This is a genomic window from Leifsonia sp. NPDC058230, from assembly GCF_042882245.1.
GTDB lineage: Bacteria > Actinomycetota > Actinomycetes > Actinomycetales > Microbacteriaceae > Leifsonia.
In genome coordinates this window covers 551,568-608,001 of sequence record NZ_JBHVWM010000003.1, presented here as the reverse complement: position 1 = coordinate 608,001, position 56,434 = coordinate 551,568, and the positions used below count along the sequence as shown (strand labels likewise).

The 56,434-nt window shown below is 67.9% G+C and carries 52 protein-coding genes and 2 riboswitches (2 of these 54 only partly in view); of the genes, 15 read left to right on the top strand and 37 right to left on the bottom strand.

The features are described 5' to 3' along the window. The 13 genes from dapF to dapA all read right to left on the bottom strand — a co-directional run. A protein-coding gene (dapF, locus tag ACFVV0_RS12800) for a diaminopimelate epimerase (RefSeq protein ID WP_387063401.1) crosses the window boundary here: on the bottom strand, positions 1-590 show its 5' portion. It extends 292 nt beyond the left edge of the window; 590 of the gene's 882 nt are visible here — the first part of the coding sequence; it begins with the start codon at positions 588-590; the stop codon falls past the left edge of the window. 2 nt (positions 591-592) lie between these two features. Continuing rightward, positions 593-1,495, bottom strand: coding sequence for a tRNA (adenosine(37)-N6)-dimethylallyltransferase MiaA (gene miaA / locus ACFVV0_RS12795; protein WP_387063581.1), 903 nt, complete (start codon positions 1,493-1,495; stop codon positions 593-595). A 59-nt stretch (positions 1,496-1,554) separates the two neighbouring features. Continuing rightward, the gene (gene miaB / locus ACFVV0_RS12790) at positions 1,555-3,159 is read right to left on the bottom strand and encodes a tRNA (N6-isopentenyl adenosine(37)-C2)-methylthiotransferase MiaB (protein WP_387063398.1); all 1,605 of its coding nucleotides are present in this window, start codon (positions 3,157-3,159) and stop codon (positions 1,555-1,557) included. 102 nt (positions 3,160-3,261) lie between these two features. Next, complete coding sequence (locus ACFVV0_RS12785) at positions 3,262-3,996, bottom strand: regulatory protein RecX (protein WP_387063396.1); 735 nt, start codon at positions 3,994-3,996, stop codon at positions 3,262-3,264. Between the two features lie 115 nt (positions 3,997-4,111). After that, a complete protein-coding gene (gene recA / locus ACFVV0_RS12780; RefSeq protein ID WP_387063393.1) occupies positions 4,112-5,185 on the bottom strand; it encodes a recombinase RecA in 1,074 nt (357 codons plus the stop codon). A 183-nt stretch (positions 5,186-5,368) separates the two neighbouring features. Next, a complete protein-coding gene (locus tag ACFVV0_RS12775; RefSeq protein ID WP_387063390.1) occupies positions 5,369-5,593 on the bottom strand; it encodes a DUF3046 domain-containing protein in 225 nt (74 codons plus the stop codon). Between the two features lie 111 nt (positions 5,594-5,704). Then, positions 5,705-6,016, bottom strand: a complete 312-nt coding sequence (locus ACFVV0_RS12770; protein ID WP_387063387.1) for a helix-turn-helix domain-containing protein — start codon at positions 6,014-6,016, stop codon at positions 5,705-5,707. Positions 6,017-6,170: 154 nt separating this feature from the next. Beyond that, positions 6,171-6,683 (bottom strand): CinA family protein, encoded by a 513-nt coding sequence (locus ACFVV0_RS12765; RefSeq protein ID WP_387063385.1) that lies wholly within the window; start codon positions 6,681-6,683, stop codon positions 6,171-6,173. Further along, positions 6,670-7,296, bottom strand: a complete 627-nt coding sequence (gene pgsA / locus ACFVV0_RS12760; protein WP_387063382.1) for a CDP-diacylglycerol--glycerol-3-phosphate 3-phosphatidyltransferase — start codon at positions 7,294-7,296, stop codon at positions 6,670-6,672. Before pgsA ends, ACFVV0_RS12765 begins: the two co-directional genes overlap by 14 nt. A gap of 5 nt (positions 7,297-7,301) precedes the next feature. Beyond that, positions 7,302-10,154 carry a DNA translocase FtsK 4TM domain-containing protein gene (locus ACFVV0_RS12755; RefSeq protein WP_387063380.1) on the bottom strand — a complete coding sequence of 951 codons (2,853 nt, stop codon included), beginning with the start codon at positions 10,152-10,154 and terminating at the stop codon, positions 7,302-7,304. A gap of 65 nt (positions 10,155-10,219) precedes the next feature. After that, complete coding sequence (locus ACFVV0_RS12750) at positions 10,220-10,711, bottom strand: GNAT family N-acetyltransferase (RefSeq protein ID WP_387063377.1); 492 nt, start codon at positions 10,709-10,711, stop codon at positions 10,220-10,222. A gap of 53 nt (positions 10,712-10,764) precedes the next feature. Continuing rightward, positions 10,765-12,441 carry a ribonuclease J gene (locus ACFVV0_RS12745; RefSeq protein ID WP_387063374.1) on the bottom strand — a complete coding sequence of 559 codons (1,677 nt, stop codon included), beginning with the start codon at positions 12,439-12,441 and terminating at the stop codon, positions 10,765-10,767. Between the two features lie 65 nt (positions 12,442-12,506). Further along, positions 12,507-13,484: a 4-hydroxy-tetrahydrodipicolinate synthase gene (gene dapA / locus ACFVV0_RS12740; RefSeq protein ID WP_387063371.1), complete on the bottom strand. Its 978-nt coding sequence runs from the start codon at positions 13,482-13,484 to the stop codon at positions 12,507-12,509. 97 nt (positions 13,485-13,581) lie between these two features. Here dapA and ACFVV0_RS12735 point away from each other — a divergent pair, with 97 nt between their 5' ends. The 4 genes from ACFVV0_RS12735 to ACFVV0_RS12720 all read left to right on the top strand — a co-directional run bounded on the left by ACFVV0_RS12735 (position 13,582) and on the right by ACFVV0_RS12720 (position 15,926). After that, positions 13,582-14,025 (top strand): TlpA family protein disulfide reductase, encoded by a 444-nt coding sequence (locus tag ACFVV0_RS12735; RefSeq protein ID WP_387063368.1) that lies wholly within the window; start codon positions 13,582-13,584, stop codon positions 14,023-14,025. After that, on the top strand, positions 14,009-14,485 hold the full coding sequence (locus ACFVV0_RS12730; protein WP_387063366.1) for a DUF4395 domain-containing protein: 477 nt from the start codon (positions 14,009-14,011) through the stop codon (positions 14,483-14,485). Before ACFVV0_RS12735 ends, ACFVV0_RS12730 begins: the two co-directional genes overlap by 17 nt. Positions 14,486-14,603: 118 nt before the next feature. Next, positions 14,604-15,029: an OsmC family peroxiredoxin gene (locus ACFVV0_RS12725; RefSeq protein WP_387063364.1), complete on the top strand. Its 426-nt coding sequence runs from the start codon at positions 14,604-14,606 to the stop codon at positions 15,027-15,029. Between the two features lie 3 nt (positions 15,030-15,032). After that, positions 15,033-15,926 carry a TIGR01777 family oxidoreductase gene (locus ACFVV0_RS12720; protein ID WP_387063362.1) on the top strand — a complete coding sequence of 298 codons (894 nt, stop codon included), beginning with the start codon at positions 15,033-15,035 and terminating at the stop codon, positions 15,924-15,926. A gap of 9 nt (positions 15,927-15,935) precedes the next feature. Here the strand turns inward: ACFVV0_RS12720 and ACFVV0_RS12715 are convergent, their stop codons facing one another. Next, complete coding sequence (locus ACFVV0_RS12715; RefSeq protein WP_387063359.1) at positions 15,936-16,391, bottom strand: hypothetical protein; 456 nt, start codon at positions 16,389-16,391, stop codon at positions 15,936-15,938. Then, positions 16,388-17,170, bottom strand: coding sequence for a 4-hydroxy-tetrahydrodipicolinate reductase (gene dapB / locus ACFVV0_RS12710; RefSeq protein WP_387063356.1), 783 nt, complete (start codon positions 17,168-17,170; stop codon positions 16,388-16,390). Before dapB ends, ACFVV0_RS12715 begins: the two co-directional genes overlap by 4 nt. An 84-nt stretch (positions 17,171-17,254) precedes the next feature. Between dapB and ACFVV0_RS12705 the strand changes: the two genes are divergently transcribed. Further along, complete coding sequence (locus ACFVV0_RS12705; RefSeq protein ID WP_387063353.1) at positions 17,255-17,749, top strand: GNAT family N-acetyltransferase; 495 nt, start codon at positions 17,255-17,257, stop codon at positions 17,747-17,749. Between the two features lie 47 nt (positions 17,750-17,796). On the opposite strand, the gene ACFVV0_RS12700 is transcribed toward ACFVV0_RS12705, so the two are convergent. Further along, the gene (locus ACFVV0_RS12700; RefSeq protein WP_387063350.1) at positions 17,797-18,399 is read right to left on the bottom strand and encodes a histidine phosphatase family protein; all 603 of its coding nucleotides are present in this window, start codon (positions 18,397-18,399) and stop codon (positions 17,797-17,799) included. Between the two features lie 39 nt (positions 18,400-18,438). Next, positions 18,439-19,815, bottom strand: a complete 1,377-nt coding sequence (locus ACFVV0_RS12695; RefSeq protein ID WP_387063347.1) for a M16 family metallopeptidase — start codon at positions 19,813-19,815, stop codon at positions 18,439-18,441. 177 nt (positions 19,816-19,992) lie between these two features. On the opposite strand from ACFVV0_RS12695, the gene ACFVV0_RS12690 reads away from it, so the two are divergent. Next, on the top strand, positions 19,993-20,577 hold the full coding sequence (locus tag ACFVV0_RS12690; protein ID WP_387063345.1) for a TetR/AcrR family transcriptional regulator: 585 nt from the start codon (positions 19,993-19,995) through the stop codon (positions 20,575-20,577). A gap of 132 nt (positions 20,578-20,709) precedes the next feature. Here ACFVV0_RS12690 and ACFVV0_RS12685 read toward each other — a convergent pair whose 3' ends face one another. From ACFVV0_RS12685 to ACFVV0_RS12650, 8 genes are all read right to left on the bottom strand, one after another. After that, on the bottom strand, positions 20,710-21,801 hold the full coding sequence (locus ACFVV0_RS12685; RefSeq protein ID WP_387063342.1) for an aldo/keto reductase: 1,092 nt from the start codon (positions 21,799-21,801) through the stop codon (positions 20,710-20,712). A gap of 166 nt (positions 21,802-21,967) precedes the next feature. Beyond that, the gene (locus ACFVV0_RS12680; RefSeq protein WP_387063339.1) at positions 21,968-22,783 is read right to left on the bottom strand and encodes an HpcH/HpaI aldolase/citrate lyase family protein; all 816 of its coding nucleotides are present in this window, start codon (positions 22,781-22,783) and stop codon (positions 21,968-21,970) included. Further along, on the bottom strand, positions 22,780-23,268 hold the full coding sequence (locus ACFVV0_RS12675) for a MaoC family dehydratase (protein ID WP_387063336.1): 489 nt from the start codon (positions 23,266-23,268) through the stop codon (positions 22,780-22,782). The genes ACFVV0_RS12680 and ACFVV0_RS12675 overlap by 4 nt, the downstream gene beginning before the upstream one ends. After that, entirely contained in the window at positions 23,265-23,930 is a 666-nt protein-coding gene (locus tag ACFVV0_RS12670; RefSeq protein WP_387063333.1) for a 3-oxoacid CoA-transferase subunit B, read from the bottom strand. The genes ACFVV0_RS12675 and ACFVV0_RS12670 overlap by 4 nt, the downstream gene beginning before the upstream one ends. Then, on the bottom strand, positions 23,927-24,709 hold the full coding sequence (locus tag ACFVV0_RS12665) for a CoA transferase subunit A (protein ID WP_387063330.1): 783 nt from the start codon (positions 24,707-24,709) through the stop codon (positions 23,927-23,929). The genes ACFVV0_RS12670 and ACFVV0_RS12665 overlap by 4 nt, the downstream gene beginning before the upstream one ends. A gap of 37 nt (positions 24,710-24,746) precedes the next feature. Continuing rightward, a complete protein-coding gene (locus tag ACFVV0_RS12660; RefSeq protein WP_387063327.1) occupies positions 24,747-25,958 on the bottom strand; it encodes an acyl-CoA dehydrogenase family protein in 1,212 nt (403 codons plus the stop codon). 13 nt (positions 25,959-25,971) lie between these two features. Continuing rightward, positions 25,972-28,125: a biotin carboxylase N-terminal domain-containing protein gene (locus tag ACFVV0_RS12655; protein ID WP_387063325.1), complete on the bottom strand. Its 2,154-nt coding sequence runs from the start codon at positions 28,123-28,125 to the stop codon at positions 25,972-25,974. Positions 28,126-28,130: 5 nt separating this feature from the next. Beyond that, positions 28,131-29,738, bottom strand: coding sequence for a carboxyl transferase domain-containing protein (locus ACFVV0_RS12650; RefSeq protein ID WP_387063322.1), 1,608 nt, complete (start codon positions 29,736-29,738; stop codon positions 28,131-28,133). A gap of 111 nt (positions 29,739-29,849) precedes the next feature. Between ACFVV0_RS12650 and ACFVV0_RS12645 the strand changes: the two genes are divergently transcribed. Together ACFVV0_RS12645 and ACFVV0_RS12640 are read left to right on the top strand one after the other, a co-directional pair. Further along, complete coding sequence (locus ACFVV0_RS12645; RefSeq protein WP_387063319.1) at positions 29,850-30,461, top strand: TetR/AcrR family transcriptional regulator; 612 nt, start codon at positions 29,850-29,852, stop codon at positions 30,459-30,461. Between the two features lie 84 nt (positions 30,462-30,545). Next, a complete protein-coding gene (locus tag ACFVV0_RS12640) occupies positions 30,546-33,158 on the top strand; it encodes a penicillin acylase family protein (protein WP_387063317.1) in 2,613 nt (870 codons plus the stop codon). 1 nt (position 33,159) lies between these two features. On the opposite strand, the gene ACFVV0_RS12635 is transcribed toward ACFVV0_RS12640, so the two are convergent. The 4 genes from ACFVV0_RS12635 to ACFVV0_RS12620 form a co-directional block, all read right to left on the bottom strand. After that, complete coding sequence (locus ACFVV0_RS12635; protein WP_387063578.1) at positions 33,160-34,488, bottom strand: citrate synthase; 1,329 nt, start codon at positions 34,486-34,488, stop codon at positions 33,160-33,162. Positions 34,489-34,642: 154 nt separating this feature from the next. Continuing rightward, complete coding sequence (gene dapC, locus ACFVV0_RS12630; protein ID WP_387063314.1) at positions 34,643-35,761, bottom strand: succinyldiaminopimelate transaminase; 1,119 nt, start codon at positions 35,759-35,761, stop codon at positions 34,643-34,645. Positions 35,762-35,766: 5 nt separating this feature from the next. After that, the gene (gene fdxA / locus ACFVV0_RS12625; protein WP_387063311.1) at positions 35,767-36,087 is read right to left on the bottom strand and encodes a ferredoxin; all 321 of its coding nucleotides are present in this window, start codon (positions 36,085-36,087) and stop codon (positions 35,767-35,769) included. A gap of 38 nt (positions 36,088-36,125) precedes the next feature. Then, entirely contained in the window at positions 36,126-36,527 is a 402-nt protein-coding gene (locus tag ACFVV0_RS12620; RefSeq protein ID WP_387063308.1) for a DUF6113 family protein, read from the bottom strand. Between the two features lie 98 nt (positions 36,528-36,625). Between ACFVV0_RS12620 and efeU the strand changes: the two genes are divergently transcribed. Genes efeU through efeB form a run of 3 tightly spaced genes read left to right on the top strand, consistent with a single transcriptional unit; the run spans position 36,626 to position 40,015 of the window. Next, entirely contained in the window at positions 36,626-37,489 is an 864-nt protein-coding gene (gene efeU, locus ACFVV0_RS12615; protein WP_387063305.1) for an iron uptake transporter permease EfeU, read from the top strand. Between the two features lie 30 nt (positions 37,490-37,519). Then, entirely contained in the window at positions 37,520-38,701 is a 1,182-nt protein-coding gene (gene efeO / locus ACFVV0_RS12610; RefSeq protein WP_387063302.1) for an iron uptake system protein EfeO, read from the top strand. 9 nt (positions 38,702-38,710) lie between these two features. Next, positions 38,711-40,015: an iron uptake transporter deferrochelatase/peroxidase subunit gene (efeB, locus tag ACFVV0_RS12605; protein ID WP_387063299.1), complete on the top strand. Its 1,305-nt coding sequence runs from the start codon at positions 38,711-38,713 to the stop codon at positions 40,013-40,015. Positions 40,016-40,096: 81 nt separating this feature from the next. On the opposite strand, the gene typA is transcribed toward efeB, so the two are convergent. Then, entirely contained in the window at positions 40,097-42,019 is a 1,923-nt protein-coding gene (gene typA / locus ACFVV0_RS12600; protein ID WP_387063296.1) for a translational GTPase TypA, read from the bottom strand. Positions 42,020-42,131: 112 nt separating this feature from the next. Then, complete coding sequence (locus ACFVV0_RS12595) at positions 42,132-43,988, bottom strand: ABC transporter ATP-binding protein (protein WP_387063293.1); 1,857 nt, start codon at positions 43,986-43,988, stop codon at positions 42,132-42,134. Between the two features lie 89 nt (positions 43,989-44,077). Here ACFVV0_RS12595 and ACFVV0_RS12590 point away from each other — a divergent pair, with 89 nt between their 5' ends. Continuing rightward, positions 44,078-44,704 carry a PH domain-containing protein gene (locus tag ACFVV0_RS12590; RefSeq protein ID WP_387063290.1) on the top strand — a complete coding sequence of 209 codons (627 nt, stop codon included), beginning with the start codon at positions 44,078-44,080 and terminating at the stop codon, positions 44,702-44,704. 38 nt (positions 44,705-44,742) lie between these two features. Here the strand turns inward: ACFVV0_RS12590 and ACFVV0_RS12585 are convergent, their stop codons facing one another. The 3 genes from ACFVV0_RS12585 to ACFVV0_RS12575 all read right to left on the bottom strand — a co-directional run bounded on the left by ACFVV0_RS12585 (position 44,743) and on the right by ACFVV0_RS12575 (position 49,258). Further along, complete coding sequence (locus tag ACFVV0_RS12585; protein WP_387063287.1) at positions 44,743-45,753, bottom strand: ABC transporter permease; 1,011 nt, start codon at positions 45,751-45,753, stop codon at positions 44,743-44,745. Continuing rightward, positions 45,753-47,285, bottom strand: coding sequence for an ABC transporter permease (locus tag ACFVV0_RS12580; protein ID WP_387063284.1), 1,533 nt, complete (start codon positions 47,283-47,285; stop codon positions 45,753-45,755). The genes ACFVV0_RS12585 and ACFVV0_RS12580 overlap by 1 nt, the downstream gene beginning before the upstream one ends. A gap of 185 nt (positions 47,286-47,470) precedes the next feature. Further along, positions 47,471-49,258: an ABC transporter family substrate-binding protein gene (locus ACFVV0_RS12575; RefSeq protein WP_387063281.1), complete on the bottom strand. Its 1,788-nt coding sequence runs from the start codon at positions 49,256-49,258 to the stop codon at positions 47,471-47,473. Positions 49,259-49,529: 271 nt separating this feature from the next. Between ACFVV0_RS12575 and ACFVV0_RS12570 the strand changes: the two genes are divergently transcribed. Then, the gene (locus tag ACFVV0_RS12570) at positions 49,530-50,324 is read left to right on the top strand and encodes a CPBP family intramembrane glutamic endopeptidase (protein WP_387063278.1); all 795 of its coding nucleotides are present in this window, start codon (positions 49,530-49,532) and stop codon (positions 50,322-50,324) included. A 96-nt stretch (positions 50,325-50,420) separates the two neighbouring features. Here ACFVV0_RS12570 and gcvP read toward each other — a convergent pair whose 3' ends face one another. From gcvP to gcvT, 3 genes are read right to left on the bottom strand one after another with little or no spacing between them, the layout of a single operon-like run. Further along, entirely contained in the window at positions 50,421-53,387 is a 2,967-nt protein-coding gene (gene gcvP, locus ACFVV0_RS12565; RefSeq protein WP_387063275.1) for an aminomethyl-transferring glycine dehydrogenase, read from the bottom strand. Positions 53,388-53,403: 16 nt separating this feature from the next. Continuing rightward, the gene (gcvH, locus tag ACFVV0_RS12560; protein ID WP_387063272.1) at positions 53,404-53,775 is read right to left on the bottom strand and encodes a glycine cleavage system protein GcvH; all 372 of its coding nucleotides are present in this window, start codon (positions 53,773-53,775) and stop codon (positions 53,404-53,406) included. Positions 53,776-53,777: 2 nt separating this feature from the next. Continuing rightward, positions 53,778-54,947, bottom strand: coding sequence for a glycine cleavage system aminomethyltransferase GcvT (gene gcvT, locus ACFVV0_RS12555; protein ID WP_387063269.1), 1,170 nt, complete (start codon positions 54,945-54,947; stop codon positions 53,778-53,780). Between the two features lie 62 nt (positions 54,948-55,009). Beyond that, positions 55,010-55,110: riboswitch (glycine riboswitch) on the bottom strand. 1 nt (position 55,111) lies between these two features. After that, a riboswitch (glycine riboswitch) is annotated at positions 55,112-55,213 on the bottom strand. A gap of 164 nt (positions 55,214-55,377) precedes the next feature. Between gcvT and ACFVV0_RS12550 the strand changes: the two genes are divergently transcribed. Next, the gene (locus tag ACFVV0_RS12550) at positions 55,378-56,157 is read left to right on the top strand and encodes an NUDIX domain-containing protein (RefSeq protein ID WP_387063266.1); all 780 of its coding nucleotides are present in this window, start codon (positions 55,378-55,380) and stop codon (positions 56,155-56,157) included. Then, on the top strand, positions 56,154-56,434 hold the 5' portion of the coding sequence (nadA, locus tag ACFVV0_RS12545; protein WP_387063263.1) for a quinolinate synthase NadA. Its footprint extends 1,018 nt past the window's final position; only the first 281 of its 1,299 coding nucleotides appear in the window; its start codon is at positions 56,154-56,156; its stop codon lies off the right edge, out of view. Before ACFVV0_RS12550 ends, nadA begins: the two co-directional genes overlap by 4 nt.

The window sequence follows — 56,434 nt, the reverse complement described above, 5'->3', positions numbered from 1 at the left end:
GCGCCGTCCTCCGGAGTGGGCTCGATCTGCGGGATGTAGGTGAGGTCGGCAGCATCCAGCTCCGAGTCGTCGGCGACCGCGACCACGACATGTGGATTGCCCACGTCGATCCCGAGGCCCGGCCGTGCGACCGGGAGCTCCTTCGCCCGCACCAGCGGCTCGCCGCCGTCGAGGGCCCAGCGACCGAGATCCACCTGGAAGCCGGTCAGATTGCGCTGCACATCGCGAACGCCGCTGCGAGTGCCGATCGCGAGCGTGTCGCCGTCGGCGAGCTCGACGAGGCCGGACTCGATCAGGTAGCGCACGTACACGCGGATGCCGTTGCCGCACATCTCGGCGACCGATCCGTCGGCGTTGTAGTAGTCCATGAACCACTCGGCGGTCTCGTCTTCGGCGAGCGCCTCGACACCCTCCGGCAGGTGCTTCGACCGCACCGCGCGGATGATCCCGTCGGCGCCGACTCCGAAATGCCGGTCGCAGATCTCGGCGATCTGGCTCGCGCTCAGGTCGATCAGGCCATCGGGGTCGGAGAACAGGACGAAGTCGTTTCCGGTGCCGTGGCCTTTGGTGAAGTTGAGCGTGATCGCCATGGTCACAGCCTATCGAGAGCTGCTGAGCCCAGCTCGGGGTCGTCGTATTCCAGCCACTCGATGCCCGGGTAGCGCTTGAACCAGCTGACCTGCCGCCGCGCATATCGCCGCGTGAGCTGCTGTGTCTGGGCGATCGCCTCGGCCCGCGTCAGCTCCCCGCGCAGCTCGGCGAGAGCTTGCGCGTAGCCGATCGCCCGGCTCGCGGTCACGCCCCGTTCGAGGCCGCGCGGGATGAGGGACGCGACCTCGTCGAGGAGCCCGTCGTCCCACATGCGCTCGACCCGGGCATCCAGTCGGGCGGTCAGCTCGGCGCGCGGCGCACTGAGCCCGAGCACCCGGACCGGACGCCACGGCACGGGCTCCTCGGGCAGGGATGCGCTCACCGGCTCTCCCGTGAGGGCGACGACCTCGAGGGCGCGCACCAGGCGCCGTCCGTTGCTCGGACCGATGTTTCTCGCCGCCGCGGGGTCTGCGTCGTGGAGGCGCTGGTACAGGATGCCCGGTCCGAGCGCCGCGAGGTCGGCCTCGAGCTTCTCGCGCAGCACCGGGTCTGTGCCGGGAAACCGGAAATCGAAGATCACGCTCGACACGTAGAGGCCCGAGCCGCCGACGAGGATCGGGACCGCCCCGCGCGCCTGGACCGCCTCGATCGCCGCTCGTGCCTGCGGCTGGTAGCGCGCAACCGTCGCCTCATCGGTCACATCGAGAACGTCGAACAGGTGGTGCGGCACCCCTCGCCACTCCGACGGCGGGATCTTCGCGGTGCCGATGTCCATGCCGCGGTAGAGCTGCATCGCGTCGGCGTTGACGACCTCCGCGTCGCGTCCTCGTGCGCGCAGACGCTCGGCCAGGGTCAGCGACAGATCGGTCTTCCCTGTGCCGGTCGGCCCGACGATGGCGACGATCGGAGGGGCACTCTCGTCTGTGGGAGACGCCGTTCCCCCAGCCGCGTGGTCGCGCTTCGTCAGCGCTGGCCGTCCGTCGGGTCGTAGATCGGCATCGTGCCGACCCCGGGTGACGTCAGCGGCTCGCCGATGCGGAGCGTGGGCAGCCCGAGCGACACCCGCCCCTTTCCGGATGCGTCACCGGAGGCGGTCGGAACGGCGCACGACTCGGCTTCGGCGCGATCCCAGGCATCGCCGGCGCGGGTGCGGCGGATGCGCAGGGGCGCGCCGTCTGCGGAATCGGCGATCAGGTGGAACGGCGCCGCCTGAGTGACCGTGACGGTGACGACGTCGCCGGGGCGCGGGAGCTCGGAGCCGGCGGGAACCTCGAAGTGCACGAGGCGGCTGTCGTGGGCGCGACCGCTGAGCCGGTGCGTGTCGGCGTCTTTGCGGCCCTCGCCGTTGGCCACGAGCAGCTCGACCTCGCGACCGATGACTTTCTGGTTCTCTTCCAGCGAGATGCGTTCCTGCAGTGCGGTCAGCCGTTCATACCGCTCCTGAACGATCTCCTTCGGAACCTGGTCGGCCATGGTCGCCGCTGGGGTGCCCGGCCGGATCGAGTACTGGAACGTGAACGCTGAGGCGAAGCGCGCGGCCTCGACCACGCGCAGGGTGTCCTCGAAGTCCTCCTCGGTCTCACCCGGGAAGCCGACGATGATGTCGGTGCTGATGGCTGCATCCGGCATCTTGGCGCGGACTCGGTCGAGGATGCCGAGGAACTTCTCGGAGCGGTACGAGCGGCGCATGGCCTTCAGGATGCGGTCGGAACCCGACTGCAACGGCATGTGCAGCTGCGGCATGACGGAGTCGGTCTCGGCCATCGCGTCGATCACATCGTCGGTGAATGCCGCCGGGTGGGGACTGGTGAAGCGGATGCGCTCGAGCCCGTCGATCCCGCCGGCCGCCCGCAGCAGCTTGCCGAACGCCTGCCGGTCGCCGAACTCGACGCCGTAGGAGTTCACATTCTGACCGAGAAGGGTGACCTCGATGGCGCCGTCGTCGACGAGCGCCTGGATCTCTCCGAGGATCTCGCCCGGACGACGGTCCTTCTCTTTGCCTCGGAGCGACGGGACGATGCAGAACGTGCACGTGTTGTTGCAGCCGACCGAGATGGACACCCAGCCGCTGTAGCTGGAGTCGCGCTTGGTCGGGAGCGTGGACGGGAACGTCTCGAGGGCTTCGAGGATCTCGATCTCGGCAGCGTCGTTGTGCCGCGCTCGCTCGAGCAGTGTCGGCAGGGAGCCCATGTTGTGGGTGCCGAACACCACATCCACCCACGGCGCCTTCTCGAGGATGACGTTCTTGTCTTTCTGCGCCAGGCAGCCACCGACGGCGATCTGCATGCCCTCGTGCCGCCGCTTCACCGACGCGAGGTGGCCGAGATTGCCGTAGAGCTTGTTGTCTGCGTTCTCACGCACCGCACAGGTGTTGATGACGACGATGTCCGCCTCGTCTCCGTTGGCGGGGACGTAGCCCGCGGCCTCGAGAGAGCCGCTCAAGCGCTCCGAGTCGTGCACGTTCATCTGGCAGCCGTAGGTGCGGACCTCGTACGTGCGTGCCCGCCCGCTCGCGTCGACGGCCGCCACCGACGGCTGAATGACGGTGCGCTCTTCGGTGATGCTCATAGTGCGTCTAGTTTACGTTCGCGCTGAGACGAGTTCGACACCGATCGATTCGGGCGATGAGTGCGCCTTCGAGGGCCAGATCTCACCGTTCAGATGCGCCGGCTATTCGAAGCGGACGCCACGCTTGCCGCGTGTTGCGAGTGCCACGTCCATCGCCTGACGCACCGTCGAGGAGTCGTATCCCTTGCGGGCCAGGAAACCGTGGAGCCGGCGTTTGGCCGTCTCGTCGTCGTAGCTGGCGAGCTGGCCGACGCGCTTCATGGCGAGCTCGGTCGCCCGCTCCAGCTCATCGTCGTCGGCGATCTCTTCGAGGGCGTCCTCGATGATCACCGGATCGATGTGCCGCCGTTTCAGCTCCTGCTCGATCGCAGACCGACCGAGACCCTTGCGAGTGTGCTGGGTGTAGACGAGGGTGACCGCCAGAGCAGCGTCGTCGAGCAGCCCGACGCTCTCGAGCCGGTCGAGTTCGGCCTGCGCCGTCTCCGGTTCGATCTCGCGTCTGGCGAGCACCTGCTCCAGTTCCCATCGCGACATCCCACGCCGTGCGAGCTGATGAATCGACACGTTCGACGCCCGCTTGCTGGATCTGTCACCACCGGCGGACTTCTCGGCGGGAGACGCACTCCTGCTCGCCGGTTCCCCGGACTTCTGGTCGTCCAGGTCGAACGCTCGCGACAGCTCCCCGACCGAGGACCGTGCGGGTCGGCGGACGGACGGATGGTCGCGCATCCCGGAGCCCGGCTCAACATCCTGCCGAGGTGACTCGTCTGATACACCCGACTGCTTGCTCGCCCCGCGTGCCGTTCCCGCGCGACGGGCATCACGCAGAAACGTCACGGGGGCAAGGTGCTCGGCACTGCCCGATCGCGGGCTGTCCGGCTCGGTGTCCGGTACTTCGGGCGGGAAACTCACCACGAGGCTCTCCTTCTCAGTTCGAGCTCGATGGGAGCGCCTACGCGCCCTTACGTGCCTGAAGCTTCTCTTCGATGGAGTCGACGTTGTCGACCGGGGCAGCGACCGCATTCGGATCGGCGTGGATGCCGAGCTTGATGAGGATCTTGTTCTCGATCTCCGTCGCGATGTCGGGGTTCGAGATCAGGAAGTTGCGCGAATTCTCTTTGCCCTGGCCGAGCTGGTCTCCCTCGTACGTGTACCACGCGCCCGACTTCTTGACGATGGCGTGCTCGACACCGAAGTCGATCAGGCTGCCTTCGCGAGAGATGCCGACGCCGTAGAGGATGTCGAACTCGGCCTGCTTGAAGGGGGGAGCCATCTTGTTCTTGACGACCTTGACCCGGGTGCGGTTGCCGACCGCCTCCGTGCCGTCTTTCAGAGTCTCGATTCGGCGGATGTCGAGGCGCACCGAGGCATAGAACTTGAGCGCCTTGCCACCGGCGGTCGTCTCGGGGCTGCCGAAGAAGACACCGATCTTCTCGCGCAGCTGGTTGATGAAGATCATCGTGGTGTTGGTCTGGCTGAGACCACCGGTGAGCTTGCGGAGGGCCTGCGACATGAGGCGCGCCTGGAGACCGACGTGCGAGTCACCCATCTCACCCTCGATCTCGGCGCGGGGCACGAGCGCCGCGACGGAGTCGATGACGATGAGGTCGATGGACCCGCTTCGGACGAGCATGTCCGCGATCTCGAGCGCCTGCTCACCCGTGTCGGGCTGCGAGACGAGGAGGGCGTCGATGTCGACGCCGAGCTTGCGTGCATACTCCGGGTCGAGCGCGTGTTCTGCGTCGATGAAGGCTGCGATTCCGCCGGCGCGCTGCGCGTTGGCGATGGCGTGCAGGGTGAGCGTGGTCTTACCCGACGACTCCGGCCCGTAGATCTCGACGATGCGACCGCGCGGGAGTCCCCCGATGCCGAGCGCGACATCGAGCGCGATCGATCCGGTCGGAACAACCTCGACGGGCGCTCGCTCGTCGCTGCCCAGTCGCATGACCGAGCCCTTGCCAAACTGGCGGTCGATCTGCGCAAGGGCAGTCTCGAGAGCCTTCTCACGATCGGCGGCTGATGGCATTGCGGTTCTCCTTCTTCGGCTTCGCTAACGAGATCGACTGTACGCGGGAGCACTGACACTCGACGCGGGTGAAACGGCTTCTGTGGATAACCCGTTTTCGATTGCCGTTGTGGAGGAGCCTAGCAACATCCGAACATATCTTCGAGTGCCGAAGGGCGGCGTGTCGCGTCTTCCTGCGACGCGTCAGTGCTTCGGCGCAAGCTTGCCCGCGCCGTACCAGTGCGCCTGCGGAACCCCCGTCTCGCGGCAGAGCGCCAACCACACCTCGCGTGGCGGAAGCCCGGCCTCGATCGCCTGCGACGCCGTGCGCCCGCCGAGCTCGCCGAGCACGAGATCGGTTGCCAGCGCCGAGCCGTACTGGCTGCCGAACTCGTCGATCAGCGCGCGCTGGAACTCACTCAACTTCATGGGACCATCCTAGGAATCGCTTCTGACACCGCGCGGCGCTACGCGCACCGCCCGGCTACCGCAAACAAGAGACGCCCCGGAGCATCCGGGGCGTCTCTTGGTGGTTCTCGATCAGCGAGCGACGAGGTCCGCGTCCATAGCGGCCACGAACTCGTCGGGGATCGTGTCGGGGATGATGGGCTCGATGCCCTCGAGCACCGCGAGCCGATCACCGACCTCGCGCATGATGACGGAGATGGGCGTGTCGAGCGCGTCGGCGACCGACGCGAGGATCTCGGACGAGGCCTCTTTCTGGCCACGCTCCACCTCGCTGAGGTAGCCGAGGGCCACACTGGCCTTACTGGCTACCTGCCGGAGCGTGCGCCCCTTCTGCAGGCGGAAGTCCCTGAGCACGTCGCCGATTTCCTGACGTACAAGAATCATTGGAGCCTCCTTTTCAACCCTGCCGCTGTGTGGACCTTCGATTCGGGATGCCAACACTACACGCATCCATGATCTAACGATAATGACGACGACTGGGCTTTTCTTGTGAATGCACGAGATGTAACAGACCCGAAACAGGGGGTATTCCCGGACGTTACACCGGGTCTGCCGACGCGTCGATCCCGAGGTCCGACGCCAGTTCCTCCAACGCCTGCTCGACCACTCGGCGCCGGATCTCAGCGCGAGATCCCGAGAGCCGGAGCTCGACCACCCGGGTCGAGTCCGGCGTCGCCAGACCGATGAAGACCGTTCCGACTGCGCGACCCCCCTGCGGTTCCGGCCCGGCGACTCCGGTCGTGGACAGGCCGATGTCGGCCGGCCGCTCATCGACGGCGAGGCGCCGGCGCACCCCCTCGGCGAGTTGACGGGCGACCTCGGGATGCACGGGACCGTGCGCCTCGAGCAGCTCCTCGTCGACGCCGAGCAGCGAGTGCTTGAGAGCGGTGGCGTAGACGACGGCCCCACCGAGCACGGCGGCAGAGGCACCCGGGATGCGGGTGAGTTCGGCCGTCAGCTCGCCACCGGTCAGAGACTCGGCCACGGCGATCGTGAGGCCGCGGCCGGCCAGGTGCGCGATGATGCGGGCGGTGGGCTCAGGCGACGGCACGACGAGCCCTCCGCCCCTTCCACGCCTGCCAGAGGTAGTCGAGACCGGTGACCACCGTGAGGATGACCGCGAGAGTCATCACGATGCCGTTGACCCAATAGACCCACTCGCCGAACAAGGTCCAGAGCGGGAAGAGGGCCAGGCTGATGGCGACCGACTGCACGACGGTCTTGAGCTTGCCGCCACGCGAGGCCGCGATCACGCCCTGCCGGATGACGACGAAGCGGTAGACCGTGATCCCGACCTCACGCACCAGGATGACGATCGTCACCCACCACGGAAGCTCGCCCAGGATCGAGAGAGCGATGAGTGCGCCCCCGGTGAGCACCTTGTCGGCGATCGGGTCGAGCAGCTTGCCGAGCTCCGTCACGAGGTTGTTGCGCCGCGCGATCGCACCGTCGACGCCGTCCGTCGCGATGGCGAGCACGAAGAGCACGGCCGCAGCCCAGCGCAGCCACCCGTCGTCACCGCCGTCGGCGAGCAGCATCCACACGAACAGCGGGGCCAGCAGGATGCGCACGACCGTGATGATGTTCGGTACGTTCCAGTTGCTCGCGCCGCGTTGCGTGCTGCCTCCCGCCCTGACAGGCGGGGGCGAGTCGTGCACCGACATGCGGTCTACTCCCTGTCGGTCAGCTGCCAGGCGTCTTCGTTCGAGTCGCCTTCCACCTCAGGATAGCCCTCCGTCATGCGCGCGACAGGGTCTCCCCCGTACCGATCGTCGGCATACCGATCGCTCGCTTCAGGTGTGGGCGCAGGGGGGTTCGGGGTACCGGATGCGCCGCTCGCGGACTGACCGCCGGATACCGCTCCCGCCGGCGCATCCTCACCGCGCAGTGTCGCGAGCACCGACGGAAGCTGCTCGGCGGTGACCAGCACATCCCTGGCCTTCGAGCCTTCGGACGGCCCGACGATCTCGCGCGATTCGAGCAGATCCATCAGGCGACCCGCCTTCGCGAAGCCGACACGGAGCTTGCGCTGGAGCATGGACGTCGACCCGAACTGGGTCGAGACGACGAGTTCTGCTGCCGCGAGCAGCAGTTCGAGGTCGTCGCCGATGTCCGAGTCGATCTGTTTGCGTTCGGCGGGCGCGGCCACATCTTGCCGGTAGTCGGGGCGCGCCTGCCGCGTGACATGGTCGACGACCTTCTGGATCTCGGCCTCGTTGACCCAGGCGCCCTGCACGCGAACGGCCTTGGAGGCCCCCATCGGCAGGAAGAGCCCGTCGCCCTGGCCGATCAGCTTGTCGGCGCCGGGCTGGTCGAGGATGACGCGGGAGTCGGTGACGCTGGTCACCGCGAAGGCGAGCCGGGACGGGACATTGGCCTTGATGAGACCCGTGACGACGTCGACGGACGGCCGCTGCGTCGCGAGGACCAAGTGGATGCCCGACGCGCGGGCGAGTTGCGTGATGCGCACGATCGAGTCTTCGACGTCGCGCGGCGCGACCATCATCAGGTCGGCGAGCTCGTCGACCACGACCAACAGGTACGGGTACGGCTTGAGCTTGCGCTCGCTGCCCGCCGGCAGCACGATCTCATTGTTGACCACGGCTTTGTTGAAGTCGTCGATGTGACGGAAGCCGAAGCTCGCCAGATCGTCGTACCGCATGTCCATCTCTTTCACGACCCACTGCAGCGCTTCCGCCGCCTTCTTGGGGTTCGTGATGATGGGGGTGATCAGGTGGGGCACACCGCCGTAGATGGTCAGCTCGACGCGCTTCGGGTCGATCAGCACCATGCGCACGTCCGACGGCTTCGCCCTCATCAGAAGGCTCGTGATCATCGAGTTGACGAAGCTCGACTTTCCGGAGCCGGTCGAACCGGCGACGAGCAGGTGGGGCATCTTCGCGAGGTTGGCGACCACGAAACCGCCGCCGACGTCTTTTCCGACGCCGATCGTCATCGGGTGCACGCTCTTGACGGAGGCATTCGACCTCAGCACATCGCCCAGCGAGACGATCTCGCGGTCGGTGTTCGGGATCTCCACGCCGATCGCGCTCTTGCCGGGGATGGGCGAGAGGATGCGCACCTCGTTGCTGGCGACCGCGTACGACAGGTTCTTGCTCAACGCGGTGACCCGCTCGACCTTCACGCCCGGGCCGAGCTCGATCTCGTACTGCGTGACGGTCGGGCCACGCGAGTATCCGGTGACCTTCGCGTCCACCCCGAACTGGTCGAGCACCTCGGTGATCGACTTCACGATCTCTTCGTTGGCGCCGGAGCGAGCCTTGGCCGGCGTTCCCGGAGCGAGGATGGTCGGCGCCGGGAGGCGGTATGGCGCGACCGGTTCGTCGGCCACCGGCGGCGTGCCGGCCGACTCGTCGAACTCGGCGACGCCCGGTGCGAAGCCGGGGAGCACGGCGGGCGCGCCCGAGGGTGCTCCGTCTGCCTGCAGGCCCGTCACGTGTGCTCCGCCGAGGGCGACTTCGCCGGTGAAGCGCTTGACCGCGTCTTCGGCCTGCACGAGCTCGCTCAACACCTCGGTGTTGTAGTGGTCGCTCGCCGGGTCGGGTTCGAGCGCGGTGGCGAACTCGCCCTTACCTTTCGAGAGCTCGCCGAAGACCTCGGTGACACCGTCGACGATGACCGGCGAGTCGTACGCGGGATCTTCTTCGCGCTGCGTCTTGTTACGACGCCACCAGGGCAGATTGGCTTCGTCGGCCGGCTCGTCGTCGATGCCGTCGAGCTCGACCTGCTGGGTCTTCGCCTCCTTCGCCGCCTGCCGCTCCTCTTCGGTCGCCAGCTGCGCACCGAAGAGGTAGGCGTAGAGCTCGCGCACGCGCGCCCCGACCTTGTTCGGCGGGGTCTTGGTGATGATGAACAGGCTGAGGACGAGCAGCACGATGATGACAGCGCCTGCGCCGTACGGCGTGATGATCGCGGAGAGAGGCGCCGCGAGCAACCAGCCGAGGACACCACCGGCCTCGGCGAGCTTCGGCATTCCGTCACTCGGCGATGGATGCGAGCTGAACAGGTGACAGAGACCGGACACGGTCAGCAGCAGGATCGAGAGCCCGATGCCGATGCGGGTGTTGTCGTGCACGGAACTCGGATGCCGGAACAGCCAGGCGGCGAACAGCACCATGATGACCGGCAGGGCGAACGCGACGCGGCCGAAGAGACCGCCGAAGGTCCACGCGTCGAGCGTTCGCGCGACCTGGTCGTTGATGAGGAACCACTCGACGACCGCACCGGCGATCGCCAGGAGCACGAGGAAGAACGGGAAGCCGTCGCGACGCTCCTCTTTGGCCAGCTTCTCCGGACCGAGGGCGCGGAAGAGCGCGCCGGTCAGATGAGCCAGCCCCATCCAGGCGCGGGCGAGGGGGTTCGGCGATGTATCCGCCGGATAGGCGACCGTCTTCTGCGCCGCCGCCTGGCCCTTCTTCTGGGCTGCCGGCGTGCGCGCGGTCGAGCCGCCGCGACCGGAGGAGTTCCGGGCGCGCGATGTCGACTTGGTGCTCGTAGCCATGGAGTACACGGTACTTCGACCCCCCGGCATCGCACGTCTACCGCGCTGACATGTGGAAAATCGGCTCAGTGGACGGCGCGCACCATCGTGTCGGAGTCCGCCCCCGAGGCGACCGTGACGTATCCCTCGCTGACGTAGAGGCGCTGCGCAAAATTCGCACGCGCGACGCTCAGACTCACCCGTGAGTGGCCCGCCGCCGCGGCCTGCCGTGCCACGGCCTGAAGGAGCGCGCGTCCCACCCCGCGCGCCCGCCATTGCGCGTTCACCCCGAGCGTCAGCTCGGGCACGCCGGTCGCCACGAATCCGTAGCCGGGCGCGTTCGCAGGGAACAACCGCCCCCAGCAGGCGCCGATCGCGACGCCGTGCGCATCCTCGGCCACCGATCCGAAGTCGCCGGGCCGCGGCCAGCCCGCGATGTACCGCGTGATGCTCGGATCCTCCAGAACGGCGATTCGAGCCCGGGCCGTGGCGAGGTTCCAGTTCGCGGCCTCGACGAGCATGTCGCCGAGAAAGCGCGCATCCTCTCTCGTCGCCGCCCTGATCTGGAACAGACTCATACCGGGAACGCTACCGGTCCCGGTGTTTCGCGCGGGTTTCGATCGGGCCTCGATCAGGCCTCGATCACGAGCGGCACGATCATCGGCCGGCGACGGTAGCTCGTGTTGACCCAGCGACCGACGGTTCGCCGGACCACCTGCGAGAGCGCGTGCGAGTCGCGGACGCCGTTGTGGGCCGCGTCGGCGAGCGCCGAGGCGATCTTCGGCTTGACGGCGTCGAACACTGCGTCGTCCTCCGCGAAACCGCGAGCGTGGATCTCGGGGCCCGTGACGATGCGGCCCGTGGCCGCCTCGACCACGACGATGATCGAGATGAAGCCCTCTTCACCGAGGATCCGGCGGTCTTTGAGGTCGGCATCCGTGATCTCGCCGACGCTCGAGCCGTCCACATAGACGAAGCCGAGGTCGAGCTGCCCGACGACGCGCGCGACACCGTCGCGCAGGTCGATGACCGTGCCGTCTTCGGCGAGGATCGTGTTCTCGACGGGAACGCCGGTGTCGATCGCGAGCCGGGCGTTGGCGACCAGGTGCCGGTATTCGCCGTGCACCGGCATCACGTTCTTGGGCTTAAGGATGTTGTAGCAGTAGAGCAGCTCGCCGGCGGCCGCGTGGCCGGAGACGTGCACCTTGGCATTGCCCTTGTGCACGACGTTCGCGCCCAGCTTCGTGAGGCCGTCGATCACTCGGTACACGGCGTTCTCGTTACCCGGGATGAGACTCGAGGCGAGGATCACGGTGTCGCCGGGGCCGACCTCGATCTGGTGGTCGAGGTTCGCCATGCGCGCGAGCACGGCCATCGGCTCGCCCTGCGAACCGGTGGACATGTAGACGATCTGGTCGTCGGGAAGATCGGCGGCCTTCTTGTAGTCGATGAGCACGCCCTCGGGCACCTTGAGATAGCCGAGGTCGGCGGCGATGCCCATGTTGCGCACCATCGAGCGGCCGAGCAACGCGACCCGGCGGCCATTCGCCGCGGCGGAGTCGAGCACCTGCTGCACGCGATGAACGTGGCTGGAGAAGCTGGCGACGATGACACGACGTGGGGCGCGTGCGATGACGTTGTCGAGGACCGGGCCGATCGAACGCTCCAGCGGGGTGAACCCCGGCACGTCGGCGTTGGTGGAGTCGGCGAGGAACAGGTCGACGCCCTTCTCACCGAGGCGGGCGAAGGCACGCAGGTCGGTGAGCCGGTTGTCGAGCGGGAGCTGGTCCATCTTGAAGTCGCCCGTGTGCAGCACGACACCGGCGGGCGTCGTGATCGCGACGGCCAGCGCATCCGGGATCGAGTGGTTGACCGCGACGAACTCGAGATCGAACGGTCCGAGCTGCTCGGTCTGCCCCTCTTTGACGGTGAGGCTGTACGGCTGGATGCGGTGCTCCTTGAGCTTCGCCTCGACCAGCGCGAGCGTGAGGCCGGACCCGATCAGCGGGATGTCCGCGCGCAGCTTGAGCAGGTACGGCACCGCGCCGATGTGGTCTTCGTGACCGTGCGTGAGCACGACGCCCACGATGTCGTCGAGACGGTCGCGCACGGGCGCGAAGTCGGGAAGGATCAGGTCGACGCCCGGCTGGTTCTCTTCGGGGAACAGCACGCCGCAGTCGACGATGAGGAGCTTGCCCTCGTACTCGAAGACGGTCATGTTGCGGCCGATCTCGCCGAGACCGCCGGTGGGGATGATGCGCAGGGTGCCCGGTTCGAGGGCGGGTGGATCGGAGACGAGGTTGGGCATGTGCCCTCCTTGCAATGTGCGGGCGCTTCAGCGCCGATGGTGCGGACCGTGCAGTGGCTCGGCCCTTAGCGTGTGGTTCCGGCGATCTTGGGCAGGGCGCCGCCGGCGGCGGCGTTGCGATCGGGACGGAAGTTGGAGAAGTCGACGCCCGGGATGTTCTTGACCAGGTCGAGCTCGTCTTCGATCTGCGCGGCCTCCCACTCCTCCGGACCCACGAGCGGCAGGCGCACGCGCGGACTGGAGATGCGGCCGAGGCCGTGCAGGATGTACTTGGCCGCGACCGTGCCGGGCACGTGGGTCATCACGGCACGCACGAGCGGCTCGAGCTGCTGGTGCGCAGCGGTGGCGGTCTTCAGGTCGCCGGCGTTGACCGCATCCACGATCTGCCGGTATGGCCGGGCAGCGATGTTGGCCGTAACGCCGATGAGGCCGCTGGCGCCGATGGCGAGGTGCGGCAGCACGTTGGCATCGTCGCCGGAGAAGTAGAGCAGGTCGGTCTGGTTGAGCACGCGGCTCACCTCGCTGAAGTCGCCCTTCGCATCTTTGATCGCCAGCACGTTGGGGTGCTTCGCGATGCGCAGGATGGTCTCGTACTTGATCGGAACCCCGGTGCGGCCCGGGATGTCGTACAGGATGACGGGCAGGTCGGTCGAGTCGGCGATCATGCGGAAGTGGGTCAGGACGCCCGCCTGCGTCGGCTTGTTGTAGTACGGGGTGACGATCATCACGCCGTCGGCGCCGGCCTTCTCGCTCTGCTGATAGAGCTGGATGGCGTGCGCGGTCTCGTTGGAGCCGCCGCCGGTGATGATTTTGGCCCGCCCGGCGGCCACGTCTTTGCCGACCTCGACCAGCCGGAGCTTCTCCTGGTCGGTGAGTGTGGAGGTCTCCCCCGTCGTGCCGGTGACGACGATGCCGTCGGCTCCCGCGGAGATGACGTCGTCGATGTGCTTCTCGACTCCGGCCCAGTCCACTTCGCCATCGGCGGTGAACGGGGTGACCAGGGCGACCAGCACCTGACCGAACGGATTCGCAGAGTTCGACATAGCACAAGGCTATCGGGTCGTGGTCCCCCGTCGCTCCTCCGTAATCTTCGGTCACACTCCCCCGGCCTGCTCGGCCCGCGCGTAATCTCGGCCCATCATGAACGGCTTCACGGCGCTCGCAGTGCTGCTCGGTCTGGTCGCGGTCGCGACTGCCGCCGGGCTCGTCTGGCGTGCCCGCACCGGCCGCGTCCGCCGGGAGAAGTCGGGGGAACAGGTCGTCGCGCGCGAGGTCGGGGCAGCATCGTTCGGTACGGGTGCGACCCTGCTCCAGTTCTCGACCGAGTTCTGCGCTCCCTGCCGGGCGACCGCCCGCATCCTCGGCGAGATCGGCGCGGAGCGCGTGGGGGTCGAACACGTCGAGGTGGACCTCACTGAACGGCCCGACCTGGCCGGCCGCTTCGGCATCCTGCAGACGCCCACCACACTCGTCCTGGACAGGACGGGAACCATCCGCGCTCGCATCGGCGGCGCCGTCCGCGCCGGCGATGTGCGCTCCACGCTCGACGACCTCCTCGGGAGCAGCCATGCCCGCACCGTCTGATTCCGCCGGTATCGATCCGCGGTCCCCGCGCTTCGGGGCCGGCATCACCGCTGTGCTCCTGCTGATCGACGTGTTCCTCGCGCTCGTCGGCGCGACGACGGCCGCCTTCTTCCTGCTCCTGGCGATCGCGCTGCTCTTCGCGTGGGGTGCTTTCGCAGGCATCCAGCGGCATCCCTACGGATGGCTGTTCCGCACGGTCATCCGCCCCCGTCTCGCGCCACCGGCCGAGCGGGAGGATCCGGCGCCTCCGACGTTCGCCCAGGGCGTCGGGCTCTTCGTCACAGGGATCGGGCTGGTGCTCCACCTCGTCGGGGTTCCCTTCGTGCTGCCGATCGCGGCGTCGCTGGCCTTCATCGCGGCGTTCCTCAACTCGGTCTTCGGCTACTGCCTCGGCTGCCAGATCTACCTGCTCCTGGTTCGCGCCCGGGTCATCCGGCGCCGCGGCACGACAACCGCCTGAACGATCCTGAGCCCCTCCCGGGAATTCTCCGAGCGGCCCGACGACGGCGCCGATGCCGCAAGTAGGGTGGAGAACTGTCGCCGAAAACTTCGGTGGCAAGCGATTTTGGAGGTCTCACATGGCAGTCACCAGCGAAGCGACAACGATCTGGAACGGAGACCTCAAGTCCGGGTCGGGCACGGTCAGTCTCGACTCCTCGCACGCCGCGGAATTCCCGGTCTCGTGGAAGGCGCGCTCCGAAGGATCCTCGTCGATCACCACGCCGGAGGAATTGCTGGGCGCCGCCCACGCCGCCTGCTTCTCGATGGCGCTCTCGGGCGCTCTCGCCGGATTCGGCACGCCGCCGGAGAGCGTGCAGACGACCGCAGCGGTCACGTTCGATCCCGCTCAGGGCATCGTCGGCAGCCACCTCCTGGTGCACGCCACCGTTCCCGGCCTGTCCGACGAGGACTTCCAGCGGATCGCCGACGAGGCGAAGACGAACTGCCCGGTGTCGCGGGCTCTCGTGGGCATCCCGATCACCATCGAAGCACGCCTGGCCTGAGCCATGCGGGTGCTCATCGGCGGCGCCTCGGGCATGATCGGCACCGAGCTGACGGCACAGCTCGAGACGGCCGGTCACGAGGTGCTGAAGCTCGTGCGCCGGCAGCCGGCGGCTCCCGATGAGCACCACTGGGCGCCCACCGCCCGCATGATCGACTTCACCCTGATGGACAGGGCGGATGCGGTGGTCAACCTCTCCGGCGCAACGCTCAGCCGACTGCCGTGGACGTCGTCGTACCGACGACAGCTCCTCGCGTCACGACTCGACGCCACGCACACGCTGACGGATGCGATGAGGATGGCCGCCCATCCACCGTCCGTGTTCGTGAGCGGGTCGGCGGTCGGCTTCTACGGTGACCGGCCCGGTCAGAAGCTCACCGAGTCCTCGATCAAGGGCGTCGGGTTCCTGTCCGACCTCGTCGAGTCGTGGGAGACCGCCGCGCACCTCGCGCCGGAGAAGACCCGCGTCGCCACCGTGCGCAGCGGTGTCGTGGTCGGGCGCGGTGGAGCGATGAAGCCGCTCCTGCCGATGGCGAGGCTCGGCCTCCTCGGGCCGATCGCGGGAGGCGGACAGCATTGGCCGTGGATCAGCCTGCGCGATGAAGCAGCCGCGATCGTGCACCTGCTGACATCCTCACGACTGTCCGGCCCGGTCAACCTGGCGGGCCCGACTCCGGCGACCGCGGATGTCGTGCTGCGCGCGCTGGCGAAAGCCGTGCACCGACCGTACGGGATCCCGTTGCCGGAGAAGGTCATCGAGCTCGCCCTGCGCGATGCCGGGCACGAATTGCTGCTCTCGAGCCAGAAGGTCGTGCCGCAGAAACTGCTCGACGACGGCTTCGTCTTCACCGACCGCACAGTTCAGGATGCGATGGAGCGGCTGGTCGCCAGCGCCTAGCGAACAGGCTCACACCTTGGCATGCTGCTCGGCACGGTACAGCCGGATGGACTCGCGAAGCGCCGAGCGGGCACGACGGCGGTCGCCGGAGGCGTCGTAAGCCAGGCCGAGCCGGAACCAGGCCCGCCAGCTCGTCGGCGCACCTTCGACCTCGGCCTTGTACGTGGGAAAGTCCTCGTCGGCCGCGTCTCGCAACGGCCTGCCGCTCGCCCGGTGCGGGAGGTCCTCGACGGGCAGACCGCCCTCGGCGTCGAGGATCTTCACGAGCTTCTCGGTTCGAACCCCGAAGAGCAGTTCCCGGCCGATCGCCCACGCGGCGACCAGCGGAAGGACGAGGAGTGCCACGCCCATGATGATCGCGACAGCGACGCCGGTCGCGATCAGCATCACCGCGCGCTCGAACACGAGCACGAGGTAGACGGCGAGGATGACCGCCATCACGATGGCGGCGATGCGATTTCTCACGCGTTCTCGCGGACAGTCGGACGGGGTGGCTCGCCGTTCGGCTCCGCGATCCCCAGGTCGACGAGTTTGTCCAGTCCGACGGTCACCCCGGTCGCCGTGGCCGCCGCGCGCAGAGCGAGCAGGATGCCCGCCTCGTAGGCCTCGGAACCCGCTGTGTCGTGCCGGATGGTGAGCGTCTCCCCCGACCCGCCGAAGACGACCTGCTGCTGGGCGAGGATGCCGCGCATCCGCATGCTGTGGATCGGCACGCTCGCCACCTGCTGACCGCGGGCGCGCTGATCGGTGTGCGGCGCGTCGACGGGGCCGCGATCGGCGCGCGCGGCGCCGATGAGCTCGGCGGTGCGAACCGCGGTGCCGGACGGGGAGTCCACCTTGCCTTCGCCGTGCGCCTCGATGATCTCGATGGAGTCGAAGAAGCGGGCCGCGACCGTGGCGAACGCCGTGCCGAGCGCTGAGCCCAGCGAGAAGTTGGGGATGACGACGGCGCCGCTGCCCTCGTGGGCGGCCACGCGGCGCTCGAGATCCAGGATGCGATCAGCCGACCAGCCGGAGGTGCCGACCAGCACCTTCATCCCGTGATCGACGGCGAACGCCACGATGTCGGGGCTGACAGCGGGGACCGTCATGTCGACGAGCACGTCGGCGCCGAGCATCTCTTCGAGCGGCGAGCGCGAATCGAGGCGGGCGACGAGCTCGAGGCTGTCGGCCTGTTCGATGAGCCGCACAGCGACGGACCCCAGCTTTCCGGTCGCACCAGCGACGGCAACGCGAATAGTCACCCCACCAATCTACCGGCCGCTCGCTGCACGAATCCCGTGTCGCACATCCCTCTCACGGCCGATGGGCCGAAGTACGCTGGACAGATGGTGTCTTTTGCCGATGTCGCAGTCACGGATGCGTCAGCCCACCGCATGCTGTCGGAGTACTTCGCCGAGCGCGCAGCCAGTTTTCCCCAGAGCCAGGGCGCGTACCGCACGAATTTCCCCGATCCGTCGCAGTTCGTTCCGCCTGCGGGTGTCTTTTTGCTCGCGTACGACGAAGACGGCGCGGAGGCGGGCTGCGGCGGAGTGCGCGAACTCGCGGTCCCGTTGTCGGACATCGAGCCGGAGATCCCGGTGGTGCGCTACGAGATCAAGCATCTGTGGGTGAAGCCGTCGAGTCGCGGACTCGGTCTCGGCCGCACGATCCTCAACGAGCTGGAGCACCGCGCACGCGGTTTCGGGGCCACCGAGGTCGTGCTCGACACGAACGCCAGCCTGGAGGCGGCGGGCGGCCTCTACCGCAGCCACGGCTACGAGGACATCCAGCCGTACAACGACAATCCGAACGCGACCGACTGGTTCCGCAAGACGCTGTAGCGCCGAGCCCGTCGGGCGGCAACTCGCTGGCTCGCTGGCCGCGGGTGCTAGACCGGCTGCAGCTCCGGGAGGCCGGTGCGGAGCTCGACCGGCAGATGCCCGAGGTCGTTGTGAACGACGAGCACGGGCGGCTTGGCCGAGCGCACGCGGATGATCGTGAGACCGCAGTTGGCCTGATTGAGTCCCAGCCACCGCCACTCGGGAGCGTCGAAGACGTGACGCACGAACCAGCCGATCACGAAGTTGTGGGTGATCAGGAGGTCGTGGCGGTCGCCGAGGGCCGGAGTGAGGAACTCGCCGACCGCATCCCCCATCTGCGCCCGCCCCGCCTCGATCTCGGCAGGGGTGACGGCACCGAAGAACGACTCGAATGCCTTGGGCATGTCGGGGGTGGGGCCGGAGGGAATGCAATCGAAGAGCAGGCTCGAGGGCTCAGGGGTGAGCGCGGGCATCCGCTCGGCCATGATCGCCGCGGTCTCGGCGGCCCGGTTGAGCGGCGAGTGGTACATGCCGGTGAACGGGATGCCGCTCAGACGTTCGGCGATCAGCTGCGCCTGGCGCTTGCCGCGGGGTGAGAGCGGGCCGTCGGGGAGACCATGCTCGGCGTCCTGCTGCTCGCCGTGTCGCACGAGGTAGAGATAGTGGGGCACCGTGGGAGCCTTTCGGTGATGTCTGGGAAGAGGGAAGGGTCAGGAGGCGAGGCCGGCGAACATGTCGTCGGTGACGTTTCCGACCGCGGAGACGGAGACCTGCCTTCCGGCGAGGTCGGCGGCCAGTGCCTGCACATCGTCGGCGGTGACGAGGTGCAGGCGGCGGAGGCTTTCATCGAGATCGGAGAACTCGCCCAGGCTGATCTCGGCTCGGCCGAGCCGCGACATCCTGGTGTCGGAGTCCTCGAGGGCGAGGGCGGCGCCACCCGAGAGCTGACCGACGGCACGACGCAGTTCGTCCCGCGACACGCCGTCCTCGGCGAGGCGGTGCAGTTCGGCGAGCATGAGTTCGCCGACCTGGGCGGCCTTGGCGGGAGCGCATCCCGCGTAGAGGCCGAAGACGCCGGCGTCGGAGTACGAGCCGGAGAATGAGTAGACGGAGTACGCCAGCCCGCGCTTCTCGCGGATCTCCTGGAAGAGGCGGCTGGACATCCCACCCCCGAGCACGGAATTGAGCACACTCATGCTCACACGGCGCTCATCGGTCGCGACGAGGCCGGGAACACCGATCAGGAGGTTGGCCTGTTCGGTCGGCCGCTGCACGGTCACGACGGACGCGGCGCGCTCGATCCGGGCGGGCGCCGTCGATCGGCGAGGGACCGGAGCGGCTTCGACGGAGAGGTCCCAGTCTGCCGCGCGGAGGGCCTTCTCGACACCGGCGACCAGAAGGTCGTGGTCGACGGCGCCGGCGGCGGTGATCACCAGGTCTTGCGGGCGGTAGTTCGCCCGGTAGTGCTCCCACACCACCTCACGCTTGGCCTCGCGGATGGTCTGCGGGCTGCCGCCGATCGGACGGCCGAGCGGATGCGCACCGAGCACGGCCTCGAAGAACCGCTCGTTCGCGACGTCGGCCGGGTCGTCCTCGGCCATTCCGAGTTCCTCGAGGATGACGCCGCGCTCGTTCTCGAACTCCACCGGGTCGAGCAGCGATGACGTGAGCATGTCGGCGATCACCTCGACCGCCATGGGAAGGTCTCTGTCCTGCACTTTGGCGTAGTAGCAGGTGTACTCCTTGGCTGTCATCGCATTGTGCTCGCCACCGACCGAGTCGAACGAGATCGCGATGTCGAGAGCGGTGCGGGTCGGCGTGCCCTTGAAGAGGAGGTGCTCGAGAAAGTGCGTCGAGCCGTAGCTGGTGGGAACGGCGGGATGCGCGCCCGACGCGGGCAGCGCATCCGACTCGTCCCGGGAGCCCACTGCCACCCAGTAGCCGAGTGTGGCGCTGCGTGCACCGGGAACGTGCTCGCTCAGGATGCGCACCCCGCTCGGGAGGATCGTGCGACGGACCAGCGCTTCGCCGGAGGCTGCGAAAGAAAGGTCGGCCAGGCCAAGGGGAAGGTCGACTGCGCTGTTCATCACCACCACCCTACGCCAGCGGCTATGGAATCCCTGTGAGGTATTGAGGACAAACAGACTGGTCTGTCTACCTATATACTGATTTTCACCAAGGTCGTCAGGCGAACCCCAAACGTCTGAAGCCCGACCGCAGGACGGCGGACCCGACCGTCGACCCAGAGTAAGGAGTTGTGCCGGATGGTCGTTAGTGCCCGGGCGACCATCCGGCCGCCCGCTCCCTCGAAAATCAAGATCCTCGCCACGGCGGACGAGCTCTTCTACCAAGAAGGCATCCACACCGTCGGTGTCGACCGCATCATCGCGGGCGCACGGGTGACGAAAGCCACGTTCTACAAGCACTACCGCTCGAAAGACCTCCTGATCATCGCCTACGTCGAAGGACGCGACAAGCAGATCCGCGACTGGTTCGACGAGCAGGAGAAGACCACCGACGACCCCCGTGCGATCGCACGTGCCCTCGTCGACCAGATCAACGTCGAAGCCATCCGTCCCGGCTTCCGCGGCGACCCGTTCATCAACGCGGCCGCGCAGTTCGCCGACGAGAACCACCCCGTGCGCGTGGCCGTCACGGCCCACCGCGATTGGTACGCCCACCGCATCGAAGACCTGTTCCGGCAGATCGGGCATCCGCACCCCGGCGATGCCGCGGACGACCTCATCCTCGCGCGTGACGGGGCGCTGGCCGGCGGATACGTGGGCGACCCGGTCGCTGCGGGTGCCGCTTTGCATCGATCTCTGGAGCGCATCCTCGCGGAGGCGTGAGCCTGCGCGCGTTCGCAGGGTCGGAGACTTCGGGCGACACCCCGGTGAATCGTCCGTAACGACGGAAGAACAGGACCGGTTCGGCCGAGAGTTCCGACGCTGGTGGGCCTGCGGGCCGGCTGAAGCTCGCGACTACTCGGAGACGCGGTCGAGTTCGAGCATCTGAGCCCGGGTGAGGCGGATGCCCGCTGCGGCGAGGAGCGCGTCGACCTGTTCGGGGCGGCTCGCGCTCGCCACCGGCGCGACGACGTTGCGCTTGGCGAGGAGCCAGGCGATCGCGATGCTGGCCGGGCTGGACTCGTGTTCGGCGGCGACCCGGTCGAGAGCGGCGAGCACCCGCTGGCCGCGCCGGTTGACGTATGCCGCCGCACGGATGCTGCGGGCGTCGGCGTTGAGGTCGTCTTTCGAGCGGTACTTGCCGGTGAGGAAGCCGTTCGCCAGCGCGTAGTAGGGCATGACGGCCAGACCCTGGGCACTGGCCACGATGCGCAGGGCGCTCTCGAACTCGCTGCGGTGCATGAGGTTGTACTGGGTCTGCACGGCGATGAACTTGGGAAGACCGGTCGAGGAGAGGATGCGGGCCTCGATGAGCCGGTCGGCACTGAAGTTCGAGGCCGCGAGGTAACGCACCTTGCCGCTCTCGATCAGCCACTCGACGGTGGCGAGGCTGTCTTCCAGCGGGACCTCGGGGTCGTCGTCGTGGAAGTAGAGCAGGTCGATGTAGTCGGTCTGCAGACGCTCGAGAGAGGCTTCGACGGCGCGCACGATGCTGACCGAGCCGAGGCCCGGATTCTCGTGGTGGCGGCCGACCTTGGTGGCGACGACCGTGCCGTCGCGGTTGCCGCGCTCGCGCATCCACTTGCCGATCAGGACTTCGCTTCGGCCGCCGACGTAGCTGTCGGCCGTGTCGATGAAGTTTCCGCCGTGGTGGGAGAAGCGGTCGAGGATGCGCAGCGACGTCTCGCCGTCGGCCGTCCAGCCGAAGACGCTCGCGCCGAGCGAGAGCGGATACACCGCGAGGTCGCTCTCGCCGATGCGGCGCGGAGCGATGATCGACAGAGGTCCGGTGCGCTCGAGCTCGGAATCGAACACCGGCAGCGCTTGGGTCTCGACGCCGATCGGCTCGAGTTCTTCAGGGTCGCTCTCGGTCGCGGCGGCCGCAGCCGTTGCGGCTGCTCGGCGACCGGCGACGTCGCGCAGGCGGAGAGGCAGCAGTTGCGGCATATGCCCTCCCCCTTACTCCTGAGCGGATCGAATCGATTCGAGGACCCCAGTTCCCCGATACCTACTTGCAGAGTACGGCATACCTCCGACGCCACTTGGACGATCGCGGTGAACTGTTGCAAAATGCTTGGTCACAGTTTCATCACGTAGTGATTCACGGATCGGTTCACCCGGAATGGCCCGCTCGGCGCAGTACCGAGCGGGCGTGCGCGATCACCGGACCATCGACCATCCGGCCGCGGAACCGGAACACTCCGCCCGCGGTTTCGGCCATGGCGAGCAACTCGGCGGCCTCCGCCACGGCGGCCCCTCCGGGTCGATACGCGGCCCGCACGGTCTCCACCTGACCGGGGTGGATGCACGCGGTCGCCGCGAATCCGGACGCCACCGCGTCCTCTGCCTCGTCGGCGAGACCGGCGAGATCATCGATGTCGAGGTGGACCGTGTCGATGGCCGGGAGGCCGGCTGCACCGGCTGCGAGGAGCACGGCCGAGCGGGCGTGCAGGGCCACGTCGCGGTAGGCACCGTCGGGGCGCCGGCTGGAGGTTCCGCCGAGCGACGCGACCAGGTCCTCCGCACCCCACATCAGCGCGATCACGCCGGGAGCCACTGCGAGCGCGGGGGCCGCGAGCACGCCCGCCGCCGTCTCGCAGAGTGCGATGGTCGCCAGACCGTCCAGCTCGCGCAGATCGTCGAGCCGTTCGGCCTTCGGCAGCATCACCGCACGGTACGGTGTGGCGGCGAGCGCCGCGAGGTCCGCGGCGTGGTCGTCGGTCCCACCGGGGTTGACCCTGACGATCACCCGGTCCGGATCCAGCGACGACGCGACCAGCGCCTCCCGCGCGGCGGGCCGATTCGCGGGATCGACGGCGTCTTCGAGGTCGAGGATCACCGCATCCGCCCGCTCGAGCGCCTTCGCGTACCGGTCGGGGCGGTCGGCGGGACAGAACAGGAGGGCCGGCCCCCACGGGAACCCGCTCATCCGGACACGGCCTCGGAATGCGCATCCCGGCACCACACCATGACCTGGCGGAGTGCCGTCGCGACGACCACCCCGTGCTGGTTGCGCCCGGTGTGCTCCAGCGTGACGATGCCCTGCCCTGGACGCGACGCCGAGAGGCGCTTGGCGGTGACCACGGTCTCCGAGTACAGCGTGTCCCCGTGGAAGAGCGGATGCGGGAAGGCCACCGTACTGAAGCCCAGGTTGGCGACGATGGTGCCCTGAGTGAGCTGGGTGACGGATGCTCCGACGATGGTCGCGAGGGTGAACATCGAATTCACGAGCCGCTCGCCGAACGGCTGACCGGCCGACCAGGCGGCGTCGAGGTGCAGTGCCTGGGTGTTCATCGTCATCGTCGTGAACAGTACGTTGTCGGCCTCGGTGACCGTTCGCCCCGGGCGGTGGAGGTAGCGCGTGTCGAGCTCGAACTCCTCGTAGTAGAGACCGCGCTGTTCGACGTCCTTCATGCGGCCTGCCCCTCGAGCTCCACGGTCAAGGGCGCGCCGGTGGCGGCGATCACCTCGTCGACCGTGACCCCCGGCGCGACCTCGCGCAGCACGAGGGTGCCCGTGCCGTCGTCGTTCCGGCGCACGTCGATGACGGCGAGGTCCGTGATGATGCGGTCGACGCATCCGGTGCCCGTCAGAGGCAGGGAGCAGGTGCGCAGGATCTTGGGTCGGCCCTCGCGGTCGGTGTGCTCCATCATCACGATGAGGCGCTTGGCCCCGAAGACGAGGTCCATGGCACCGCCCATGCCTTTGACCATTTTTCCGGGGATCATCCAGTTGGCGAGGTCGCCGCGTTCGGAGACCTCCATCGCGCCGAGCACCGCCAGATCGACGTGACCGCCGCGCACCATTCCAAAGGAGAGCGACGAGTCGAAGAAGGAGGCGCCGCGGTTGACGGTCACCGTCTCCTTCCCCGCGTTGATCAGGTCGGGTTCGACCCCGTCGTCGTCCGGGTACGGACCCACGCCGAGGATGCCGTTCTCCGAGTGCAGGATGACCTCGATGCCAGCAGGGATGTAGTTCGGGATCAGGGTGGGCATCCCGATGCCGAGGTTGACGTATTGACCGTTCTCGAGTTCGCGGGCGACCCGGGCGGCGAGCTCGTTGCGGGTGAGGGTCATCGGACGCTCCCTTCCGGCTGGGTCGAATCGGCGAGGTGCACGGTTCGGCGTTCGATCCGCTTCTCGACGTCGGGCGTGTGGACCACCCGCTGAACGAAGATCCCGGGCGTGTGGACCTGCTCGGGATCGAGGTCGCCGGGTTCGACGAGGTGTTCGACCTCGGCGATCGTGATGCGTCCGGCCATGGCCGCGAGAGGGTTGAAATTCATCGCGGCGGCATGGAAGACGAGGTTGCCGTAGCGATCGCCCTTGAGCGCATGCACCAACGCGAAGTCCGGGGTCACCGACCGTTCGAGCACGTAGTCGGCGCCGTCGAACGTGCGCACCTCCTTGGGCTCGGAGGCCACCACGATCGACCCGTCGGGCGCGTAGAGGCGAGGAAGGCCGCCCTCGGCGATCTGCGTTCCAACGCCCGCCGGTGTGTAGAACGCGGGGATGCCCGCTCCCCCGGCCCGCAGCTTCTCGGCGAGCGTTCCCTGCGGCGTGAGCTCGACCTCCAGCTCACCCGAGAGGAACTGGCGGGCGAACTCCTTGTTCTCCCCCACGTAGGAGCTGACCATCTTGCGGATGCGCCGATCGCCGAGCAGGATCCCCAGCCCCCAGTCGTCCACACCGCAGTTGTTGCTCACGACCTCGAGCCGTTCGGTGCCCTGATCGTGCAGCGCCCGGATGAGCGCGCTCGGGATGCCGCACAGCCCGAATCCGCCGACGGCCAGGGAGGCGCCGTCGGGGATGTCGGCGATCGCCTCGCGTGCGCTCGCCACGACTTTGTCGATCATCGCGTACTCCTTCGTGAGGTGGTTCGGAACGGGAGGGTCAGGCCTCGAAGCCGAGGGCGCGGGAGATGATCATCAGCTGCACCTCGGACGTGCCCTCGCCGATCTCGAGGATCTTCGAGTCACGGTAGTGGCGCGCGACCGGGTTCTCGTTGAGGAAGCCGTAGCCGCCGAAGATCTGGGTCGCGTCGCGTGCGTTGTCCATCGCGGCTTCACTGCCGACGAGCTTGGCGATCGACGCCTCGAGCTTGAACGGCTTGCCTGCCATCAGCTTGAAGCAGGCGTCGTAGTAGGCGAGACGGGCGGTGTGCACGCGAGCCTGCATCCGGGCGATCTTGAAGGCGATGTACTGGTTGGAGCCGATGGCGCGGCCGAACACGTTGCGTTCCTTGGCGTAGCGGATCGCCTCCTCCAGGCAGCCCTGCGCGGCGCCCGTGCAGAGGGCCGCGAAGGCGACGCGGCCCTCGTCGAGCGTCTGCAGGAAGTTCGCGTAGCCGCGGCCCCGCTCGCCGAGCAGGTTCGCCTCGGGCACGCGCACATCCGTGAGAGTGAGCGGATGCGTGTCCGACGTGTGCCAGCCGACCTTGTCGTAGGCCGGCTCCTGCACGAAGCCGGGAGTCGGCACCGGGACGAGGATCGCGGAGAGCTCCTTCTTGATGGAGCCGTCGGCCCGTCGCTCCTCCCCCGTCACTGCGGTGATCGTCACGAGCTTCGTGATCTCGCTGCCGGAGTTGGTGATGAACTGCTTGGTGCCGTTGATGACCCACTGGCCGTCGCGCAGCACCGCGCTGGTCTTGGTGCCGGCGGCATCCGAACCCGCCTCGGCCTCGGTGAGTCCGAACCCGGCGAGCGCCTTTCCGCCGGCGAGCATCGGCATCCACTCCTGGCGCTGTGCCTCCGTGCCGTTGCGGAACACCGGCATGATGCCGAGTCCCACGCCCGCCTCGAGGGTGACGCCGATGCTCTGGTCGACGCGGCCCAGCTGCTCGACGGCGAGGCAGAGGGAGAGGTAGTCCTTGCCCTGGCCGCCGTACTCGACAGGGAACGGCAGGCCGAACAGGCCCATCTCGCCCATCTCGGCGATGATGTCGTACGGCAGGCTGCGGCGGGTGTCGTAGTCGTACGCGGCCGGCGCGACGACGGTGTCGGCGAAGTCGCGCACCTGGTCGCGCAGGCGCTTGTGCTCGTCGGTGAGCTCGAAGCCGGCGACGTCGGCGTTCGCGGTCTCGCTGCGGGTCAGCTGCATGGTCATGGATTGCCTCTCTCTAGGCCACGGTCGATCGTGTCGAAGTGGCTGTGGGTTGGCCCGCGGTGGTGGGCGGGACGCTTGTGCGGTCGGTGGATGCCGCCTGGTCGGCAGACGTTTCGGGTTGCGGATGCGCCTCGACGGTCGCGACGAGCTGGTCGAGCTTCACGAGGTCGCCCGGTGCGACACGCACGTGCACGCGGCCGGAGATCGGCGCGACCAGGCGGTGCTCCATCTTCATGGCCTCGACGGTGATCACGGTGTCGCCCGCCTCGACCGCATCGCCCGTGGCAACCGCGACCGTCACGACGGTACCGGGCATCGGCGAGCGCACATCGGGATCGACGGCACCGGCGACCCGGGTCAGGCCGGCGAGGTCGCGGGCGAGACGCTCGGATCTCTCGAGGATGCGCACCTCGCGCGCTGCTCCGCCCTCCGCCAGCCAGACGGCGTCGCGCGTGCGGGCGACGAAGAGCGGGCGGGTGACACCGTCGAGCGTGAGGAGCGCGATCGACGGCTCGCCGGGCGTGCGCGGCATGGAGACGGACAGGCCTGCCCGCAGCGCCGCGGCGTCACCGACGGTCACTCGCGCGGTGCCGGATGCCAGCGCATCCTCGTCGCCGTCGATGCGGACCACGGCGGAGTCGAGGTCGTAGGCCACCGGACGATCGGCGCCGATACGCCAGCCCGTCGGGGAACCCCAGAGTGTGCCGACCGTGCCGGCACCCGCACGGCGCTGGGCTTGCTGGAACCGTTCCAGATGGACCAGGAGGGCGGCGGCGGCCAGGTCGGCCACCGGCGGCTCGGTCGGGGCGAGGTCGGAGAACTGGCGGTCGATGAGCGTCGTGTCGAGACGGCCGGCCTGAACGTCGGCGTCGGCGAGCAGGTCGCGCAGCCACCGCACATTGGTGACCGCGCCGAGGATCGCGGTGTCCGCCAAGGCGGAGTCGAGGCGGGCGAGCGCCGTCTCGCGATCCTCGCCCCAGGCGATCACCTTCGACAGCATCGGATCGTATTCGGTGACGATCGGATTCCCGGGCGCGAGGCCGCTGTCGACGCGGACGCCCGGACCGAGCGGCTCGTGAAGGGCGATCACCGTGCCATCGGTCGGCAGGAAGCCTCGCTCGGGGTTCTCGGCGTACACCCGGGCCTCGATCGCGTGACCGGTGAAGCGCACCTCCTGCTGCCCGAAGCTCAGCGGCTCGCCCGCCGCGATGCGCAGCTGCCATTCGACCAGGTCGAGTCCGGTGATCAGCTCGGTGACGGGATGCTCGACCTGCAGGCGCGTGTTCATCTCCATGAAGAAGAACTCGCCCGGCGCGGCGTCGGAGACGAGGAACTCGACCGTTCCGGCTCCCACGTAGTCGACGCTCGCGGCGACGGCGCAGGCGGCACGGCCGATCCGGTCGCGCGTCGCGGCGTCGAGGAGTGGCGACGGCGCCTCCTCGATGACTTTCTGGTGGCGGCGCTGCAAGGAGCACTCGCGCTCGCCGAGGTGCACGATGTTCCCGTGCCGGTCGGCCAGCACCTGCACCTCGATGTGGCGGGGAGTGTCGACGAGCCGCTCGAGGAAGAGCGTGTCGTCGCCGAAGGCGGCAGCGGCCACCCGGCGGGCCGTGCGCAGAGCCTCCGGGAGGTCTGCAGCCGTGCTCACGGACTGCATCCCCTTGCCGCCGCCTCCGGCCGAGGGCTTGACGAGCACCGGGAAGCCGATGCGCTCGGCCGCCACGATGAGGTCGTCGTCGGTGAGACCCGCCTCGGCGACGCCCGGGATCGTGGGGACCCCGTTGGCCTCGACTTCGCGCTTGGCGGCGATCTTGTCGCCCATCACATCGAGCGCGCGCACACCGGGACCGATGAACACGATGCCGGCCCTGGCGCACTCCTCGGCGAAATCGGCGTTCTCGGAGAGGAACCCGTAGCCAGGATGCACGGCCTGCGCCCCGGTCGAGCGTGCGGCCTCGAGAATGGCGGCACCGTCGAGATAGCTCTTCCTGGCCGGAGCCGGGCCGAGGCGCACGGCGACGTCGGCGAGGGCGACGTGCGGCGCATCCCTGTCGGCATCGCTGTAGACGGCGACCGAGCGGATGCCGAGGCTGCGCAGGGTGCGGATCACGCGGCAGGCGATCTCACCACGGTTGGCGATGAGCACGGTATGGAACGGGGCGGTCACGGCGGTCACATCCTGAACAGGCCGAAGGCCGTCTCGGGGAGCGGCGTGCGCGAGCACACCTCCAGGGCGAGGCCGAGCACCGTGCGGGTGTCGGCGGGGTCGATGACGCCGTCGTCCCAGAGACGCGCGGTCGAGTAGTACGGGCTCCCCTGGCGCTCGTACTGGTCGGCGATCGGGGCTTTGAACGCGGCTTCGGCGTCGGCGGACCACTCCTCGCCACGGCCCTCCAGCTGTTCGCGCTTCACGGTGGCGAGCACGGACGAGGCCTGGGGGCCGCCCATGACCGAGATCCGCGCGGCGGGCCACATCCAGAGGAACCGAGGCGAGTACGCGCGGCCGCACATGGAGTAGTTGCCTGCGCCGAACGATCCCCCGATCACGACGGTGAGCTTGGGGACTCTGGCCGTCGCGACCGCGGTGACCATCTTGGCGCCGTTCTTGGCGATGCCGCCGGCCTCGTAGTCGCGCCCGACCATGAAGCCCGAGATGTTCTGGAGGAAGAGCAGGGGGACGCCGCGCTGGTCGCAGAGCTCGATGAAATGCGCCCCCTTCAGGGCCGACTCGCTGAACAGCACGCCGTTGTTGGCGACGATGCCCACCGGATGCCCGTGGATGTGGGCGAACCCGGTGACGAGCGTCGTCCCGTAGTCGCGCTTGAACTCGTGGAACTCACTGGCGTCGACGAGACGCGCGATGACCTCGCGCACGTCGTACGGCGCCTGCACGTCGGTCGGCACGACACCGTACAGTTCGGCGGGATCGGCGAGCGGTTCGCGCGGTTCGAGCACATCCCAGGCCGGTGGGGCGGGATCGGGCAGGGTCGCGACGATGTCCCGCACGATCTGCAGCGCGTGACGGTCGTTCTCCGCGAGGTGATCGACGACCCCGGAGGTGCGGGCGTGAAGATCTCCCCCACCGAGCTCCTCCGCAGTGACGACCTCGCCGATGGCGGCCTTCACCAGCGGCGGGCCACCGAGGAAGATCGTGCCCTGGTTGCGAACGATGACCGTCTCGTCGCTCATCGCGGGCACGTAGGCGCCGCCGGCGGTGCAGGATCCGAGCACTGCGGCGATCTGCGGGATCTTCGCCGCCGACAGCCGAGCCTGGTTGTAGAAGATCCGGCCGAAGTGGTCGCGATCGGGGAAGACCTCGTCCTGCATGGGGAGGAAGGCGCCTCCCGAGTCGACGAGGTAGATGCACGGCAGGTGGTTCTCCAGCGCGATCTCCTGAGCCCGCAGGTGCTTCTTCACCGTCATCGGGTAGTAGGTGCCGCCCTTGACCGTGGCGTCGTTCGAGATGACGAGAACCTGACGACCGTTGACCAGGCCGATGCCCGCTATCACGCCCGCGGCAGGACTCTCGTCGTCGTACATCCCGGTCGCCGCGAGCGGCGCGATCTCGAGAAAGGGACTGCCCTCGTCGAGGAGCACATCGATGCGCTCGCGCGGCAGCAGCTTGCCACGGGCGACGTGGCGCTCGCGGGAGCGTTCCGGCCCGCCCGCCGCGGCCACCGCGAGGCGCTCGCGCAGGTCGGCGACGAGGGCGCGCTGCGCCTGCTCGTTCTGATCGAACCGAGGGTCCGCAGCGCTCGTGGCGCTGATCAGCGTTGGCATCGGTCGTCTCCGTCGACGGTTGCGGGTTCAGTTAGTGGTTGCTAACTCATTTTTAGGTTAGTGTTCATTAACTCAAATGTCCAGCACCCGTGCACCACTCGAAGGCAGACGATGACCGAAGTCGCCCAGACACGGCCGACGCAACGCAGTCAGGCCAAGGCCGACCGGCGTGCGGCGCTGCTCGGTGCCGCCGCGACCCTCTTCGCCGAGCGCGGCTTCAACGGCGTGTCGATCGAAGACCTCGGTTCGGCCGCCGGAGTGAGCGGGCCCGCCGTCTACCGGCACTTCTCCAGCAAGCAGGCCGTGCTCTCCGCCCTCCTCGTCGGAGTCAGCGAGCACCTGCTCGAAGGCGGCACGAACGTTGCGCGCTCCGCACCGGATCCGGCGAGCGCCCTCCACGCGCTGATCGCGTTCCACGTCGACTTCGCCCTGAGCGAGCCGGACACCATCCGCGTGCAGGATCGCGATCTCGACGCCCTCACCGACGACGAGCGACGCACGGTGCGGCGCCTCCAGCGACGGTACATCGAACAGTGGATGGACGTGCTCGCCACCCTGCACCCCTCTCTCCCGTCGGTCGAACTCCGCATGCGCGTTCAGGCCACCTTCGGACTCATCAACTCCACCCCGCACAGCGCGCGCGTGGGCGGAACCAGCGTGGACGCCGCAGCTGCGCGGCCGGTGCTGGAGCGCATGGCCTGGGCCGGTCTCACCGCGCACTGAGCCGCGCCGAATGGCCGCCCGCCGCGTCACCCCGATGCGTTACAGTCTCAAGACAGTGAACGAGCACACGAACGAAGGAGTGCCGTGGGGGACGATTCGCCCCGCCTCAGGCGGCACCACCGGGTTCTGAGATTCGTCGGCATCGTCGTCGCCGTGCTGCTCGTGCTCGTCGTGATCGCGGGCGGGGTCGGCGTGTGGAACGTGATGCGATCGTTCCCGCAGACCTCCGGAACGATCGACCTGGCGGGGCTCGACAAGCCGGTCAGCGTCGTGCGCGATGACGCCGGGATCCCCCAGATCACGGCGTCGACGGCCGACGACCTCTTTCGGGCGCAGGGCTTCGTGCACGCGCAGGACCGGTTCTGGGAGATGGACTTCCGCCGGCATGTGACGGCGGGACGGCTCGCGGAGATGTTCGGCGAGAGCCAGGTGCCGACCGATACGTTCATCCGTGCTCTCGGTTGGCGGAACGTGGCCGAGCAGGAGGTGAAAGCGCTCGACAAGACGTCGCTGCGCTATTACCAGGACTACGCCGACGGTGTGAACGCCTATCTTGCGACCCACAAGGGAGCAGAGCTGTCGCTGGAGTACGCAGTGCTCGGCATCCAGAATCCCGGCTACTCCCCCGAGCCGTGGACGCCGGCCGACTCGGTCGCGTGGCTCAAGGCCATGGCCTGGGATCTGCGGTCGAACCTCGAAGACGAGATCGACCGTGCCCTGCTGTCGACCAAGCTGACACCGGCGCAGATTGCAGAACTGCACCCCGCGTATCCGTACGACGAGCACCCGACGATCACCGCGGAGGGCGGGGGCAACCCCTTGGTCACGACCCCGGATGCGGTGCCCGCGGCCGCGGAACCCGACTCGGCTTCTGCGGCGGGCGCGAGCGCTTCGAGACCGGCTGAGGCGACCGAGTATGCGGCGGCACTGACCGACCTGGCGAGTTCCCTCGACGCGCTGCCCGAACTCCTCGGGCCGGCGGGCGACGACATCGGATCGAACTCCTGGGTGGTCTCGGGCGCTCTCACGCAGAGCGGAAAGCCCTTGCTGGCCAACGACCCGCATCTCGGTGCCGTGATGCCGTCCGTCTGGTACCAGGTCGGCCTCCACTGCGCGACCGTGGGTCCGGACTGCCCGTTCGATGTCGCCGGCTTCAGCTTCTCCGGCCTGCCCGGCGTGATCATCGGCCACAACGACCGCATCGCCTGGGGATTCACGAACCTCGGACCCGACGTCGCCGACCTCTACGAAGAGAAGGTGAGCGGCAACACCTACGAGTACGACGGCCAGCAGGTGCCGTTGACGATCCGCAAGGAGACGATCAAGGTCGCCGGAGGAGAACCGGTGCATCTCACCGTGCGCTCGACGCGGCACGGCCCGATCGTCACCGACCTGACCGACGGGTTCGCGGCCATCGCCAAAGACCAGGCCGGCAGGATGGGGGTTCCGGCCGACAAGTTCCAGTTGTCCCTGCAGTGGACGGCTCTCACGCCTGGTCCGACCCCGGCGGCGATCTTCGCCTTCGACACCGCCCAGAACTGGGAGCAGTTCCGGGCCGCGGCCGAGATGTTCCAGGTGCCGTCGCAGAACCTGGTCTACGCCGATGTGGACGGCAACATCGGATACCAGGCGCCGGGGGCGATGCCGATCCGCGCATCCGGAGACGGGACCGTGCCGGTGCCGGGATGGACGAGCCAGTACGGCTGGACGGGAACCGTTCCGTTCGCCGAGCTGCCGTCGGCGTACAACCCGCCGAGCGGGTACATCGTGACGGCGAACAACGCCGCTGTGGGGCCGGACTTTCCGAGGCTCATCACGAAGGACTGGGAGTACGGATACCGGGCCAATCAGATCCAACTGCGCCTGCAGGCGCTCCTCGCCAAGGGCACGAAGCTGACCGCAGCCGACTTCGCGAGCATTCAGGCCGACACGTACAACGCCAACGCCGCCGACCTCACGCCGATCCTGCTCGACGTCGGCGCCCAGACGGGTGAAGACGACGGCGTCTCACGTGGCGCCCGACTGCTCGCCGGCTGGAACTACCACGACGACGCGGACAGCGCGGCCGCCGCATACTTCAACATCTTCTGGCGCAATCTCCTCGCCGACGCCTTCCGGCGCAAACTCCCGGCGTCCGCCCCGCCGACCGGAGGCGACCGCTGGTTCGCGGTCGTGGAGACACTCGCACAGCAACAGGATTCCCCATGGTGGACGGACGAGAAGCTCGACGTCGACAACCGTGACGAGATGTTCGCCCGCGCCGCCGATGAGGCCTGGTCGGAGGCCACCCGTCTCATGGGCAGCGACCCGGAGAAGTGGCGCTGGGACCGTATCCACACGATCACCCTCACCAACGCCAGCTTCGGAGTGTCCGGGATCGAGCCGATCGAGGCGCTCTTCAACCGCGGGCCGTACCCGGTCGGCGGCGGTTCGAGCGTCGTGGACGCCGTGGGCTGGGATGCCGCGGTCGGCTACACGGTCGACTGGGTGCCCTCGATGCGCCAGGTGATCGACCTGGGCGATTTCGACAAGAGCACGTGGATCAACCTGACCGGCGCATCCGGACACGCGTTCAGCCCGCACTACGACGACCAGACGCCGCTGTGGCAGACGAACAAGACGCGCCCCTGGCCGTTCAGCGCCAAGGCCGTCGCCGCGGCCGCCGATCAGACGCTGACGCTGCGGCCGACCGGTTAGGTCAGCGGGCGGTGGGCCAGTTGCGCTCGTCGCTGCCGATGTAGAGCTGCTGCGGACGGCCGATCTTGGTGGCCGGGTCGTTGTTCATCTCACGCCAGTGGGCGATCCAGCCCGGGAGGCGGCCGATCGCGAACAGCACCGTGAACATGCGCGTGGGGAACCCCATCGCCTTGTAGATGACACCGGTGTAGAAGTCGACGTTCGGGTACAGCTTGCGGTCGACGAAGTACTGGTCGGCCAGGGCGACTTCTTCGAGCTCCTTGGCGATGTCGAGCAGCGGGTCGTGCACACCGAGGGCGGCGAGCACCTCGTCCGCGGACTGCTTGACGAGGCGTGCCCGCGGATCGAAGTTCTTGTAGACGCGGTGCCCGAAGCCCATCAGCTTCACGCCCTCTTCTTTGTTCTTGACGCGCTCGACGAACTTCTGAACGCTCTCACCCGAGTCCCGGATGCCCGCGAGCATCTCGAGGACGGCCTCGTTCGCGCCGCCGTGCAGCGGGCCGTACAGGGCATTGATACCGGCCGAGACCGACGCGAACATGTTCGCCTGGGTCGATCCGACGAGACGCACCGTGGCCGTCGACGCGTTCTGCTCGTGGTCTTCGTGCAGGATGAGCAGACGCTCCAGCGCCTTGGAGAGCACGGGGTCGACCTCGTACGGCTCGGCCATGGTGCCGAAGTTGAGCCGGAGGAAGTTGTCGACGAAGCTCAGGGAGTTGTCCGGGTAGAGGAACGCCTGGCCGAGGCTCTTCTTGTGGGCGTACGCGGCGATGACGGGCAGCTTCGCGAGCAGCCGGATGGTCGAGAGCTCGATCTGCTCGGGGTCGCGCACGCTCAGCGAGTCCTGGTAGAAGGTCGAGAGCGCGGAGACGGCGCTGGACAGCACGGACATCGGGTGGGCATCGTGCGGGAGCGCGCTGAAGAAGCGGCGCAGATCTTCGTGGAGCAGCGTGTGGCGACGGATGCGCTCGTCGAACTCGGCCAGCTGGCTCGGCGTGGGCAGTTCGCCGTAGATGAGCAGCCAGGCGACCTCGAGGAAGGTCGAGTTCTCGGCGACCTGCTCGATCGGGTACCCGCGGTAGCGCAGGATGCCCGCGTCGCCGTCGATGTACGTGATCGCGGAGCTCGTGGCCGCCGTGTTGACGAAGCCGTGATCGAGGCTGGTGAGCCCGGTCTGCTTGGTCAGGGACGAGAAGTCGATGCTGGAGGCACCGGAGACGCTCGGCAGGATCGGGAACTCCGCGGAGCCTCCCGGGAAGCTCAGGGTGGCCTTCTGCGGCTCGCGAGCCTGCTCGGGCGCGGCACTGGAATTCTGTGCCTGCTCGGTCAGTGCATTCTCGGTGCCGAGTCCGCTCACAACGCCTCCTGGGTCAGTGGGTGTTCAGTACGCGCGCTGATTGTGGCAGCGCTGCAAAAGTCGTGCGGATACAGCCTAACGAACCTCCTGGACAACTGTTGCATCGTGCAAACAGCCGCGGGACGGGTTAGAGAGACTCTCCAAGCGTGTGCAGCCGTGAGGCCGCCGCTGCGATCCGCTCGTCGGTCGCGGTGAGCGACAGACGCACGTGGCGGGGGTAGTCGTCACCGTAGAAGACGCCCGGCCCGCCGAGGATGCCCAGGTCGGCCAGGCGGCCGATGCTCTCCCACGCGTCACGGCCCTCGGTGGCCCAGAGGTACAGACCGGCCTCGCTGTCGTCGATGCGGAAGCCCGCGGCTTCGAGCGCCGGCTTGAGCTCGGCGCGGCGGGCACGGTACCGCTCGCGCTGCACGTCCACATGCGCTTCGTCGCCGACCGCGACCACCATCGCGGCCTGCAGGGGCGCCGGGAGCATCAGACCGGCGTGCTTGCGCACGTTGGTGAGGCGCGCGATCATCGCGCGGTCGCCGGCGACGAAGGCCGCGCGGTAGCCGGCGAGGTTCGACTGCTTGCTGAGCGAGTACACGGCGATGACATTGTGGTGGTCATCGCCGACAACCCGCGGGTCGAGCACGCTCGGGATGCGCTCCGCATCCCACGGCGCCTCCCAGCCCAGCTCGGCGTAGCACTCGTCGCTGGCGACGTAGGCGCCGAGTTCGCGCGCACGCTCCACGGCGGCACGGAGCTCCTCGACGCCGAGAACCCGGCCATTCGGGTTGCCCGGACTGTTCAGCCAGACGAGCTTGGTGTTCTCCGGCCACTCGGCGGGGTCGTCACCGGCCACGGCCTGTGCGCCCGCGAGGGCGGCGCCGATGGCGTACGTGGGGTAAGCGGCGCGCGGGTGGGCCACAGCATCCCCCTCGCCGAGTCCGAGCATGAACGGCAGGAACGCGACCAGCTCCTTGGAGCCGATCGTCGGGAGCACGGCGTCCACCGTCAGGCCGGGGACGCCGCGGCGGCGGCCGAACCACTCGACGATCGCCTCGCGCAGTGCGGGGGTGCCGATCGTCTGCGGGTACGCGTGCGCATCCGTCGCCACGGCGAGAGCCTCGCGGATGAGGTCGGGCGTCGCGTCGACGGGCGAGCCGATGGACAGGTCGACGAGACCGTCGGGATGCGCTCTGGCGCGCGCCGCATACGGCGCCATCAGGTCCCAGGGGTAGTCGGGGAGCTCTCCGAGTGCCACGGGGCTCAGTGCGCCTGCGGCGGCAGGGCGGCGATCAGCGGGTGGTCCTTGTTGATCACACCGACCTTTGCAGCGCCACCGGGCGAGCCGATGTCGTCGAAGAACTCCACATTGGCCTTGTAGTAGTCGGCCCACTGCTCGGGGAGGTCGTCTTCGTAGTAGATCGCCTCGACCGGGCAGACGGGCTCGCAGGCTCCGCAGTCCACGCACTCGTCGGGGTGGATGTAGAGCGACCGTTCGCCCTCATAGATGCAATCGACCGGGCACTCGTCGATGCAGGCGCGGTCTTTCACGTCGACGCAGGGGAGGGCGATGACGTAGGTCACAGTGCAGGGTTTCCCTTCGCAAGAGGTACCCCTCTAGCTTATGCCGTTTCGCGGGAAGGGACTTCGTGCGCCGGGTCTCCGCGGTGCTTGCTCAGGTCGGGCCACGCCATGACCAGGGCTGCGATCACGATGGGGGCGACGAGCCACACCTGCCCGATCAGGTCATTCACGATCAGTACCGAGCCGCCCGCGCTCCTCTGGGCGAAGAGCAGGATGACGAGGATGGTGCCGAGCGCTGCGACCAGAGCGGGGATGCGACTCCGTGACAGGAGCCGCAGGCCGACGAGAAGAGCCGTGTAGCCGAGGAGCGCCAGCACCAGACCCCACGGCAGGGTGAACCCGCCGATCCTCCAGGTCGACTGATGCGCGATCGTACCGACGGCGCCCACGACGACCCCGACGACGAAGAGGAGCACGTAGTTGACGATCCGGCTGAGCATTTTCGAATCCTATCTGGACACCTTTTGGTTCGCCGGATAGAGTCGTCCGGGTAAGGTTAGCCTTACCAACCCCCACTCGTATCCCTCGAAAGACTTCTGTGCTCGCCAACTACCTGATCGGCCTCCGCGAAGGCATCGAAGCTTCCCTCATCGTCGGCATCCTCGTCGCCTACGTCGTGAAGGTGGGGCGTACGGATGTGCTGCGCAAGCTCTGGTTCGGAGTCGGTATCGCGATCGTCGTGCCGCTCGGCATCGGCGCATTGCTCACCTGGGGGCCGTACGGTCTGAGCTTCCAGGCCCAGGAACTGATCGGCGGCGGCCTGTCCCTCGTCGCGGTCGGCTTCGTCACCTGGATGATCTTCTGGATGGGCAAGACCGCCCGGTCCATGAAGAGCACCCTCCACTCCCGTCTCGATGCGGCGCTGCTCGGCGCCGGCTGGGGCGTGGTCGTGCTCGCGATCCTCAGCGTCGGGCGCGAAGGACTTGAGACGGCGCTCTTCGTCTGGGCGACGGTCGCCTCGGTCGGCGGCGGCTGGGAGCCGGCGGTCGGCGCGCTCCTCGGCATCATCACGGCAGCGGTCATCGGATTCCTGCTCTACCGCGGGTTCGTGACGATCAATCTCGGCAAGTTCTTCACGTGGACGGCCGCATTCCTCATCTTGGTCGCCGGCGGCGTGTTCGCATACGGGATCGGCGACCTGCAGGAAGCCGGCCTGCTGCCCGGCTCCGGAGTGCACGCCTACGACATCAGCACGATCATCCCCGCCTCGAGCTGGTACGGCACCGTGCTGCAGGGCATTGTGAACTTCAACCCGTCCCCCACCTGGCTCCAGGTGATCGGCTGGGTCGCCTACATCGGCGTCGTCACCGCCTTCTACATCCGCCAGCACCGCGCATCCTCGCACGGTACTGCTGGACAGACCGCCGCACCCGCCTCCGCACAGCAACCCGTCGCCCACTGACGGCCCCGTCCCTAAGAAAGAAGCACAGCCATGTCCCGAACCCGTTCCCTCGGCATGCTCGCCGGCACTCTCGCCGGTGCGGCCACGATCGCCCTGGCGCTCAGCGGCTGCGTGCCCAACAACGCCACCGCCGAGTCGGAAGCGCTCACCGTGACCCTCACCGACGACAAATGCACCGTCTCGGCGGGCACGGCGCCGAGCGGTCCGATCACCTTCCAGGTGACCAACAAGGGCACCGACGTCAACGAGTTCGAGATCCTCGCCGAAGACAAGCTGCGCATCGCGGGCGAGAAGGAGAACATCGGACCGGGCACGACCGTCAACTACGTCGTGCAGCTCGCCGAGGGCTCGTACTTCACCGCCTGCCGCAAGGGCATGGTCGGTTCGCCCGCCCACGTGGCCCCCTTCACAGTGACCAAAGGCAAGGAGGCACTCGCGAGCGGCGACGAGAGCAAGCAGATCTCGCAGGCTGTCACCAACTACATCGCCTACCTCAAAGACCAGAGCAGCCAGCTGCTCACGGCCACCCAAGACTTCGCGAAGGCGTACGAGGCCGGCGACGACGACTCCGCCCGCGCCCAGTACGCCCCGGCGCGCGCGTTCTACGAGCGCATCGAGCCGACCGCTGAGCAGTTCGGCGACATCGACCCGGCGATCGACCTGCGCGAAGCCGACCTCGAACAGGGCCAGACCTGGACCGGCTGGCACCGCATCGAGAAGGACCTGTGGGCCCCCGCCGGCTACACCCCGTCCGACCCCGCCACGCGCAAGCAGCTCGGCGACCAGCTGGTGGCCGACACGCAGAAGCTCTCCGACCTGGTGAACGCCAAGGACTTCAGCCTCACCATCGACCAGATCTCGAACGGCGCGATCGGCCTCATGGAGGAGGTCTCCAGCAGCAAGATCACCGGCGAGGAGGAGACGTTCTCGCACACCGACCTGTCGGACTTCCAGGCCAACGTCGAGGGTGCCAAGGTCGCCTACGGCATCGTGCGGGACATCGCCGCCGCCAAGGGAACGAACGGCAAGCAGATCGTCGCGAAGCTCGACACCGAGTTCGCGTCGATCCAGAAGCTGCTCGACCAGTACAAGTCGGGCGACGGATTCGTGAGCTACACCGAGCTGAGCACCTCCCAGGTCAAGGAGCTCTCCGACGAGGTCAACGCCCTCAGCGAGCCGCTGAGCCAGCTGACGTCCACCATCGTCAAATAGGGTCGCCACGTGACCTCGGAGTCCCCCGAAACCCCAGCATCCGCTGAGCCCCAGCCCGGGCTGTCCCGTCGTGGACTGCTCGGGCTCGCGGGCGTCATCGGCGGCGCCGGACTCGTCGGGATCGGCGCCGGGGTCGCACTCGACCGCACGGCACTCGGGGCGACCACCGAGTCGACGGATACGTACCCGTTCTACGGCGAGCACCAATCCGGAATCACCACGGCCGCGCAGGACAGGCTGCATTTCGCCGCCTTCGACGTGGCGACCGACCTCGACCGGGCCGGCCTCATCGAGCTGCTCCAGGACTGGAGCGTCGCGGCCGCGCGGATGACGCAGGGCAAGCCCGCCGGGAAGTACGGTCCGGCGAGCGGACCCCTCGACGCCCCGCCCGACGACACGGGCGAGGCGCTCGACCTGCCGCCGGGCGGTCTGACGCTCACCATCGGCTTCGGCCCGACCCTCTTCGAGACGACGGATGGGCGCGACCGGTTCGGGATCGCCTCCCGCCGCCCCGAGGCCCTCGTCGACCTCCCGCGCTTCCCCGGAGATGCGCTGCTCGACGCGTACGTCGGCGGCGACCTGTGCGTGCAGGCGTGCAGCGACGACCCTCAGGTCGCCGTGCACGCCATCCGCAACCTGTCGCGCATCGCGTTCGGTCGGGCCTCGATCCGCTGGTCGCAGCTCGGGTTCGGCCGCACCTCGTCGACGACGCGCGGGCAGACCACACCGCGCAACCTCTTCGGCTTCAAGGACGGCACCGCGAACATCAAGGCGGAGGACAGCACGGTCGTCGAAGACCAGGTGTGGGCATCCGGATCGGACGGCGCGGCGTGGATGGCCGGCGGCTCATACCTCGTGGCGCGCAAGATCCGGATGGTCATCGAGACCTGGGACCGCCAGCAGCTCGGCGAGCAGGAACGGATCATCGGCCGCGACAAAGGCGAGGGCGCCCCGCTCTCCGGAGGAACCGAGTTCAGCGAGCCCAACTTCCTCGCGCTCTCCCCCACCGGCGGAACGAAGATCGATCCCGACTCGCACGTGCGGCTCGCGCATCCCTCGACCAACGACGGCGCACAGCTGCTGCGCCGCGGCTACAACTTCGTCGACGGCAACGACGAGCTCGGCCGCCTCAACGCCGGTCTCTTCTTCATCGCATTCCAGCGGGACCCGCGCAAGCAGTTCATCCCCATCCAGCAGCAGCTCGCGCGCAATGACGCGATGAACGAGTACCTCAAGCACGTCGGGTCGGCGATCTTCGCCGTACCGCCAGGCGCCCGCGACGGCTCGTACGTCGGGGCCGGCCTCTTCGCCTGATCGGCACTGCGCCCGGCCGGACACGCTTGAAACACGAGTGCCCCGGCTCCCATGGAGACCGGGGCACCCGCCTGGAGCAGATCAGGCGTTCTGGTCCTGCTTCTTCAGACGCGAGGTGGCGCGGGCGCGGGCGTTCGAGTCGAGCTCGACCTTGCGGATGCGCACCATCTCCGGCGTGACCTCGACGCACTCGTCCTCGCGGGCGAACTCGAGGCTCTCCTCCAGGGTGAGCTGACGCGACGGAGTCATCGACTCGAAGTTGTCGGCCGTCGACTGACGCATGTTGGTCAGCTTCTTCTCCTTGGTGATGTTCACATCCATGTCGTCGGCGCGCGAGTTCTCGCCGATGACCATGCCCTCGTAGACCTCTTCGGTCGGGTTGACGAAGAACGTCATGCGCTCCTGCAGGGCGATGATCGCGAACGGCGTGACCACACCGGAGCGATCGGCCACGATGGAGCCGTTGCTGCGGGTGACGATCTGTCCTGCCCAGTCGTCGTAGCCGTGCGAGATCGCGTTCGCGATTCCGGTGCCGCGGGTGGTGGTCAGGAACTCCGTGCGGAAGCCGATGAGGCCGCGCGACGGGACGATGAACTCCATGCGGACCCAGCCCGTGCCGTGGTTCGACATGTTCTCCATGCGGCCCTTGCGGGCGGCGAGCAGCTGGGTGATCGCTCCGAGGTACTCTTCGGGGGCGTCGATCGTGAGGTGCTCGAACGGCTCCTGCAGCTTGCCGTCGACGCGCTTGGTGACCACCTGCGGCTTGCCGACGGTGAGCTCGTAGCCTTCACGGCGCATCTGCTCGACGAGGATGGCCAGTGCCAGCTCTCCGCGGCCCTGCACCTCCCACGAGTCCGGGCGTCCGATGTCGAGGACGCGCAGCGAGACGTTGCCGACCAGCTCACGGTCGAGACGGTCCTTGACCATGCGCGCGGTGAGCTTGTGACCCTTGACCTTGCCCACGAGGGGCGAGGTGTTGGTGCCGATGGTCATCGAGATCGCGGGCTCGTCGACGTGGATGGCCGGCAGCGGACGGATGTCTTCGGGGTCGGCCAGCGTGTCGCCGATCATGATGTCGGCGAAGCCTGCGACAGCGACGATGTCGCCGGGACCGGCGCTCTCGGCCGGGTAGCGGTCGAGCGCCTTGGTGATCATGAGCTCGGTCACGCGCACATTGTGCACGTCTCCGTCGTGACGCACCCAGGCCACGGTCTGGCCCTTCTTGAGCGTGCCGTTGAAGATGCGGAGCAGCGCGAGACGACCGAGGAACGGCGAGGCGTCGAGGTTGGTGACGTGCGCCTGCAGCGGCGCCTCGGGGTCGTACGACGGAGCGGGGATGTGCTCGAGGATCGCCTCGAACAGCGGCTCGAGGTCGTCGTTGTCGGGCAGCTCGCCGTTGGCCGGCTGGTTGTGGCTCGCAGCGCCGTTGCGGCCCGATGCGTAGACGACGGGGACGTCGAGGATCTTGTCCAGGTCGAGGTCGGGGACGTCGTCGGCGAGGTCGCTCGCGAGACCGAGCAGCAGGTCCTGGCTCTCGCCGACGACCTCCTGGATGCGCGCATCCGCGCGGTCGGTCTTGTTCACGGCGAGGATGACGGGCAGGTTCGCCTCGAGAGCCTTGCGCAGCACGAATCGCGTCTGGGGCAGCGGGCCCTCGCTGGAGTCGACCAGCAGCACGACGCCGTCGACCATGGACAGGCCGCGCTCGACCTCGCCGCCGAAGTCGGCGTGGCCGGGGGTGTCGATCACGTTGATGGTGATCGGTCCGTTGGTGGCGTGCTTGCCGTTGTACGAGATCGCCGTGTTCTTGGCGAGGATCGTGATGCCCTTCTCGCGCTCGAGCTCGTTGGAGTCCATGGCGCGCTCTTCGACGTGCTCGTGCGCCGAGAAGGAATTGGTCTGTCGGAGCATGGCGTCGACCAGCGTGGTCTTGCCGTGGTCGACGTGGGCCACGATCGCGACGTTTCGCAGATCGTCGCGGTGGGCGACGGCGTTCTCGGACATGCTTGAAGACTCGACTCTCGTCAGAAGATTTGGTGGGAAACAGTCCATTCTATCAAGGAAACGACGAGGGGCCCGACGCTCGCGCGACGGGCCCCTCGAAACGGACGAACGGTCAGATGCCCTGCGCCACCGGCGGCTCGGGATCGTGCGGCAGCTCGACCGGCGGAACGATCGCGTCGTCGGCGCCCGCGGCGAGGAGCTCCAGCCGCATGGCCCGGCGCGCGCGCTGCGCATCCGGGTCGGGGAGCGGAACAGCCGCCAGGAGGCGCTGCGTGTACGCCTCCTTCGGGTTGCGGAGGATCTCGTCGCGCGTGCCGACCTCGACCAGGTTGCCGTGGTGCATGACGGCGATGCGGTCGGCGAGCACGTCGATCACCGCGAGGTCGTGGGTGATGAACAGGCAGGCGAAGTTCATCTCCTTCTGGAGTGTCTGCATGAGTTCCAGGACCCTGGCCTGCACCGACACGTCGAGCGCGCTCGTGGGCTCGTCTGCGATCAGCACCTGCGGCTTCAGGGAGAGGGCGCGAGCGATGCCCACACGCTGCTTCTGACCGCCCGAGAGTTCGTGCGGGAACCGGCTGCGGTAGGCGCGCGGCAGCTCGACGGCATCGAGGAGGCGGTCGACCTCCTTGGCCAGCGCCGCACCCTTGGTGCCCTGCGCGAGCAGCAGGGGCTCGCCGATGCTGTCCGAGATCTGGAGGCGCGGGTTCAGCGAGGACGACGGATCCTGGAACACGATGCCGACGTTGCGGTGCAGCTTGCGTATCTCGTCGCGTGACGCGCCACTGATGTCCTGTCCGGCGACGACGAGCTTGCCCGAGTGGATCGGGAGCAGCCCGATCGCGGCACGGCCGAGCGTGGTCTTGCCCGAGCCGGACTCGCCCACCAGGCCGACGACCTCGCCCTCGTGGATCTGCAGGTCGATGTTGCTCGCGGCGCGGAACGCGGGAACGCGACCGTGCTTCGGATACTCGATCGCCACATCCTGGAAGTCGACGACGACCGTGCGCGGGTCGGCGATCGCGGCCTCGTGCGCCTCTTTGGCGATCCGCTCGTTCACGGCGATGCGCTCGGCGAACTCGGGGTCGGCGTGTTCGGAGCCTGCGGCCAGAGCTGCCGTGGTGTCGATCTCCTCGTCGCCGCGCTGGCCGAGGTGCGGAACGGCGTCCAGCAGCGCGATCGTGTACGGGTGCTGCGGGTTGGCGAAGACCTCTTTGACGGTGCCGCCCTCGACGATGTCGCCCTTGCGCATCACGACGATGTTGTCGGCGAGGTCGGCGACGACGCCCATGTCGTGGGTGATGAGCAGGATGGCGCTGTCCAGCCGGTCGCGGAGGCTGCGGAGCAGCTCCAGGATCTCGGCCTGCACCGTGACGTCGAGTGCCGTGGTCGGCTCGTCGGCGATGAGGAGCTTCGGGTCGCAGGAGATCGACTGCGCGATCATGGCGCGCTGACGCTGACCGCCCGAGAGCTGGTGGGGATAGGAGTTGTACGCCTTGACCGGGTCGGGCAGCTCGACCATGCCGAGCAGCTCGAGCGCGCGCTCCTTGGCCTCGTGCGGCGACATGCCGAAGTGCACCCGCAGGGTCTCGACGATCTGGAACCCGACCGTGTAGACCGGGTTGAGCGCCGTCATCGGCTCCTGGAAGATCACGGCCACCTGACGTCCGCGAACGCGGCGCATCTGCGGCTGGGTGAGACCGGTGAGTTCGCGTCCCTCGAGCTTGATCGATCCGCGCACGCGCGAGTTCTTCGGCAGGAGGTCGAGGATCGCCATCGAGCTCGCGCTCTTGCCCGATCCGGATTCGCCGACGATCGCGAGGACCTCGCCCGCCTTGATCGAGTAGTTGAGCTTCTTGGCCGCCGGGACCCAGACGTTGTCGACGCCGAAGTCCACGGAGAGGTCGGAGACCTCGAGCACGGGGGCGTCGGTGACGACGTCCGCCTGACCGGTGGTGTTGTCGGTCATGAGTTGGAGTTCCTTTCGCGAGCGCCGGGGATCGCCCGGCGGCTCCGGTCGCGTTGGCGTGCCGGCTGAAGTGCTGTCAGCATGTATCCATGCCCTACGCCTCCGCCGACGAACGCGAGGTGTTCGTCTCCCGGTTCAACCGGGTCATTGCCGTTCTGATCTGGGCGGCGACCGCGGCCATCGCGGTCGGCCTCCTGGTGAGCGTCCACGATCTGCGGCTGCTCTACCTGGTGCCGTGCGCCTTCTTCGCGCTCGTCGCGTGGAGTGCGCTCTGGCGACCGCTGCTCATCGTGTCCAGCGAGGGCGTCACAGTGCGGAACGTGCTGAGGACCATCTTGATCCCGTGGGCTGCGCTCATCCACGTCGACACCAAGTACGCCCTGACGCTGTACACGCCCGGCCACAAGTTCTCCGCCTGGTCCGCGCCGGCTCCCGGCACGGCGAGAACGCTGCGCGCCACCCGAAATGAGACCAGAGGACGCGTCGGCAAGCCGAGCGTCGCCGACAGCGTTCGCCGGCCGGGAGATCTGCTGTCGACCGAATCCGGTCAGGCCGCCGAGGTCGTGCGGCGCCGTTGGAGCGAGCTGCGCGACAGCGGGCGACTGGATGCGGGGGTCGCCGACGAGACGCCGGTGACCGTGCACTGGCACTGGGCCGAACTGGCCGGCATGGTGCTGCTCGCGGCCGGCACGGTCGCGGCCCTGCTCCTCGCCTGAACGGCTGAGGAGCAGCGCGTTCGCGCTCGTGCTCGAGGTCACAGCACGTCCTCCGCGAGGGCGGCGCCGGTCTTCGGTCCGCTGAAGTCGTCCTCGCCGGGCTCCGGCTCCTCCTCGCGCATCTTGCGGAGGTTGAAGCGGCGGTGCCGCGGGTCGAAGGCGTCGCGCAGGCCGTCACCGACGAAGTTGACGAGCAACGCCAGGGTGACGATGAACACGCCGGGCCACCAGAACAGCCAGGGCCGGGTCTGGAACGCGGACTGGTTGGAGCTGATGAGGAGGCCGAGCGACACATCCGGGGGCCGGATGCCGTAGCCGAGGAAGGACAACGCGGTCTCGAGCAGGATGGCCGACGCCATGATCAGCGTCGAAGCCACGATGACGACGCCGATCGCGTTCGGCAGGATGTGCTTGAAAATGATGCGGGCGTCCGAGGCGCCGGCGACGCGCGCCGCCTCCACGAACTCGCGCTCGCGGAGCGAGAGGAACTCGCCGCGCACCAGGCGGGCGATTCCCATCCACGAGAAGAGCCCGAGCATCAGCGCGAGCACCGGGGCGCCGAGACCGCCGGCGAAGTGTCCGACCACCGAGCCGATGACCAGCGCGGGAATGACGATGAACACGTCGGTGATGCGCATCAGGACGGCGTCGGTGACACCTCGGAAGTAGCCGGCGACAGCGCCGACGACGACACCGAGGACACTCGCGATGACACCGATCACGATCATCACCAGAACCGAGTTCTGGATGCCGCGCATGGTGAGCGCGAAGTAGTCCTTACCGATGCGGTCCTGACCGAAGGGATGCTCCCAGGTCGGCGAGCCCTGTGCGACCTGGTCGTTCAGGTCTTTGAAGCCGTACTTCCACCAGCCCGGGATCGGCCCGATGCCGATCGCCGAGATCGAGAACGCGATGATCAGGATGAACAGGATGGCGCTGATGACGGCGAGCTTGTTCGACAGGAATCGTCGCCAGATGAGCTTCCCCTGGCTGACCGGCGGTGCGGTCGGGGCCTGGAGTTCGTCGGGAATCAGTTCGGAGGTCGACATCAGCGGACCCTCACTCTCGGGTCGAGCGCGGCGTAGGCGAGGTCGGCGAGGAAGTTGAACAAGATCGCCATGGCCGCGATGATCACGAAGTATGCCATCACGGGGTTGAGGTCACCACGGGCCAGACCGGCGTTGAACAGCGAACCCATCCCGGGGATGGCGAACACCTTCTCCGTGATGATCGCACCACCGAGCAGCGCGCCCACGTCGAAGGCGACGAGGGTCGTGATCGGGATGAGCATGTTGCGGAATGCGTGCCGCACGATGACCGTGCGCTCCGGCATTCCCTTGGCGCGCGCGGTGCGGATGAAGTCCTGGTTCAGGACTTCGAGCATCCCGGCGCGGGAGTACCGGGTGTACGACGCGAACGAAATGAGCAGCAGCGCGATCGTCGGCAGCGCGAGGTGCGTGAACGTGTCGAGCCCGGTCACCCAGATGTCGCCCGAGAGGCCGGGCGTCGACGAGCCGACGGTCGCGATCGGGCGCCCGTTGGTGGCGTCGAAGTACTCGGGCCAGGCCTGCATGAAGCGATCGAGCAGCACGAGCGCGCCCGAGACGATCGTCACGATCACACCGACGCGCATGTTCTGGCCGCGATCGTAGCCCCCGATGAAGTAGCCGATCGCGAGGCTGACGACGATGGCGACGATGGCCAGGATCACCACGGTCGCGACCGACGAGATGTCGAGCAGCGGCTGCAGCGCGAAGTACGCGACGATCACGATCGCGCCGTTGATGGCCGCCGTGATCAGCGCCTTGCGGTTCTGGAGCCCGGAGATCAGCGCCGTCGTTCCGATCACGATCGCGGCGGTCACCACGATCATCACGACGGGGCCGAGACCCGGGTGCAGGAACCAGTCCAGCGCCGACATCAGCAGGAGCACCAGGGCGGTTGCGACTCCGGAGATGGCGAACGTCGTGAGGCGGCGCCTCATATTGCCGCCGATCAGCGATTGCCAGATCAGACCCGCTATGACCCCGATCAGAACCGCGACCCACCATGGGATCACCGGATCGGCGAGGAAGTTGTTGAAGCCGATCGCGACGAACTCCTTGAGGAGCACCGCCACGAGGAACGCGGGGAGCGAGTACAGGAAGAAGCTGAGGAACGTGACGACATTGTCGAGTCCGCTGTACTGGCGCAGCGCGGTGACGATACCGATCGTGACACCGAGGAGAACCGCGAGGATGAGGGCGAGGGTGACCAGCTGAACGGTCGAGGCGAGAGCCTGGGGCAGGATGTCGACGACCTTGGCGTTCGAGATCGTGGAACCCAGGTCGCACGCATTCGCGAACGGGATGAGACACTTGGCGGCACCGCCGAGCCAGAAGAGCCAACGGAGTGGGGGCGGGACCTCCAGCTGCAGAAGCTGGATGCGGGCCGCGATCAACTGGGGTTTGTTGGGGGAATTACTGCTGCGAAGGTCCGCGAGCGGGTCGACGCTGTAGGCGACCAGCATGTACATCAGGAACGACGCGGCGATGATGATGAGCACTGAGACTAGGAGGCGTCTCAGGATGAAACTCGCCATAGGTGTGGAACCTCACTGACACAACGCGCCGCGGGCTACTGACCGGGCTGGAGCTGCCGGGCGCGTTTCGGGGTGGGCGAACGGATCTCGTTCACCGTTACATGATACGGGGCGCCGACTGTGTCGGCGCCCCGCCGCAGAACGGGTGCCCGGGGTTCGCCCGGGCACCCATTGCTGTGGAGATGTTACTTGCTGCTGGACTTGACCGACCACTCCCAGAAGTTCCAGAAGGGTCCGTTCTGGTTGCCCATGAACTTGACACCGTCGACGCGAGCGTTCACGCCGAAGACACCAGGCAGCTGGAAGAGCGGCAGGCCGTAACCATCGGCGAAGGTCTGCTTGTCGATCTGCTGCTCCAGCTTGACGAGCTCGTCCTTGTCGAGGGTCGTCTGCGTCTGGATGGCGATGTCGTTCGTTCCCGTGTAGCGGTTGTAGTTACCGCCACCTGCGGTGGAGAACAGCTGCGGGATCTGCGCAGTGCCGGCACCCGGGCTGATCCAGCCGAACAGCGAGGCGTCGTAGTTGCCACCCGGGAGGAGCGTGCTCCAGTCGGGCGATCCGGCGTCTTCAACCTTGATTCCAGCCTTCGCAGCCGAGGCCTGGATGGCCTGGAACTCGTCGACGCGGTTCGGGTTGTTCGTGTTGTACAGGATGCGGACCGACGGGGTCGCGCCGGCCAGGAGGGCCTTCGCGCCTTCGATGTCGACCTTGGCGAACTGGTCGGAGTCGTTCTGCTTGACCGACGCCGCGTACTCGTCCTGGCTGGGGAGCCAGATCTGCGAGTTCAGGATCTCGGCCTTCGGGTTCACCGGGGTGACGATCGAGTCGAGGATCTGCTGACGCGGGATGGTCTTGAGGAACGCCTCGCGGACCTTTGCGTCCTTGAACACATCGGACCCGAAGTTCAGGTCGAGGTGGTCATAGGACACCTGGTCGCCGGTGAGCACCTTTGCGCTGGTCGCCTTGAGGGCGGTCAGCGTGTCGGCGGACGCCTGCGGGTTGATGATGTCGACCTCACCGTTCTGGAGAGCGGTGACCTGGGCGTTGGCGTCCGGGATGATGCGGAAGACGATCTTGTCCACGTTCGGCTTGAGGCCACCGTCGTAGAACTTGTTCTTCGACATGGTGATCGACTGGCCGGGAGTCCAGGCCGACATGTAGAACGGGCCCGAGGAGACGAGCAGGTCCTTGTCGGTCGGCATCGCCGTGATGTCGTAGCCCGTGTTGACGAAGTCAGCAGCCTTCTTCAGGGTCGCGTCGGTGGGTGCCGGGTTCGCCTTGTCACCCTTCGGCAGGCCCTTGAGCAGCTTGGTCAGGTCGGCGGCCGAGGAGAGGCCCGCCTTCTTGGCCACGATGTGCGCAGGCTGCGCGATCGGGTTGACGAGCTCCCAGTCCACGTACGGCGTGGAGTACTTGAGCGTGATCGACGTGTTGTCGTCGCCGACGGTCGGGAACGCGGTCGCGTCGACACCGGCGGTCGAACCGGCGATGGTGAAGTACTGCGTGCCCGTGGTCACGTTGCCTTCGTCGTCGGTGGTCGCCGAGTCGTAGTAACCGGATGCGATCGCCCAGCCGAGGATCATGTCATCGGCGGTGACGGGCTGGCCGTCCGACCACTTGTCGTTCTTGTTGAGCGTGTACTTGACGGTCAGCGGGTCGTCCGAGGTCTTCTCGAACTTTCCGAACTTGTCGTCGTGGACGATCTTGAAGTTGTTGTCGATGTACTGGAATCCAGTGCCATACGAACCGTTCAGGTAACCGACCTGACCGTTGGTGTCCAGGTTGCCCTGCGGAGTCTGCGAGTTCAGCGACGTGAGGTCGTTGACGACTGCGACAGTGACGGTGCCGCCCTTGGCGCTCGTCGTGTCCGACGTGCTGCCGGACGTGGTGCAGGCCGACAGTGCCAGAGCCGCGACGCCCGCGAGAGCGACGGCGCTGACCGTGTACCTGGCCTTTCTTCCCTTGATGTGCAATGTTCCTCCTGTGCGAAGTGTGCGACGGCACAGGCGTGCGAGCATGCCTCTACCGCGCGGGATAAGAATGACTGTAAGTAGCAGGCGCAGTGAATGCAAAACCGGGCCCGAAAACGTTACACAGTGGTAACTCAGTTGGTGGAAATTTGCACCAAGCACAGGAAAACGGAGTTTTTGGCGCGTGTCACGCAACGAAACAAACGCTTCGCCTGGTTTCGCGGTGGATTGAGCCCCGAACGAGGGTGGTCCTCGGGCCTGGAAGGATGCATCTATGAGCCGTGAAACCCCGTGGTCAGCCGAAGTTCCCGTCCCCCGGCCCGGCCGCGCACGTCTGTGGTGGGAGATCGCGATCGTGCTCGGCCTCTCGCTGGGCGCCTCCGCCGTCTACGCGATCGTCAACATCATCGACCTGGCGACCCGTCCGACCCCGTTGCGAGACCAGACAGCGCAGGTGAACCCGTCGCAGTCGAGCCGCGAGGTGTTCGACTTCGTCTATCAGTTCCTCGGCAACTTCTTCCCGCTGTTCGCCGTCGCGCTCGTGATCTTCCTGCTCTGGCGGCCCACGCAGACCGGCTTCCAGCGTGTCGGACTCGACTTCACGCGCTTCGGCCGCGACCTGGGTGGCGGCGGGCTGCTCCTGCTCGTCATCGGCATCCCCGGCATCCTGTTCTACGCCCTGACCCGGCTGATCGGAGTGACCGTCACGGTGGAGGCCTCGCCACTCGACACGCACTGGTGGACCATCCCGATCCTCGTGTTCGCGGCGGTCCGCGCCGCTCTTCAGGAAGAGGTCATCATCGTCGGCTACCTCTTCACCCGCCTGCGACAGCTCGGGTGGGGCAAGTGGACGATCATCATCTCAGCTGCGGTGCTCCGTGGCAGCTACCACCTCTATCAGGGGTATGGTCCGTTCATCGGAAACGCCGTCATGGGCATCGTCTTCGGTTGGTGCTACACGCGCTGGGGACGGGTGATGCCCCTCGTGATCGCGCACGCCGTCATCGACATCGTCTCGTTCGTCGGCTACCCGCTGGCCGTCGCGTGGTGGCCCGGGATCTTCGGCTGACGATCCGAGAAACCGACGATCCAAGAAAAAAGGCCCCGAAGCGCCGTGCTCACGTGAGCAGTCGGCACTTCGGGACCTGGAGACGATCGCCCGAGGTTACTCGAACGCCTCCGGCGGCGGGCAGGCGCAGAAGAGGTTGCGGTCGCCCCACGCCTGGTCGATGCGACGCACCGGCGGCCAGTACTTGTTGCGCACGAGGCTCGGCACCGGGTAAACGGCCTGTTCGCGGCTGTACGGATGCGCCCACTCCCCCACGATGACCGTCTCGGCCGTGTGGGGAGCGTTGCGGAGCGGGTTGTCGTCGACGGGCCAGTCACCCGCGGCGACCGCGTCTGCCTCCGCCTTGATCGACACCATCGCGGTCACGAAGCGGTCGAGCTCGCCCAGGTCTTCGCTCTCGGTCGGCTCGACCATCAGGGTGCCCGGCACGGGGAAGCTCATCGTCGGCGCGTGGAAGCCGAAGTCGATGAGGCGCTTGGCCACGTCGTCGACGGTCACCCCGGTCGCCTCGGTGAGCGGGCGCAGGTCGAGGATGCACTCGTGCGCGACCAGCCCGTTGTCGCCCGCGTAGAGCACCGGGTAGTGCTCGCGGAGCCGTGCGGCGATGTAGTTGGCGGCGAGAACGGCCGCACCGGTCGCATCCGTGAGCCCCTGCGCGCCCATCATGCGCACGTAGGCCCAGCTGATCGGCAGGATGCTCGGGCTGCCGTATGCCGCCGCCGAGACGGGACCGCCCGCGTGCTCGACCCGTCGGCTGCCGTCGCCGCCCGCCAGGTAGTGGTCGGCGCGCTGCGCCATCGGGTGGCCGGGGAGGAACGGCGCGAGGTGGGCCTTGGCCGCGACCGGGCCCACGCCCGGTCCGCCGCCTCCGTGCGGGATGCAGAAGGTCTTGTGCAGGTTGAGGTGGCTGACGTCGCCGCCGAAGTCGCCGAACCGGGCGTAGCCGAGGAGGGCGTTGAGGTTGGCGCCGTCGACGTAGACCTGGCCGCCCGCATCGTGCACGGACCGGGTGATCGCGACCACTTCGTGCTCGTACACGCCGTGGGTCGACGGGTAGGTGATCATCAGGGCCGCAAGAGTGTCGGCGTGCTCGGCGACCTTGGCCCGGAGGTCGTCGAGGTCGACATTGCCGAGTTCGTCGCAGGCCACGACGACGACGGACATGCCGGCCAGCACGGCCGACGCAGCGTTGGTGCCGTGGGCGCTCTGCGGGATGAGGCAGACGGTGCGCGCCAGGTCGCCGCGCGAGCGGTGGTACCCGCGGATCGCGAGGAGCCCGGCCAGCTCGCCCTGGCTGCCGGCGTTCGGCTGCAGCGAGACCGAGTCGTACCCTGTCACGTCGGCCAGCCACTGCTCCAGCTGGTCGATCAGGTCGAGCGAGCCGCGAACATCCTCGATCGGGGCGAACGGGTGCAGCCCGGCGAACTCTGGCCAGGTCACCGCCTCCATCTCGGTCGCGGAGTTGAGCTTCATCGTGCACGAACCGAGCGGGATCATGCCGCGGTCGAGCGCGTAGTCCTTGTCGGCGAGGTACTTGAGGTACCGCATCATCGCCGTCTCGGAGTGGTGCGTGTTGAAGACGGGGTGGGTCAGGTAGGCGGTCGTGCGAGCCAGGGATGGCTCGAACGATCGCAGGCCGAGCGGCGCGTACGCCGACCAGCCGTCGACACCCGCCTCGAAGACGGCCGGATCCGACTCGCCCTGCGCCGGCTCACCGGCGTCGGGGGCGAAGATCTCGAGGAGCTCGGCGAGCAACGGCGATCCCGAGCCGAGGTCGGCTGCGAGCTCTTCGTCGAATGAGACGGAGACGGTCGTCTCGTCGGCGGCGTGCAGCAGGATGCCACGAGCGTGCGCGGCTGCGACAGTGGCCGCGGCATCCGCGACACGCACCTGGAAGGTGTCGAAGAACGAGTCAGAGAGCACGTCGACGCCGTGCTGGCGAAGCACGCGGGCGGCGATCGCCGCCGACGCGTGAACGGTCTGGCCGATGACCTTGAGGCCACGGGGACCGTGGTAGACCGCGTACATCCCGGCCATCACGGCGAGCAGCACCTGGGCGGTGCAGATGTTCGAGGTGGCCTTCTCGCGGCGGATGTGCTGCTCGCGGGTCTGCAGGGTGAGGCGGTAGGCGGGCTTGCCGACTGCATCCTGAGACACCCCGACCAGACGGCCGGGGAGCTGGCGTTCCAGGCCCGAGCGCACGGCCATGTAACCGGCGTGCGGACCACCGAAGCCCATCGGAACGCCGAAGCGCTGGCTGGTGCCGACGGCGACGTCGGCACCGAGCTCGCCGGGCGACGCGAGCAGGGTGAGCGCCAGGAGGTCGGCCGCGGCGACGACGACCGCGCCCTGCGCCTTGACGGCGGCGATGATCTCCGCCGGGTTCCACACGTTCCCCGAAGCGCCCGGATACTGCACGAAGAGACCGAATGCATCGGCGAGCTCGGGTGCGTCGGGAGCGGTGGATGCGAGGTGCAGCACGACGAGCTCGATGCCGACCGCGTCCGCGCGGTTCTGGAGCAGGGCGAGGGTCTGCGGGAAGGTGTCGCTGTCGACGATGAACTTCGCAGTCTTGACCTTGGATGCGCGGCGGGCCAGCAGCATCCCCTCGACCACCGCGGTCCCCTCGTCGAGCATCGACGCGTTGGCCGTGTCGAGCCCGGTGAGGTCGGCGACCATGGTCTGGAAGTTGATGAGCGCTTCCAGCCGCCCCTGCGAGATCTCCGGCTGGTAGGGCGTGTACGCGGTGTACCAGCTCGGGTTCTCGAGCACGTTGCGCTTGATCACCGCCGGAGTGATCGTTCCGTAGTAGCCGAGGCCGATCATCGACCGGTTCACGGTGTTGCGCGCGGCGAGCTCCCGGAGTTCGCGGAGCGCTGCCCGCTCGGACGACGGCGCCGGAAGGATCGAGTCCTCGGCCCCGCGGAAGTTGCCGACCCGGATCGATTCCGGCACTGCTGCCGTGACGAGGTCGTCGACACTGTCGTAGCCGAGCGTGGACAGCATCGTGGTCTGCGCGTCGCCGTCGGTGCCGATGTGACGCGTCTGGAAGAGTTCAGTCATCGTGGAAGAAGGAGCCTCACTCGCCGGTCAGGGCGGAGTATTCGTCGTAGCTGAGGAGGGTGGGCAGCTCGGTGAAAGTCACCTTGATGAGCCAGCCCTCGCCGAACGGGTCGCTGTTGACCAGCTCCGGAGAGTCGACGACCGCGGCGTTGACCTCGGCGACGGTGCCGTTCACGGGCGCGAAGAGCTCGCCGACCGACTTGGTCGACTCGATCTCGCCCACGACCTTGCCCTCGGCCAGGTCGCTGCCCTCCTCGGGCAGTTCGACGAACACGACGTCGCCCAGCTTCTCGGCCGCGTAGGCGGTGATCCCGACGGTCGCCGTGTCGCCATCGACGAGCACCCACTCGTGTTCAGCGGTGTACTTCAGATCCTGCGGAGCGGCCATGGCTAGTTCTTCTTTCTGCTGTAGAAGGGGAGGGCGGTGACGGTGAAGCCGAGGCGGGTGCCACGGACGTCGACGTGCAGTTCGGTACCGGGGCGGGCTGATCGGGGCGAGACGTAGGCCATCGCGATCGGAACGCCGATCGTCGGTGAGAGGGCACCGGATGTGACGACGCCGACGGCTTCGTCAGCGCCCGTCGTCCCGTCGGTCGCGTAGACCGGGTAGCCGGCGCGCGCGGCGCGCTTTCCGTGTCCCATCAGGCCGACGAGCACCGGCGCGGAGGCGTCGGGGCCGACCTCGCTGGCGTTCCGGCCGACGAAATCGGTCTCTTTGGCGAGGTTGACGACGCGGCCGAGGCCCGCCTGCGCCGGGTACGTCTCCGTGTTGAGCTCGTGGCCGTAGAGCGGCATGCCCGCCTCCAGGCGCAGGGTGTCGCGGCTGGCGAGGCCGGCCGGCACGAGGCCCTGCTCGGCGCCGGACTCGAGCAGCGCATCCCACAGCGCCTTCGCATTGTCGGGAGCGGTGTAGAGCTCGAAGCCGTCCTCTCCGGTGTAGCCGGTTCGGGCGATGAGCACCGGATGCGCCTCGAAGAGTGCCGGAATCGACCAGTAGTACTTGAGCCCGGCAAGCCGCTCGCCGAAGTCGTCGCCGTCGTAGTGGCCGCCCTCGATGGCGAACCCTTCGGTCGCCAGGAGGATCGACAGGCTGGCCGGACCCTGCACGGCGAGGAGTGCGATGTCGTCGCTCTCGTCGAACACCTCGGTGTCGAACGGAGCCGTGCGGTCGCGAAGCTCCTCCGCCACCTCGTCGCGGTTCGCCGCGTTGGCGACGACCATGTAGCGATCCGCGCCCGTACGGTACACGACGAGGTCGTCGACGATGCCGCCCGAGCGCGACAGCAGGAGGCTGTACTTCGCCTGGTCGTCCGCGATGCCGGAGAGCTTTCCGGCGAGAGCGTAGTCGAGCGCCTGCCCGGCCTCCGGCCCGATCAGAACGATCTCGGCCATGTGCGACAGGTCGAAGAGTCCCGCAGCGGTGCGCACGGCGTGGTGCTCGGCGAGGTCGCTCGAGTACCGCACCGGCATCTGCCAGCCGGCGAAGTCGGTGAAGGATGCGCCTGCCGCCAGGTGTGCGTCGTGCAGAGGTGAGAGGCGTTCCGAGTCGTGCGAGGTCATGAGTTCTCCGGTTCCGCCGGCCGTCGCCGGGAGTTGGGCGCGCCTTGCGGCCGCGTGAGAACTCCCCCTCTGTCATCCGGCCTGAGAGTTTCACCACGCGGGAGGCGCGGCTTTCACCTTGGGCGAGAGAGGCGATGGTGTCGCTCTCTGCTTTTCAGAGTGGCCAGTTCGATGCGGTACGCGTACCTGAGAGATTGTCGGGGAGGATTGCTCCTTCGGTGCCGGTGACGCGCTTTCACGCGCTCCGGCTCTCCCGCATCGACTTCGGTGGCCCTGTATTCAGTTGCACTCGCTGCCCGCGCGTGCGCGCGAACGGTCCTCAGCATATCCGACCGGCACGGTCCTCCCGCCCGGTTTGGAGTTCGGGTCGGGTTGACACTAAGATGAGGTGAACTTAGAGTCATTGTGACTTTTACTGGACGGAGCGGCGATGTCGTCGAACGGCGAGCGGCCGGAGGGCCGTGAGAGCGTGACGCGCGGTGAGCGCTCGCCCGCGCGCGCCAGTGCTCTTCTCGCCGTGTCCACCGTCATCTTCGCTCTGCGCAAGGACGAGGAGACCGGCGACCTGGCGAGCCTGTGGCTGCCGCTGGTGCGGCGCATCCGGGAGCCGTTCGAGGGATGCTGGGCGCTCCCCGGCGGGCCGCTGCACCTCGACGAAGATCTCGCGTTCGCCGCGGCGCGCACCCTGCGGGACACGACCGGACTGACACCGCGCTATCTGGAGCAGCTCTACGCGTTCGGGGATGCGACCCGGTCGACGGCTGCCGAGCGCGTGGTCTCGATCGTGTACTGGGCCCTCGTGCGGAGCGAGGAGGCCGCGCTCGCCAGCGTCGGCGAGAACGTGCAGTGGTTTCCGGCCGATGACCTCCCCCGCCTGGCCTTCGACCACAACCTCATCGCCGAATACGCGCTGTGGCGGCTCAGAACCAAGATGGAGTACAGCCGCATCGCGCACGCCTTCCTCGGCGAGACGTTCACCCTCGCCCAGCTGCGCGAGGTGCACGAGGCCGTCCTCGGCCGGCCGCTGGACCCGGCCAACTTCCGGCGCACCATCGAGGCTTCCGGGGCCGTGGTCGCGACCGACCAGTACCTGACCGGCACTCCACACCGGCCTCCGCGGCTCTACCGCTACAACGACTCCATCGACCTCGCCGACCAGGGACCACTCCCCCGTCAGCAGCATCCGTTCGAGAGAAGAAGAGAAGAATGAGCATCACCGCATCGGTCGACACCACCATCCAGCTCATCGCGCGCGGCGAGCTCGACGGCGAGACCTGCACCCCCGACCTCGTCGACAGCCCCTGGGTCTTCGACCTGCAGGAGCCGTCGTACGGGCCGGGCGCCTCGATGGCCGACCCGATCCCCGCCGCCACACCGCGACAGGGCGAGCTGCCCGAGGAGTACCGCGTCGCCAGCAAGGAGGAGCTGCACGACCGCATCCTCGCCGCCAAGGCGACGCTCGGCGACCGGGTGGTGACCCTCGGCCA

Bases quoted from the DNA above. Each gene is read 5' to 3' on its own strand.
- ACFVV0_RS12550 (WP_387063266.1), top strand. From the start codon at position 55,378: ATGTCGTCGAACGGCGAGCGGCCGGAGGGCCGTGAGAGCGTGACGCGC.
- ACFVV0_RS12730 (WP_387063366.1), top strand. From the start codon at position 14,009: ATGCCCGCACCGTCTGATTCCGCCGGTATCGATCCGCGGTCCCCGCGC.
- efeO (WP_387063302.1), top strand. From the start codon at position 37,520: ATGTCCCGAACCCGTTCCCTCGGCATGCTCGCCGGCACTCTCGCCGGT.
- ACFVV0_RS12590 (WP_387063290.1), top strand. From the start codon at position 44,078: ATGCCCTACGCCTCCGCCGACGAACGCGAGGTGTTCGTCTCCCGGTTC.
- ACFVV0_RS12650 (WP_387063322.1), bottom strand. From the start codon at position 29,738: ATGCCAACGCTGATCAGCGCCACGAGCGCTGCGGACCCTCGGTTCGAT.
- recA (WP_387063393.1), bottom strand. From the start codon at position 5,185: ATGCCATCAGCCGCCGATCGTGAGAAGGCTCTCGAGACTGCCCTTGCG.
- ACFVV0_RS12755 (WP_387063380.1), bottom strand. From the start codon at position 10,154: ATGGCTACGAGCACCAAGTCGACATCGCGCGCCCGGAACTCCTCCGGT.
- ACFVV0_RS12770 (WP_387063387.1), bottom strand. From the start codon at position 6,016: ATGATTCTTGTACGTCAGGAAATCGGCGACGTGCTCAGGGACTTCCGC.
- ACFVV0_RS12750 (WP_387063377.1), bottom strand. From the start codon at position 10,711: ATGAGTCTGTTCCAGATCAGGGCGGCGACGAGAGAGGATGCGCGCTTT.
- ACFVV0_RS12735 (WP_387063368.1), top strand. From the start codon at position 13,582: ATGAACGGCTTCACGGCGCTCGCAGTGCTGCTCGGTCTGGTCGCGGTC.
- ACFVV0_RS12570 (WP_387063278.1), top strand. From the start codon at position 49,530: ATGAGCCGTGAAACCCCGTGGTCAGCCGAAGTTCCCGTCCCCCGGCCC.
- ACFVV0_RS12675 (WP_387063336.1), bottom strand. From the start codon at position 23,268: ATGAAGGACGTCGAACAGCGCGGTCTCTACTACGAGGAGTTCGAGCTC.
- ACFVV0_RS12745 (WP_387063374.1), bottom strand. From the start codon at position 12,441: ATGCCCAACCTCGTCTCCGATCCACCCGCCCTCGAACCGGGCACCCTG.
- gcvP (WP_387063275.1), bottom strand. From the start codon at position 53,387: ATGACTGAACTCTTCCAGACGCGTCACATCGGCACCGACGGCGACGCG.
- ACFVV0_RS12705 (WP_387063353.1), top strand. From the start codon at position 17,255: ATGGTGTCTTTTGCCGATGTCGCAGTCACGGATGCGTCAGCCCACCGC.
- ACFVV0_RS12720 (WP_387063362.1), top strand. From the start codon at position 15,033: ATGCGGGTGCTCATCGGCGGCGCCTCGGGCATGATCGGCACCGAGCTG.
- gcvT (WP_387063269.1), bottom strand. From the start codon at position 54,947: ATGACCTCGCACGACTCGGAACGCCTCTCACCTCTGCACGACGCACAC.
- ACFVV0_RS12580 (WP_387063284.1), bottom strand. From the start codon at position 47,285: ATGGCGAGTTTCATCCTGAGACGCCTCCTAGTCTCAGTGCTCATCATC.
- pgsA (WP_387063382.1), bottom strand. From the start codon at position 7,296: ATGTCGGTGCACGACTCGCCCCCGCCTGTCAGGGCGGGAGGCAGCACG.
- ACFVV0_RS12690 (WP_387063345.1), top strand. From the start codon at position 19,993: ATGGTCGTTAGTGCCCGGGCGACCATCCGGCCGCCCGCTCCCTCGAAA.
- ACFVV0_RS12670 (WP_387063333.1), bottom strand. From the start codon at position 23,930: ATGACCCTCACCCGCAACGAGCTCGCCGCCCGGGTCGCCCGCGAACTC.
- ACFVV0_RS12775 (WP_387063390.1), bottom strand. From the start codon at position 5,593: ATGAAGTTGAGTGAGTTCCAGCGCGCGCTGATCGACGAGTTCGGCAGC.
- ACFVV0_RS12725 (WP_387063364.1), top strand. From the start codon at position 14,604: ATGGCAGTCACCAGCGAAGCGACAACGATCTGGAACGGAGACCTCAAG.
- ACFVV0_RS12685 (WP_387063342.1), bottom strand. From the start codon at position 21,801: ATGCCGCAACTGCTGCCTCTCCGCCTGCGCGACGTCGCCGGTCGCCGA.
- ACFVV0_RS12660 (WP_387063327.1), bottom strand. From the start codon at position 25,958: ATGACCATGCAGCTGACCCGCAGCGAGACCGCGAACGCCGACGTCGCC.
- gcvH (WP_387063272.1), bottom strand. From the start codon at position 53,775: ATGGCCGCTCCGCAGGATCTGAAGTACACCGCTGAACACGAGTGGGTG.
- dapA (WP_387063371.1), bottom strand. From the start codon at position 13,484: ATGTCGAACTCTGCGAATCCGTTCGGTCAGGTGCTGGTCGCCCTGGTC.
- ACFVV0_RS12595 (WP_387063293.1), bottom strand. From the start codon at position 43,988: ATGACCGACAACACCACCGGTCAGGCGGACGTCGTCACCGACGCCCCC.
- typA (WP_387063296.1), bottom strand. From the start codon at position 42,019: ATGTCCGAGAACGCCGTCGCCCACCGCGACGATCTGCGAAACGTCGCG.
- ACFVV0_RS12585 (WP_387063287.1), bottom strand. From the start codon at position 45,753: ATGTCGACCTCCGAACTGATTCCCGACGAACTCCAGGCCCCGACCGCA.
- miaB (WP_387063398.1), bottom strand. From the start codon at position 3,159: ATGAGCATCACCGAAGAGCGCACCGTCATTCAGCCGTCGGTGGCGGCC.
- ACFVV0_RS12695 (WP_387063347.1), bottom strand. From the start codon at position 19,815: ATGAACAGCGCAGTCGACCTTCCCCTTGGCCTGGCCGACCTTTCTTTC.
- ACFVV0_RS12645 (WP_387063319.1), top strand. From the start codon at position 29,850: ATGACCGAAGTCGCCCAGACACGGCCGACGCAACGCAGTCAGGCCAAG.
- ACFVV0_RS12665 (WP_387063330.1), bottom strand. From the start codon at position 24,709: ATGATCGACAAAGTCGTGGCGAGCGCACGCGAGGCGATCGCCGACATC.
- ACFVV0_RS12620 (WP_387063308.1), bottom strand. From the start codon at position 36,527: ATGCTCAGCCGGATCGTCAACTACGTGCTCCTCTTCGTCGTCGGGGTC.
- ACFVV0_RS12680 (WP_387063339.1), bottom strand. From the start codon at position 22,783: ATGAGCGGGTTCCCGTGGGGGCCGGCCCTCCTGTTCTGTCCCGCCGAC.